The following is a 57671-nucleotide window of genomic DNA, read 5'->3' as shown; positions in this document are numbered from 1 at the left end:
CGGCCGGCGCTGGCAACGGCTGGCCAAGATGTTCCTGGCGAATAACCCGCTGTGCGTTGACCCGTTCGGTGTGCATGGCAAGTGGCCGGTGGTTGCCATGCATGTGGACCACATCGTCCCTCGCAGCACCGGCGGCACGGATGAATGGGATAACCTGCAGGGGCTCTGCGGTCCCTGCCATTCGCGCAAGACGGTGCAGTGCGATGGTGGGTTCGGCAGACGGCGGGAACGGATGCAGGTAGATCGCAAGCGTGACGGGATGGTGGCACCGATAGAGTGACTTGAGCCGCGTGTACTAGTGGTGCTGCCAACATGGCACCGCTGACCGGTAGGCCGGTCAGAAACATGGGGCTTTCTGAACGTAGACCATGTCGCCATATGACGCACGATTTTGAGGGTATCGCATTAGGGGGGTATCCCCTCTGGAGATGTCAGAAATGCGGTTTTCGGACGACAAGCATGTTCGGCAATCACATATCAATAGTAGACAGCACTAGGGCCTGAACCATGGGCAGACGCGGACCCGCCCCCACCCCGACCAACATCCTCAAGCTGCGCGGCAGCACCCTGGTCACCAAGCGCCGTCTGCAGAACGAGGTGCAGGGCCCTACCGGCAACCCCGATTGCCCCGATTGGCTGGATGAGGATGCCAGGGCGATGTGGGAGAAGCTCGTCCCGCAGCTTTCGGCGATGGGCGTCCTGACCCGAATCGATGGCAATGCGTTAGCTCGGTATTGCCGCTTCTGGTCGCGCTGGCGCAAGGCCGAGGACTTCATCACCGAGCGCGGTGAGATGTATCCACTCAAGGACGACCAAGGCAACGTGAAGTGCTTCCAACAATGGCCGCAGGTGGCGATCGCCCACAAGCTCAGTCAGCAGCTCACTAAGCTGGAACAGGAGTTCGGCATGACGCCGTCGGCACGGGCACGCATCCAGTTGACGACCGACCCCGCTACGGAGAGCAGGTCCCATGACAAGGGTCGCTTCTTCAAGGCGGGGTAAGGCCAAGCGCAATAGTAAGGCCAAGCCAAAGCGCGCTGTCGCCACATCACCTTCATCCATCCTATCTGAGTTCGGCTCCATCCCCGGCTACGACCCCATCGCCACGGCGGGCGACTGCAGGTTCGATGTCCTGTCCGCCCGATTGGCCGTGGACTTCTTCACCGAATGCCTGACCTTCACGGCCGGAGAATGGCGTGGCGCGCCGTTTACACTGCAGCCCTGGCAGTCCGCAATCGTGGCCAACATTTTCGGTTGGAAGAGACCGGACGGCCTGCGCCGCTATCGCGAGGTGTTCATCTATGTGCCTCGCAAATGCGGCAAAGCGCTGGCCGTCGACACACCGATCCCGACTCCCGACGGCTGGAAGCAGATGGGCGACATTGACGAGGGCGATCTGGTCTTTGATGAGAATGGGCTACCTACCTTGGTCACCCATGCCTATGTGGTTCAGCATGTGCGGCCCTGTTATCGTGTGTCATTCTCCGACGGAACCTCGATCATCGCGGATGCCGACCACCTCTGGACGGTCGACGATCGGTATTCGGGCCGTCGGATTGTCAGCACTGAGTGGATGGCCGGTCGATTGCGCTGCGGCCATCGCCAGACCCACCGCGAACACCGCTTCTCCATTCCGGTCGCCGGGCCCCTGCATACGCGGCCAATCACCCTGCCCGTCGATCCCTACACCCTCGGGGTCTGGCTCGGGAATGGAAACTCTTACGCCGCCAACATCACGTCGCATGCCGAGGACGTCGAGAGCTACGTGGCATCGATCGGGCGGACGGCCTATCCGTTGAAAAAGTCGACGCCTGCTCCCGATGGCAGGCGCAGCGCGACACTGTTGTTCGAAGGGCTCTTTGCCGATTTGAGGGTGGCCGGTCTCATCCAGAACAAGCACATCCCCCGTGCGTACCTGCGTGCATCCATCAACCAGCGACTTGCCCTGCTGCAAGGCTTGATGGACACCGACGGCTACTGCTCCAAGAGAGGACACTGCGAATTTACTACGACGACCCATCGCATCCACGAAGGCGTGCTGGAACTCCTTCGCAGCCTGGGTATGAAGCCGACCTGGTCGGTCGGTCGGGCCATGCTCAACGAAAAGGACTGCGGGCCCAATTGGCGGATTCGCTTTTCGCCGAGGGCTGATCTACCGGTCTTTCGTGTTCCGCGCAAGGCTCAGCGGGTCATCACCCAGCGTAAGGTTGCCCGCCGCAGCATGACCCGGCAGATCGTGGCCATCGAGCCGGTCGAAAGCGTCCCCGTCCGCTGCATCACCGTGGACTCGCCTTCGCGCCTGTATCTGGCAGGGGAAGGGATGGTCGCCACCCACAACAGCGAGATGGCCGGCGGCCTCGGCAACCTGCTTACCTTTGCCGACGGCGAGCCCGCCGCCCAGACCTACTGCGCCGCCGCCGATCGCGAGCAGGCTCGGCTGGTCTTCAATGCCGCCAAGACGATGGTGCTGGCCGAACCGGAACTGGCCTCGCGGAGCAAGTGTTACACCAATGCCATCGTCGTCGAGTCCACCGGCAGCGTGCTGAAGGTGATTAGCGCGGAGGCCTACAGCAAGCACGGCATCAATGCTCACGGCATCATCGTGGATGAACTGCACGCCCAGCCGGATCGGGAACTGGTAGATGTGCTCATGACTTCTACAGGCGCCCGCCGCCAGCCCTTGGTCATCTACATCACCACCGCCGACTTCGATCGGCCGAGCATCTGCAACGAGAAGTATGACTACGCCGTCAAGGTGCGGGATGGCATCATCGAGGACCCGGCCTTCCTGCCGGTGATCTACGAGGCAAAACAGGACGACGACTGGACCGACCCCGAGGTCTGGGCCAAGGCCAATCCCAACCTCGGCATCTCGGTCAGCATGGAATACCTGGAACGCGAATGCCGCCGAGCCAGAGAAACACCCTCATACGAAAACACCTTCAAGCGGCTGCACCTGAATATGAAGACCCAGCAGGATGTGCGGTGGCTCTCGATGGAGACCTGGGATGCATGCGGGAAGCTGAAGTTCGATGAATCCTCACTGGAAGGCGAACGCTGCTTCGCCGGACTGGACCTGTCCACGACGACGGACATCAGCGCCTTCGTGATGGTCTTCCCCCGCGAGGATGGGCAGGTTGCCCTCATCCCGCGGTTCTGGATACCAGCCGAGAGCGCCGAGAAGCGCGAGCGACGGGACCGGGTGCCCTACACGACGTGGGCGCGGCAAGGCTACATCGAGATGACCAGCGGCAACGTGGTGGATTACGACACGATCCGTGCCCGCCTCAACGAGCTCAAGGAGCGATTCAACATCGCTGAGATCGCCATCGATCCGTGGAATGCCACCCAGCTTTCAATCCAGCTTCAGGGCGATGGCTTCGAGGTGGTCACCTTCGGCCAGGGATTCAAGGACATGACCGCGCCTTCGAAAGAACTGGAGAAATTGGTCATGTCCGACAAGCTGCGCCACGGCGGCCACCCGGTCCTGCGGTGGATGGCCTCCAATGTCGCCGTCGAGACCGACGCGGCTGGGAATCTCAAGCCGTCAAAGAAGAAATCGACCGAACGCATCGATGGGATCGTCGCCACCGTAATGGGTCTGGGCAGAGCCGTGCTCGACGAAGGAGAGTTTATTCCGGGGGTCTATGTTGTCGAGTGGTCTTGATCAGCCCCTCGACAGGCACTTCCATCCCTTGTAATCCCCCAAAAGAATCCACCGAGTGTATTCATGGCATCGTCGCCGCCGTTTTGGGCCTGGGTCGAACTCTTCTCGATGAGGGCGAATGCAACCCCTGAGTGTTCTTGATTCCGTGGTGAGGGGTACACAGTACTGGATTCGACGACGCCATCGAGACTGACGCTGCGGACAACCTCAAACCCCCAAGAAGAAATCGACCGAACGCATCGACGGCATCGTGGCAGCCGTCATGGGACTGGGGAGAACCCTGCTCAACGAAGGCGAATGCAAGGCGGGATTCTTTGTGGTCGAATGGGTCTGACAAGCCGACCCCGTGCATTCGTCAACAGTTCGCAGGACACATGTTCGAGTGCAAGAATCTTTGCACTCGGCGCGAACACTCAATTTGAGGGCAGGCCATTGTGCCTCGGAGTCTATGCGTGCTATGGGCTTGCTATCAAGGCCGCTACAAACACTTTGACGTCTCGGCCGTCGACGACTTTGTCGCCATTCCAATCCGCGTAGACTTGGCACGATGCGGTTTCGGGGCTCAAGACCGCATGGACAAACGAATCCAGCTGCGAAATGTCGATCTCGCAAACATCGGGAATCTGGTTGTGATTCAAATCCGTCGTCACGGGCGGCGTCGACTCGTTCAGCCAGAGCGTGATATTGTTGGAACTTGTGTTCGCAAACACCGCATCGCGGCGCAGGTCGCAATTCAGTTCGATGCTGCAGACCGTGGCCGGATTATCTCCCGTTGCAAAGGCTCCCAGCCCTTCAAACACGAAGTTGCCCCGGTTCGCCATCAGTACGGCCGTGTCCGAATTGGACAGGGGAATGACGACGTCCGGGAGTCCGTTCTGATCAATTTCCAGGAACGCAAAGTCAAGCGGGTGCGATCCGCCTGCCAGCGGCGACGTGACTTTCGAAGAAAACGTCCCGTCCCCGTTTCCGGGCAGGGCCGAAAAGGTGTGCTCCAGTGAATTGACGACGGCAATATCGAGATGCCCATCCAAATTCAGATCGACCGTTCGCACAGCGCGCGGCCGAGAGCCGACAGTGAGGTTGTTCCACGAACCGAATGAACTCCACTGTCCCATCCCATCCATGCCCAGGTTGAACTTGACCCTTGCGAAGCCGGCCTGATAGTCAGCCACGATCAGGTCGAGCAACGAATCCCCGTTGAGATCCGCGAGTTCAACTGAATCCAAGATGGTGCCCCCCGTGATCGGCATCGGCAAGCCAAGCGTCCCGCCGCCGGTTCCCAGAAGGAGATACGCGATGCCGCTCCATGACGTCGCGATGAGGTCCGCCTCAGCGTCCCCATTCACGTCTCCTATTGCAACATCGGTTAATGCAAGTGAGACGGAATAGGGTGTTGCCACACCAAAGGTCCCGTCTCCCAGGTTCAAAAGTACGCTGATGGTGTTGAAATCGTCCCACGGACCGTTACAGACGACGAGGTCAGCGAATCCGTCCAGGTTCAGATCCCCGGAGACGATCCGCGTGGGTCCGGAGCCGCACGGATAATTGGCTGGATTCCGGAATGTACCGTCGCGGTTCGATAGCAAGACGGTTACTTCGTTGTTGCCTCGGTTTGCAATGGCAACGTCCTCGGCGCCGTCTCTGTCCAAATCGGCAGAGAGAATGCTCGAGGGCTGTGAGTTCATCGGTAAAGTGGGCAGGACAGTTCCAAATCCGCCGGCACCGTTATTGACAAGTGGGCGAACGGTCCTGAGTGTGAACTGGGACGTGACAACGTCGAGCAGCTCGTCTCCGTTCAATAGACCTGTCACAACCTTTCGAGCTGTGACACCGAGATCCTGACTGGCGGGGGACCCTAATGCGCCGCCGCCCAGGTTGGGGATCACGGAAAACCAAGAATTGTAGTTGTACCCGACAAAGACCTCCGGCAATGTGTCTCCATTCAAGTCTCTAAGTTCGACATCTGTGACGTCACTTGATACAGGAATGTTATTGGGATCGCCGAAGACACCATTGCCCTGGTTGCGAAGCAGGGCGATGCGATTGTTGCCGCCGATGACGATGTCCATGTCATTATCAAGATCGATGTCGGCGATGTCTAAACAAACGGGTCCGAAGCTCGTCGCGTAGTCGGTCCCGGCGTCGAATCCGGCCCATTGGCTGGACTGATCCATTCCCACATTCAACAAGACGATCGTCTTCTGAGGTGATGCGTTCGCAACCACGAGATCAGGGAATCCGTTCCCATCCAGGTCTGCCGCCTCCAATGCCTCAGGCGTGAAAGCCGAATTCATCGAAACGGGCAGCAATCCCGCAAACGCGCCGTTTCCGTCATTGAGCAGGATCGTCACGTTGTCGGAAGCAAGATTGGTCGTCGCAAGATCAGAATCACCATCCAAGTCAAAATCGGCGGCCACGACGCAAGATGGAGTGTTTCCGGTTGGGTAAGTCACCGATCCGGCGACAAAACCACCGCTCCCGTTGTTTCGCAGGAAGACAACACGGCTCGTACTGAAGCCGGCGGTCACAATATCGAAATCGCCATCACCGTCGAAATCCTTTACCACGAAGCTTCTCGGCGAGCCTGACGTCGCATGATGCACGGGCGGGTCAAACCGGCCGGTTCCATCTCCTCGCAGGATTGCTACTTCGTTTCCTGTAAGAGCGAGAATGTCCTCATGTCCGTCGCTGTTCACGTCCGCCAGATCGACTCCCCACACATCCCCATGCACCACAAACCGGTCAATCGGCGCGATCAAGGGACTCGACGTGGAGATGTCGCAGCCATCGAGTATTCCATTCTGGTTACAGTCCATGCAGGATGGATCGCCGACGGGGCAACCGCTCAATTCGCATGAGTCGGGAATCTCGTTTTCGTTGCAATCGGAATCCGACCCGGAAATGATCTCGCAGGCATCCGCAATCTTGTCAGAATCACAATCAGGCTGACATTCGTCCGGTACGACATTGGCATCGCAGTCGCCGCTTGTTCCCATTGCAACGTCACAGTCGTCAGGCATGCCATTTGTATTGCAGTCTGTTTCGCACTCGTCGGGAAGCCGGTTCGCGTTGCAATCCATGCTGAAGCCCCCGACCGCGTCACACTCGTCTGGCATCCCATTGGTGTTACAGTCTTCGGCCAACACCTCACAATTGTCGGGAACGCCGTTCGAGTTGCAGTCGTTGCCCGCTGTATCGCAGTCATCCGGAAGGTCGTTCTGGTTGCAGTCTGCCGTAAAGCCCTCCGGACCGTCGATGGTCATGTGCGACACACCCGTCTGACCCGCGATCCGTAGGAGATAGGGGCGACCTGCAACCACGTCGACCGAAAGTGTCGCCATTCGACCGGCGAAACCGCACGTTCCGCTGCTGCATGCGACCTGATTGGTCAGGTCGCCCGGGCACCCCGAATAAACCGAAACGAGGTTGTTAATCGTCCCCGGAGAATCACAAAGCGATATGACGGCGTTTCCGCTCGTTTGGGGGATGTATCGATACCAGGCGCTCGGACTCGAATTCCCGCAAATCGTGACGCCGTCCTCGTTGAGCCCCGTTGTGTCGCATGCATACTGCACACCGGAAGTCACAAGCATCGCATCCGCGCAATTGTCCGTCGCGACCGTGAGGACCGCCAGCTCGCATTCGTCCAGGATTCCGTTGGAATTACAATCCGTCGCGCTGCCGCCAAGCAAGTCGCATTCATCGGGCACACCGTTGGAATTGCAGTCCCGCTCACACTCATCAGGCCGTCCGTTGGAGTTGCAGTCAACGCTGGTGAGCGAAGCAATGTCGCAGTCATCCGGAAGCCCATTGTCATTGCAGTCGTTGACGACGTATTCAACCGTAATTCTGAGGTATGACTTTTGGCATTCCCCTACAGTAGACTTTGGGGTCAGTTCAATCTGTACGTCGCCGCCATTTAGACCGGCCGCTTGCACCCATAAATCGCGGCCGATGGAAACCGTCTGCGCCCGGGGGAAGCTGCAATTGCCGGAAGTTCCCGGAAAGACCATTGAACCTGCAAAGATGCCATTGAGACGAACGTTCAGCGTGTAATTGGCCAGCGCAATCTTGCCATGCGCGGTGAGTTGAACATCGCTGGAAGGCAAGACGGCCGCCGCGAATTCAAATGACTGACCTGCGGGATAACCAAACGGCGATTGCGCGTCAAAATATCGCCGCAAGACGTACGTATCGCACTCATCCGCAACGCCGTTCGTATTACAGTCGCCGGACAGCGATTCGCATTCATCCGGCACGCCGTTCGTATTGCAGTCGGACGATGTCAGATTCTCGATATCGCAGGCATCCGCCGTCGAGTTGCCATTGCAGTCTGCGTAATTGCCTGATTCATCCACCCCGATGTCCGGCCGACAGTTCTGAACACGATCGTCGCCGTCAAAGTCCTGGGCGGGAAGGCCGCTGAACGATGTTCCCTGATCGATGCAGGAGGAGCCGGCGCCAAGGTGTACATCGTCGTCCAGCGTACCGATCTGCGCATCGGCCCCGTCAACATCAACAAAGAGCGGGTCACCCGGGACGACATTCTCGCCATCCCATGATCCCGTCCATCCCTGCACGCAGCAAAACTGGAACAGGGCGTCCGGCGCAGCGGTCAAATAAAGTTGAGCGGCCTCCACATCCGACCCCGCATCCGTGTTTCCCCACACGATGGAGTTTTTCAGATAAAGTGTGCCGCCGTTGCTGTAGATGCCGCCCCCGCTCAGGTCCGCGTGATTCGCGGCGATCGTCGATTGGAAGATTCGCAGAATTCCATGATTGCGGATCGCCCCACCAATCGAATCGGCCGAATTGCCGGTGAAAGTCGAACTCTCAATCAGCCCGGCGATTCTGACGGCACCCGCGTTTTGCGCATGATTGCCGTGGAATCTGCTTCGACGTATGGTCACGACGCCTTCGCTGTTGACAGCGCCCCCATCCCCGGGCCCTGAAGCGTTCCCAAGAAACTGGCAATCCTCGAGCGTCGTCGTACTCTCGATGGTGCACTGAAGGGCGCCGCCCGAGCCACCCATCGCGGTGTTCTGCTGAAATGAGCATTCGGTAAAAGTGGATGTCGAACCGTCGTCGTAAACCGCGCCCGCGGCTTCTGCGAAGTTATTCACGAAATTGCATTGATCGAACAGCACAGTCCCGTCGGACCCGCGCGCCGCCCCGCCTCGATGCACCGCGTGGTTTTCCAGGAACGTGCAGGCACGAACGGTTAATGTGCTGTTGGACATAGACAGACCGCCGCCTTCGCGATCGGCCTGGTCAATCCGATCCGCGTTGCCGGCGCGAACGGTAAACCCATCAAGCAAAGTCCCTGCGCCGACCCCGTCAGCTCGGACCACGTGAAGGCTGTTTTCGATTAGCGTCGCCGGATCCGCAGTGTCATTCCCCGAAAGATCACCGCTGAGCACGGAGGCATGAATGGCTGGATCACGATCTCCGAAGACGCCGCTCCCTCCGCCTGCAGGAAACCCGCCGTACAGTGCCACGCCATCCACAAGATCGAAGGAGATGCTTCGCTTACCCGAAGCGGCGTTGCACTCACCCGGCTGGCAATGTGACGGCGAAAACGCGCCTTCTGCTACCCAGATCTGTTCGACCACGCCAGACGAAGCACGGGCATAGGCGAGCGCCGATTGCAGATCGGTAAATGCGTCGCCCCAATTCAGCCCGTTGCCGGCCCCTGCTGCGGAGCTATCGACATACAAAACGGATTGAAACATCTCACATGCATCCACGATGCCGTTGGTATTGACATCCGGATCGCACGCGTCGGGTACGCCGTTCTCGTCACAATCGGGCCCCATGCCGAGCGGTGGGACCTCGCATTCATCCGGAACCAGATTCCCGTCACAGTCATTGCTTGAGCCGGAGTAAATGTCGCATACATCCGAGTTTCCATTCGTATTGCAGTCCGGGCTGCATTCATCCGGAATCCCGTCACCATTGCAATCAAGACTCGTGCCGCTGCCGATATCGCAGGCGTCTAGGATGCCATTGCTGTTGCAGTCATTGGTGGGAGCGAATTCGATGAGCCCGCGCAGGCCGGCGCTTCCATCGCTCCATTGGCCCGCCAGTACCGGACTGGAATTCCTAAGTGCGATATCGCCCCACTGCTGGCCCGCCCAGTTTCCATTGCCGGTGTTGTTGTCCGGTTGCCCGCTGCCCCAGTTTACATAGTCGACGGGAGTGCCGTCGGACCAGACGAACGTTCCCTCGACATGCATGTCGTTCAATCCAATGAAGAGTCGAGTATCCGAGTAGAGCGGCTCAAACGTTTGAACGATCCAGGCGTTCTCTGCAGCGTCATCGACGGTGGCAAGGTGGCCCCCCAGGCTTGCTGCGAAGGCCTCCGCCGCGGGCCAGTCCGTTACCGTGGGGCTTACAAAGTAATCGTGACCATTAATGGGATTGTGGACGGACCCGCCGGGCAGGCTCAGGGCCCCGACGTGAAACTCGCAATCATCGGGCACGCCGTTCTCGTCGCAGTCCGTAGCCCCCGAATTGACCTCACAGACATCAAGAATGCCATCATGATCGCAATCGCCGCTGAGACCACCCATCTCGTCGCACACGTCGGAGATCGAGTTGATATTGCAATCAGAGAAGTACGCCGTCTCGTCGGCGCCCATGTCAACCCGGCAGTGCTGAAGGCGAGGATCGCCCTCATAGTCTGTCGTCGGCGCAGAAAGAGCTGAATCGATGCCCCGGTTGATGCATGGCGACATACCCTGCAGGTGAAGGTCGTCGTCGTTCGTTCCGGCGACATCGTCAGGCCCGTCCGCATCGACGAAGAGCGGGTCGAGATCGATGTTTCCCGTTCCGAGAATAGTGGACGGCATGCCTTGAATGCAGTTGTAGCTGGCCGAAACCGTCGTCAATGCACTGTAAACCTGCGACGATGTGGGATCTCCGGTTGAGTCCGAATTGTTCCACAGGATCGAGTTGTAAATGCGAAGAAAGCCCTCATTGCCTTTGTAAACGCCGCCACCGGCCTGTTGCGAAGAGTTGCCGAAAAAAACGCAGTGGAGCAGTGTCGCGTTCGAGATCGTGACATCCGTGGCGAAGCCTCCACCCTCTCCGGATGACGTGTTCCCGCTGAAAACACAATTCGTCATTAAGGATGGGCCGTTGTCTGACCAATTACACCCGCCGCCGCCATTACCGGAAAAAGAATCGCAATGATTACCGAGGAATACACACGAATCTGCGGTGAGCTGTGATCCGCTCCCGCTCAGTCCGCCGCCCCCATGCTGTGCAGAGTTCGCGATGAATCGACAGGAATTGAGAATAAGGTTGTCCCCTGAGCAGCGCAAGCCTCCGCCGCTGTGGCCGGCTTGATTCTCCGTAAATGCGCAGTTGGTTAGGGTCATACTGCCGTCGGACAACATCACGCCCCCGCCTAGGCCTCCAGACGTGTTTTGCGTAAAGCCGCAGTTGCTCATGCCCGCTACCGAGGAGCCCTGTATATGAATGGCTCCGCCCGTCCCGATCGCAGAATTTGACGAGAATTCGCATTCTGAAAAGACAGCGCTACTGTCAAGAATCAGCACCGCTCCGCCCATGCCGGTTCCGACTTGCACGTTTCCTGAATAGGTGCAGCCTGTGAACGAGGGACTTGCTCCCCCCGACAGACTGACGGCGCCGCCTTGTTCAGCCTCATTCGACGTGAAGTCGCAATTGAGAACCGTGGGCGCACCGGTCCCTGCGATGCGCATTCCACCGCCGCGCGTATCGAAGATTGGAAATCCGGGGCCGTCTGCTTTGCCGCCTGTGATCGCGAATCCGTCCAACTGGGCAGTCGAGTTTGTGCCGTTCCCCGAGACAACGTGATAGCTGTTGTCGCCACGGTTGCTGAAACCAACGTCGTCGCCATTCAAATCGCCGCTCAGGATCGTAGGGTATGCGTCGATGTCCCGGTCATCGGGTGTGCCCGACACGATGCCGGCATAGCCGCCTTTTAGCGATACGCCGCTAATCAACTGAAAGCTAGCGTTCCGGCTTCCACCGGGCGCTGCCGGGCGATATGTACCCGTCGCGACGCGAATCTCATTGACAACTCCACCCGAGGAACCGGCGGCTGCAAGCGCTGTTTGTAGATCGTTGAAGGCCTGGCCCCAACTGCTCCCGTCACCCCCCGGTGCACTCGCATCGACATACAGCACACTCTGTCCCCAAGCAGATGCATGTACAAAGATCGACAACGAGATCGACAAGATAGCCATTCTTGCGGCCATGAAACTGTCTCCAGCTGCACGCAATCAGAGCCTTGCGACAATGCCTGATCAGCCGTGCGCTACGGTCACCCAGAGGTTTCCGATACTCTGCCACCGACAACTGAGACGAAACGCCACGCGCCCCGCGATTAGGGCAAAAAGACCTACTGTGGGAAGGGCCGATTGCGAATATCTTCGGGGGGGAATAAATGGCGGATGCCCGAGCATGTCGTCGCATTCTTGCCTCCTCACGAGCTCCGAGCCTTCTAAGATTCTACAGTAACCGAGGTCTAGTTACTATCAGGCCCACTCCGCTCAAGATTCGTGCGCTGCGTCTTGAGATCCTCCGTTGATCTCGCTAGTCTTCGCCTATGTGACTTCAACTCAGAATCTGACGAAAAACCCACCCATAAAGCTTTTGATTTCAAGCGCTTAACGGCCAAACCACGATCGGTCGCCTCAACTCAGCTTGGACCTAGTTTCTTTAGACTCAATGCAATCCGTACTGGATCAAAAACATCGGTAAGGTTGACATCTCCCGTGCATCGGACAATCGGTGAACTGGTCGGCAACACGCTTGAGCCTTGGAATCCAAGTTCACCGCCACTGACCACTCTCCTTGTGACCCGGCGCGGAGTACCCCCGAAACCTAAACTCCCCGCAGCCGATTGCCGGGCAGGTAGCACGCCAGGATCTGCCCCCCATCGGTTGGCAGGGACCAAACAACGATGATCGATGGGCCACATGCCTCTTGCATGGCGAGCCGATTGTCCAGCCCAGCATGCGGGCCATCGGTGCACCGGGCAAGGGAGAAGAGTTGATCCGCCCGTTTGCTGGGCTAAGGTCGGTCCCCATGAGAGCGAGTAATGGTCAAATTTCGTTGATGACGCGGTAATCAGGCGGCGTTTCTCTCGGCCTTTTCTCCATTGACGAACTTCACACCGGCGATGACATCGGGAAGCAGCGTCGCGCCATTGAGCAGCCGCCAGTGGTTCGCGGCGGACTCGCACAGCTTGAACACCATTGCCAGACACGCGATCCGACTGCCGTTGCCTTTGGTCCGGCGGTGACGCAGCCGCACCGTGGCGAACGTACTTTCGATCGGATTCGTCGTCCGCAGGTGCCGCCAGTGCTCGGCCGGGAAGTCGTAGAACGTCAGCAGCACCTCGCGATCCTTCACCAGGCACTCGGCCGCGCCGGGGTATTTGGCCGCGTAGTGGGCCACGAAGTGATCGAACGCCTGGTTCGCATTCTCCCGCGTCGGCGCCATCCAGATCTCGTGCAGCTTGGCCTTCGCGCCGGTCTGCACCCGCTTGGGCATCTTGTCCAACACGTTGGCCGTCTTGTGCACCCAGCAGCGCTGCGCCCGGGTCGTCGAATAGACCTTCGGCAGCGCCGCCCAGAAGCCCAGCGCTCCGTCCGCCGTGGCCAGCTTCGGGTCGATCGTCATGCCCCGTTGTTGGCAGTCCAGCAGCAGCGAATACCACGACTGCTCGCTCTCGCGATGGCCGTCGACCACCGCGATCAGCTCCTTGCGGCCGTCCGCCCTCGCGCCCATCAGCACCAGAATGCACTGCCGGTCTTCCTCCAGGCGGATGTTGAAGTGAATCCCATCCGCCCAGAGGTACACGTAGTGCTTGCCTTCCAGGGAGCGGCGATTCCATGACTGGTACTCGTCCTGCCAACTCGTCATCAAACGCGTGATCGTCGTGGCGCTGAGCCCCGCCGCCTGGGGACCGACCAGCGCCTGCAGGGCCTCGCTGAAGTCTCCGGTGCTGATGCCCTTGAGGTACAGCCAGGGGATCAACTCCTCGATGGCCTTCGTCTTCCGCAGGTACGGCGGCAAAATCGACGAACAGAACCGCTCCACGGCCTGGCCATTTGCATCCAACGCTTCGCCGGCCTCGCCGCGGCCGACGATCCGACGGTCCCACACCCGCGGCTGCGTCACCTCCACCGGCCCGACGCCGGTGACGAGGGTCCGGGTGGGATGATGGCCGTTCTTGACCACCTGCCGGCGGCCTTGCGGATCGCGCAGATCGGCGTGCCCTTCGATCCAGCCATCGACCTCCGCCTCGATCGCCTGGCCCAGGAGCCGTTGGGCCCCGTCCCGCAGAATCTCCGTCAAAACGTCTCGGCTGGGGACTGGAATCGTCTCGATCGACTCGTTACTCTCCTGCATCGGCGTACTCCTCTGCCCATCGTGGGCGGCTCGGAACCTCGAACAAGTCCCGAGAGTACGCCGCCTTTTTTTATCCCGCCACCATCAACGAAATTCGGTTATAGCTCCATGAGAGCCTCCGTTCTCAACTCTCCGGCCCGAGAGTGGGAACCTTGAGCCCGCCACACCGGCGGGCTCTGTTTGTTGGTTGGGCGAAGGAAAACAGACGTCCGCACGATTGGGAGTAGCGGACGGCTGTATTGAAAATGGATCGCGTCCCACATCGCAGGGATAATCGCGGACATGACGACATAGGGCATCCATTGGCATTCAACCTTTGCTAACCCATACCGTTCATGTCGAAGTGTCTCTGTTGCGCACATCCTCTTGTTTGAAGAGTGTTGGCTTCCCTCTAGTTGAAAGGCCGGTTGTGAAATCGGCCGACCCACAGGTTAACGCGCGACGCCCGAACGGAGACGTTCGGGCGTTTGGCTTTTTACGCCCGTTGTCGCAAGGATTTGCGCGACGAGGCGAATTGCCTTTTGTCTCTTGCCGAATCGCGCGCGACGTTGGCTTGGCCATGGGCCTGGGTCGAACTCTCCTCGATGAGGGCGAATGCAACCCCCGCGTGTTTCTGGTTCCGTGGTGAGGGGCACAACAAAAGGGCTCAGGCGACGCCACCCAGGTCGACACGGCGGGTGGAAATGTCGAGAATGCAATCCCCTTGGATTTAACGCCTCCATCACCGATGATGGGCCTGTGGATACCGACATCACCCGCGTTCTTATCGCCATCGAGGCTGGTGATGCCAAGGCATCGCCCGACCTCCTGCCGCTCGTCTATCAAGAACTCCGCGGTCTTGCGGCCAAGCGCTTAGCCCAAGAGAAGCCGGGGCAAACGCTGCAAGCGACGGCCCTTGTCCACGAAGCCTACGTCCGATTGGTCGGCAACGACGAACGGCGATGGAATGGTCGAGCCCATTTTCTGGCTGCAGCGTCGGAAGCGATGCGGCGCATACTGATCGAATGTGTTAGGGCCAAGAAACGTCAGAAAAGAGGCGGCGGTGGGCGGCGTTTCGATCTCACCACCGCGGACGTGACGATTGATGCGGTACCGGATGAAATCCTCGATCTCGATGAAGCCTTGACCAAGCTGGCTGCGGAAGACCCTGTCAAGGCGGAACTGGTGAAGCTCCGTTTCTTCGGCGGGATGAGTCTGCCGGAGGCGGCCGCGTTCCTGCGCATCTCAACCTCCACCGCCGATCGGTACTGGGCCTACGCGCGAGTATACCTGTATACTGAGCTGCGCGACAAGGCTGCGGCGGAGCACCTCTGACATGATTATTCTTCCATCGATGAGGTGATTTCGTGCGATTTGGCGCTTGACTTGGTGCGGCGAGTACGCATACGGATCGCGACCTGACGAGAATTCGGCCCGTCTGGGTACGTTTTGCCAGCAGAGGATGGTGATGACATGGCCGACAGACCTCTCGACACAGAATCGATCTTTTACGAGGCCCGTCAGATCGCGGACCCTGCCAAGCGCATAGCCTATTTGGACCGCGCCTGCGGCAGTGATACGGCGCTGCGGACGCGCGTCGAGAAATTGCTCTTGGCAGAGGGCGAGCTCGGCGACTTTTTGAAGACGCCGGGCGGCGAAATCGCCCATCAAATAGCGCCACCTGTTTCCAATATCAGCGACGCCATCACGTCGGACACTGCGCCTGGACTGGACATTACCCGACCCAGTGGCGGCGAAGGCGCCGTTCACCTCTCATCCCGAGACATGGCCGACCTCTCGGACGACGCAACGGACATCGGCACAATCATTGGTCATTACAAACTTCTCCAAGTCATCGGTGAGGGTGGTTTCGGTACGGTCTATATGGCCGAACAGGAAAAACCGGTTCGTCGACGCGTGGCGCTTAAGGTCATCAAGCTCGGTATGGACACGCGCCAGGTGATCGCCCGCTTCGAGCAGGAGCGGCAAGCCCTGGCGATCATGGATCATCCCAATATCGCCAAGGTTCTCGACGCCGGTGCGACTGACACCGGCCGGCCCTACTTCGTCATGGAGCTGGTCAAGGGCGTGCCGATCACCACCTACTGCGATACCCACAACCTCTCACCGCATGATCGACTGGAGTTATTCATTTCCGTTTGCCAGGCCGTGCAGCATGCCCACCAGAAAGGAATCATCCATCGCGATATCAAGCCAAACAACGTCCTCGTCTCCCGGCATGACGACAAACCTACGGTGAAGGTCATCGACTTCGGTATCGCTAAGGCCACCGGCGGCCGTCTCACGGAAAAGACGCTGTTCACCGAGTTCCGCCAGATGATCGGCACACCGGCCTATATGAGCCCGGAACAAGCCGGCCTTTCCGAACTCGATATCGATACGCGTACCGATGTCTACAGCCTCGGCGTTTTGCTGTACGAGCTGCTGACCGGCTCGACGCCGTTCGACATCAAGACACTGCTCAGCGCGGGGTATGCGGAGATTCAGCGGATCATCCGCGAGGTCGAGCCACCCACGCCCAGCGCACGGTTGTCGACGATGAAGGAAGATCTGCCCTCGGTCGCCGCCAGCCGCAAGACCGAGCCGACAAGATTGTCCAAGCTGATTCGTGGCGATCTCGATTGGATCGCAATGAAATGTCTGGAGAAGGATCGCTCGCGGCGCTATGAAACCGCAAACGATCTGGCGGCGGACATCCAGCGGTATCTTTCCGGCGAAGCGGTGGTGGCGGCGCCCCCCAGTGCCGTCTACCGGATGCGCAAGTTCGTCCGGCGCCATCGGAGCCCGGTCACAGCGGGGGCCTTGATCGCTCTGGCGATCATCGTCGGTTCGGGCCTCGCCTTCAGCGGCTTCCTGCAGGCGCGCGAACAGCGGGATCTGGCCATCGCCGCCGAAGCGAAAGCCGTTGCCGAAGCCCAAACCTCGAAGCAAGTCACGGACTTTCTCGTCTCGATGCTAAAGGGAGTTGGTCCGGGAGTGGCGCTGGGGCGGGATACCACGCTGCTGCGGGAAATCGTTGACGGCACCGCCGAACGCGTCGAGAAGGAGCTTTCGACCGAGCCGACCGTCGCCAGTCGCCTCCTTCGGATCATCGCGGTGGTCTACAATGAACTGGCAGTCTACGACAAGGCCGAGCAGACCGCTCGCCGGTCCGTTGAACTTTTGCGCGGAATCCCCGGTGAGAACTCCATCGCCATCGCCCGGGCGCTGATCGACTTCGCGAAAGTCCTCGAATCCACGGGCCGCTACGACGAGGCCAAGGCCACCTTCCAGGAGTCCTACGACATGTACTGTGGCGCAGGGGCGGGCGAAACCGACGACGCCTTGACCGCACTCAGTGGTGTCGGCGGTGTCCTCTTCCGCGTGAATGATTCGAAGGAGGCTGAGTCGGTATTTCGAAAGGTCTTGGATGGGCGAAGGGCGCTCACCGGCGCAGGCGATTCCGAGACTCTTGCTGGGGCACTCGATCGACTCTCCATCGTCATGGGGCGAAATCGCGAGAATCCAGCGGAGGCCGTGGCGCTTGCACGCGAGGCCTTGGCCATGCGCCGCCGTCTCTTCGGCGAAGTGCATCCAGACGTCACCCTGAGTCTATCAAACCTTGCCAGCCTGCTTTCAGATCGGAAGCAATTCGACGAAGCCATATCACTCGGCAACCAGTCCATCGAGCAACACCGTCAGCTCTTTGGAGATCGCCATCCGCGAACCGCCTCCGCATTAGAGGAGCTGGCCTGGATCTACAAGCAGGCGGGCCGTATCTCCGACGCCATCCCACTCTCCCGCCTCGCGGTTGATATCAACACCGAAAAGCTCGGAGCCGGCCACCGTACGACCCTCAACAGCAACTTCAGCCTCGGCTCCTTTCTCGACGCCGCCCGGGACTACGCCGGCGCCGAAGATCAATACCGCGCGTTGCTTGATTGGGCCCGCGCGAACTACGCAGCGGGGGACAACCGCACTTCCGCAGTAATCATGCTCGTCGCCAATGCGGTCATGAATCAGGGGCGACAAGGCGACGCCGAGACGCTCTATCGCGAGGCCCTCGAGGCGCGACTGGCCAACCCGTCCGCCAAGCAAACCCAAATTTCCGAATCCCGCAACGCCCTCGCCGATTGCCTCGTCGCGCAGGACCGTCGCGCCGAGGCAGAACCGTTGCTCCTTGCCGAGGAACTGCAATCGCAGGCGCCGGAAGCCGCACGGGCCGCCGCCCTGAACCGTCTGATCACCTTCTATGCCGTATGGGACTTGGCGGAACCAGGCTTGGGCTACAGTGAGAAGGCCGCCACCTGGCGCGACAAGCTCGACACCTGGCAAGCGACGACGCAGCCAACATCATTAAGACCGAGTTAGAAGAGGGCCGGAGTTCTCAATGGAGTTTTTTCGACCCTTGCCTTCTCGATCTGGCCGTCGTGACCTTCCCCCAGAAACTGGTCCAGCTCCATAGTTAGGATTCGGGGTTTGATCATGGAGGAAAGGTCATGAGCAGGAATCGTTTCAAGGCAGAAGAGATCGTGAGCAGGCTGTGTGAATTGTATTGGCTGATCACCCAAGGAGGGACGGAGGCCTAGGCAGGTGAGCAGCGTGCGCAACTGACTGCGGCTTAACGAAATATTAAGCCCGAGACATTGAGGCCGGGTACCGAAGTGCGGACATAAAAATGTCTCTGTTGCGAGCGTCCGATTGTTTGAAGTGCGTTGGGTTCCCTCTCGTTGAAAGGCCGGATGTGAAATCGGCCGACCCACAGGCTAACACGCGACGCCCGGACGGAGACGTTCGGGTGTTTGGCTTGTGTGCCGAGCATGTTCGGCTACTCGGAGGTGTAAGTCCTCTACCCAACCGGATGATGGCCGATTTCTCGCCCTGAGAATGGATTAACTTTGGGTACAAGTGCAGCGACTCTGATCCTAACCCGCATATTTCATCAGTGATCTTCGAATGGTGATGGACGGAGTTTTTCGGCTTTGTGCGTGAGCGGAGGGACGAAGGTGGAGGTTGGAGCGCGCAGGGCCCCCTTACCCCCAAGCGGTGATCAGGTTGTTTTTCGGGTCATGATGGGGCGGGCGGGATCAGGCGGAGTCGTGGAACCAGGGATCGCCACAGGTCCTGCAGGGGGCAGCTGCTCGACAGTCGCAGTACGACGCGGCGCACGGAGACGACCACCCGCGCGGCGACCTTGAGGAGTTTCAGGCGAATGGTGTTCACCTGGGCCTCGGCCAGTTCGGTGCCGGCCAGGGCCGTGCGGCGCAGCGTTTCCACCAGGACGTAGGCCGCCGAGGACAACAGCAGCCGGAACTGATTGGCCAGGAAGGCGTGGCAACTGGTGCGATCGGCGAAGAGCCCGAGCTGCTGCTCCTTGATGCGGTTCTCCATGTCGCCGCGGGCCGTGTACAGACCGTCGTAGATATCGTTCGGCGTGCGGTCGGTCAGGTTGGTCACCACGAATCGAACGTTGGGCCCCTGAACCAGCCGCTCGGCCTTGACGATCACGCGGCGCGGGCGATCCCAGGTCTGCGCCGCGTACTCGATCTCGTGGAAGTTCCGCACCTTCTGCTGCGTGGTGGCGAACTGGGCCTCGGCCGCCTGCATGAAGGACTCGGCCGCTTTCTCCAGGACGGTGTTGCGGGCCAGGCCCAGCACGTACTTGACGCCGTGCCGGTCGCACCATTTCATCATTCGCCGGCGGCAGAAGCCGGAATCCCCGCGGACGATGATCCGCACCCCGGGCCACGCCTGTCGCAAGCGCTGCACCAGCAGCTTCAGGATGGGCCAGGCGTGATGGGCCCCGTCGATGTTGCTGGGCCGCAGGTAGGAGACCAGCAGCCGCGAGCCGCAGAACACATACAGCGGTAGGAAGCAGTGGTGGTCGTAATAGCCGTGGAAGAAGCGGCCTTCCTGGTTGCCGTGGATCGGATCGTCGGTCGCGTCGAAGTCGAGGATCAATTCCTCCGGCGGCGATTCATAGGACGCGATGAACTGCTCCACCAGCACACGCGACATTCGTGCCAGGTCGCCGCGCGTGACGCGGTTCTCCAGCCGGCACAAGGTCGGACTGCTGGCCAGCGGCTCATCCGCGCTCGGCGGCCGCCCGGTCAGGACCGCCAGCACGGGATCGCTCCGCAGGGCTTGATGGTCGTTGAGATCTTCGTAGCCCATCGCAATGGCAAAGATGCGCTGGGCCAGCATGACCCGCTGGTCATGTTGAATTCGGGCCGGATCACGCGGGTCGTTGATGACCCCGGCCAGTTGATCGACCAGGCCCAGACGCCGCTCGACCTCCCGAAGCAGCAGACCCCCGGCGTCTGAGGTGAGCGTTCCGCCTGTGAAATCGGCCACGATTTTCTTGCGGCCGAGACTGGAAAAGAACATCGGTTTGCTGTTACAGTCTGTCACGAAAAAGCCTCCCTGCCTATGGACCGGAATGTTCTTAAGAAACCCCAGTCTACAAGGCTTCGAGGCTTTTTCTATTCCTATTCAACGCCGACCTGATGAAATATTCGGGCTAACTCGTGACCTGGATCCGTTGCGGGGGAAAGTTCACTCAACGAAGCCCCGCGCGGCTAGGCCGACTTTAACGAGGGCGTCGCCAAGACGTTCCTCATCGATCCGCACGGAATCGTAAACAACGCCGGATAGAATGCGCGGCAATGGACACTTGCGGCTGGACACGTTGAACGACTCCTTCATTCGGCGGACGGAAGGAACATGACTTCAAAGCCACTGCCAAATGTGTTCGTTGTCGGCGGAGGCTTCGTCGGCATCGCGGTGGCCAGAGCGTTGGACGGCATCGAAACTGCATTTTGACGGCAACCTGAATTCCGGTTATGGTTGAAAGTTCTCCTGCAAAGGGCATCCAGGAATTCGCAATCAAAAAGCTGGTGCGCACGGAGTCAATTGATACCCCGGCATTAGACGTAGAAGGAATGCGCCCTTGCTTCGAGAAGGGAAGAAATAAAAGCATTCGCAGCTACGGAGACCAACCTGTCTACAATTTCCAAATCCAGCGAAAAGCAGACCTTTTCATGGTTTGTCTTCGGCCTGATGGCCAGTGTTACCTTTGTCGGTATTCTGTCCGAGTTGGTGCCGTCGGGCATTTTGCCGCAAATGACCGCGGGGCTGGGCATTGAGGAAAGCGAGGTTGGCTTTCTGGTCGGTGTTTATGCGTTGGCTTCCGCCATCGCCGCCATTCCACTGATCAGTGCCACTCTCGCCTTCAACCGCAAAACGCTGCTAATGGCGCTGCTGATCGGGTTCGCGGCCTCCAATATCGTCGTCGGCCTCTCGTCGTCCTATGCGGTCATCATCGCCTTCCGCATCGTCGGCGGCATTTGCGCGGGCGTGATGTGGCCGATGATCGCGGCCTACGGCACGCGGCTGGTCCCCGACAACATGCATGGCAAGGCCATCACGGTCATCATGTCGGGCAACACCCTGGGCATCAGCATCGGCCTGCCGGCGATGACGGCGATCGGCCTCAAATTCGGCTGGCGGAGCGTCTTCATGGTTCTGGGGATGATTGTCGCAGTCATTGCCGTGCTGTCGTATTTCTATTTGCCAGCGGTGAAAGGCGAGAAGCTCAACAAGAGCAATTCGCCCCTGGCGGCGCTGAAAATGCCCTCCATCCTGATCGTCTTGCTTTTGACCTTTTTGTCAGTCGCGGCCCACTACGGCATCTACACTTACATCACCTTGTTGGTAGAGATGATCGGCTTCGCGGGCGGCATCGGCCTGGCGCTACTGATCTTTGGAATAGGGTCGGTGATCTCGGTGATTGGTTCTGCGAAATATATTGACGCCTATTTGCGCCCCCTGATCGTGGTCATGCTCGCCATTGGCGCGATTTCCATGGCCATGTTCCTTGCTTTTGATGGGACCATCGTCATCTCGCATATCGCGTTTTTCCTTTGGGGCCTGGCCTTTGGCCCGCTGGTGACGATGTATCAGACCGCCGTCAGCAAACAGGTTGAAGAAGCCAAAGACGTGGCCACTTCGGTGCAATCCAGCGTCTTCAATTTGTCCATCATGGGCGCCACCTGGGTCGGCGGAATGCTGTTGAGCGACTTCCCGATCACCGGCGTCAAACGCATCGTTTACATGTCACTGGCCTGCTTTGTCCTGGCCATCATCATCGCGTTTCTGGCCAAACGGACCCTCCGATCTTCCACCGGTTCATCCGACATTCTATGAAAGAGAAAATTATGAAAAAGTTCACGAATGCTCTAATCTATCGACAGCACGATGAAGCCAGCGAGATACTGGTCGATAAGGGCATCATCAAACAGATCGGAAAGAATTTGCCCAAGGCAGACCAGGAAATCGACCTGGGGGGCCGTCTGGTGGTCCCGCCCTACGTGGATCCCCACCTGCACCTGGATTACGTCTACACCGGCGGCAGCGAGGGCGCCACAAACGCGAGTGGCACCCTGTTCGAAGGGATCGCCCGCTGGCACGACGTCAAAAAGACCCAGACGCTAGAGGATGCCAGAGAACGCACGCTGAGGGGCATTCAGGAAGAGGTGTCAAAAGGCGTCCAGTTCATTCGCACCCACATCGACGTGGATGACCCAAAGCTCACCGGCCTGAAGGCGATGCTGGAAATCCGCGAAGAGCTCAAGGACAACGTCACCATACAGATCGTCGCTTTCCCGCAGGAGGGCATGTACGCCTACAAGGGCGGCGACGAGATGATCGAGGAGGCGTTGAAGATGGGCGCGGACTGTGTCGGCGGCATCCCGCACTTCGAGTGGGCACGCGAGTTCGGCGAGAAATCCGTCCACCACACCGTTGAGCTGGCTGTCAAGTACGGCAAGCTGATCGATGTGCATTGCGACGAGACTGACGATGTGATGAGCCGCTTCGTCGAACTTCTCAATGCCCTGGTGATGGCCGAAGGCATCGGCACCCGCGCGGCCGCGAGCCACACTTGCTCTTTCGGCTCGGCGGACAATGCTTACGCATTCCGCATGATGAGTCTGTTCCAGCAATCGGGGCTGAACTTCATCTCGCTGCCCACCGAGAATGCCTACTTACAGGGCCGGCAGGACACTTACCCCAAGCGCCGTGGACTCACCCGGATTAAGGAGTTCTGGGAAAGCGGCATCAATGTCTGTTTTGGCCAGGACTCGATCAACGACCCGTGGTATCCGGTCGGTAACGGCAACCTGATGAACATTCTGGATAACGGCATCCACCTCGCGCAGACGATGTCGTTCGACGAGTTGGACAGGTGCCTGGACCTGATCACCTACAACGGCGCCAAAACCCTGAATGTGGAAGACCAGTATGGCATCGAGAAGGGCAAGCCGGCGAACTTCCTCGTGCTGGACGCCGATTCGCCCTTCGAGGCGGTGCGCCAGCGCGCCGATGTACTGGCATCGATCCGCAACGGCAAATACCTGTTCAAGCGCCCCGAGCCGAGCTTCGAGATTGCGCTCGATCTCTTTGGGAAGACGACTTGAAAGAAACGCAACATGAACATTGGAATCGTCGGCTCAGGGACAACGCGAATCCGTCTTACTCTGAGCTCTCGGCACACTGGGCAAGGCCAACCCGCGCTATATGTTTCGGGGGAGCACCGCAGATCTGGTACTGCGAGAGATTCAAGACTGATGATCAAACCATTGAGTCGCGGTCGGCCCATGGCATGAAGACGCCCTCCCTCAGGAGGCCTGGGCGGTTGATACATGTGGTGGTACAGCGATGATTCTCGATTTCCTCATCGCCGTGTTTGGTACCTACGTCGGGCTGCTCCCGATTGCCAATCCCTTCAGCACTGCTGTTGTTTTTATTGCAATTACAGGCCGCTTCACCGAAGCAAAAGCGCAAGATCAGGCGAAACGGGCCTGCATCTACATGACGATCGTGCTCATCGTATCGCTGTTCGCCGGCGCCTTGATCATGACGTTCTTCGGCATCTCGATTCCGGCACTTCGGATCGCGGGAGGGCTCATCGTCGCCCGGATCGGTTTGCGAATGCTGAATCCGGAACCCGATCTGCCGGACGCCAGCGAATCTCGTCAACGCGATGGCATCCTCAGAAAGCCCGATCTGGCGTTCGTCCCGCTCGCCATGCCTATGCTGAGCGGTCCGGGTTCGATTGCGGTCACGATTGGCATGGCGGCGGGCGTCGAGAGAATCTGGGAGTACGGCGCTATCGCGATCGGTATCGTGCTGGTGGCGTTGACATCATGGTTCGTGTTGCGCAGCGCCCGACGCATCATCGACCTGCTCGGCCCGGCGGGTCTCAACGCGCTCACTCGGGTGATGGGATTTCTGCTTGTATGCGTCGGTGTGCAGTTTATCGCGACGGGCAGCATTGACATGCTGTCCGATGAAGCAATGCTTGCTGCGCTCATCAAGGCAATCCATGCCGTGACCCAGCAATAGCGGAACATTGCGTGCCACTTGCGGTCGCGACAGGAGAAGGATCATGCGGTTCTTCATTTCGACCAAAATAAGCAATTCGCCAGTGATGGATCATGCACACGAGAGCGAGCGAGCCGGTTCCTTCGGGATCCATGAAAGACCGGAACGACATCGAGGTGGGCAAGCCGGCCAGCTTTCTGGTGCTGGACGCCAATACCCCATCGAGGCGGTGCGCCGGCGCGCCGATGTGCTGGTATCGATCCGAAATTGGGAATACCTGTTCAATCGTCCAGAGCCGCGCTACGATATCGTGTTCGACCTGTTCAACAAGACCAGGCAGCGATCACACCAGTGGCTAATCAGGAGACAGATATGAGCATCAGCAAAAGAGTTGCCCTCATCGCCAGCGCGGGCAGAAACGCGACGGTGGCGATCATGATGATGGCGATAACGTCCGGGCTGCTGACGCAGGCCGGGTGCGCTACGTCGTCTCGAGCCAGCTGCGACGAACTCGATCGTCGTGCACCGCACCAACATCACACAACGAGCGATCCAACGCGATCTGCCCTGACGACGCCGCCTGTGATCGTGACCGAGCACGAACACCTGCACCACCAGTTGGATGCGGCGATCGCATCGGGGGACGCCACGGGCGAGCGCGCCCGCGAGGTCGCTGCGATCCTGCAGTCGCACTTCGAGCAGGAGGAGGCCTTCGCCATGCCACCGCTGGGCCTGCTCGATCCGCTGGCGCGGAATGAACCTCTCGATGATGCGACGGTCAAGGAGGCGATCAAGATGGCCGAGCGCCTTCGGGATGAATACGCCAACATGCTGCACGAACACGAGGTGCTGACCGCTGCGCTGCACCGTCTCGCATCTGCGGCGAGAGAGGAAAACAAGCCCGATCACGCCGCGTTCGCAGAGGCGCTCATCATGCATGCGCAGCACGAGGAGCAGGTTCTCTATCCGGCGACCCTTGTGATCGGCGAATACCTCAAGCTCATGCAGCAGCCGCACGAGAGCGCACAGCACGCGCGGTAGGCGACGCGCATCAAGAGAGCGAACCGAGGAGATTGAAATGAGCATCAAAGGAAAAGTCGCGCTCGCTACGGGCGCTAGTCGGAGCATCGGTCTTGCCATCGCGCTTCGACTGGCCAACGATGGCGCCGATGTGTTCGCCGCTGTTGATCACACGGAAAAAGAGCTCGGCGGCTTCGACATCATCGTCAATAACGCAGGGATCGCCTCCATCCAGCCACTGGCCGATGTCACGCCTGAGGAGGTCGACAATATCATGAAGATTAATGTCAACGGCGTGCTATGGGGCATCCAGGCGGCGGCGAAGAAGTTCAGGCGCCTCAAGCACAAGGGCAAAATCTTCAGCGCTGCATCCATCGCAGGCCACGAAGGCATCGCGCTCCTCGGTGTTTACTCCGCAACCAAATTCGCCGTGCGCGCCCTGACACAAGCGGCGGCGAGGGAACTCGCGTCCGATGGCATCACCGTCAACGCCTACTGCCCCGGTGTCGTCGGCGTCGACATGTGGGGCGAGATCGATCGGCGCATGGTTGAGATCGCCGGGGCCAGGATCAGCGAAATCTACAAGAAGTTCGTCGGCTGCATCGCACTCGGTCGCGCGCAGTCACCGGAAGATGTCGCGGCTTTGGTCTCCTACCTGGCCGGACCCGATTCAGACTACATGACAGGGCAGGCTCCGCTGATCGATGGCGGTCTTGTCTATCGATGAGCGAGTTGCCGGTGACGACCGAACTCATCCCTCCTTCCCGAAAGGACACTGAACCATGCTCAAGCTAGCGATCATCATTGGAAGCACCCGTCCGGGGCGCGTCGGCGAGTCCGTCGCGCGGTGGGTTTACGAGCTCGCGCAGAAGCGCGGGGACGCTGATTACGAACTGGTGGACATCAAGGACTTTAACTTGCCCCTGCTGGATGAGCCCATTTCACCGTCACAGGGCAAGTACTCCAAGGAGCACACCAAGCGCTGGGCGGCGAAGATCGCATCCTTCGACGGCTATGTGTTCGTGACGCCCGAGTACAACCACGGCATCTCCGGTGCGCTGAAGAACGCGATCGATTTCATCTACGCCGAGTGGAACAATAAGGCGGCCGGTTTCGTCGGCTACGGCAGCGCGGGCGGCGTGCGCGCGGTGGAGCACATGCGCCTGGTGATGGCCGAGGTGCAGGTCGCAACCGTGCGCGCGCAGGTCATGCTCTCGCTGTTCAACGACTTCGAAAATTTCACGACATTCAAGCCGGCATCGCGCCATGAGAAGTCAGTCGGCACGATGTTCGATCAGCTCAACGCATGGAGCGGCGCAATGAAGGCTCTGCGAGGAAAGAGCGCATGATTGATGGGTTTCCGAAAGGCCTCCGCGAACGCATCCCGTCCAAGCAGCGGCAACGCAATGGGAGCCTCACGGATACCAGACGATGTCCGGCGATGTGATCCATGAAGCCGCGAATATCGAGGTCTGCGTCCCCAACAAGGCATTCGCCTTATTTCACGATGTATTTATGATGATATCCGCCACCCCCATAAATCTTCCTGCCCGGACCGGTATGTGCATAGGCGTGGGGAACGCGATGGCCTTAGACTACCTCCCCTTGGCAGGAACGGATGGGCCCAGACTGGCTCGCAGAGATTGCTTTCTTCTTTTTCAACAATTGCAGACGCAAGAAAGAGGTAAGGTATGAATTCACTTCTTCACGATTACTCCACCGGCATTCTTGGCAACGTGCAGCCGCCCTGTCTCTCGCTCTATCAGCCGACGCATCGGCATCACCCGGGTAATCAGCAGGACCTGATTCGCTTTCGCAATCTTCTCAAAGAGATGGAACTGTCGCTTCGGAAAAATTATCCTGCACACAACCCGCGGAGCGTGCTGCGGCCCTTCGAGGAGCTCGCGCAGAATCTCGATTTCTGGAATCACACACTCGACGGTCTGGCCGCATTCGCTGCGCCCGATCGGTTCCGGGTTTATAATCTGGCGCGTCCGGTGAGAGAACTGTCGATTGTCGCGGAGAGTTTCCACATCAAGCCGCTCATCCGCTTCCTGCAAACAGCCGATCGCTATCAAGTCCTCGGCGTCGGCCGGGAGAAGATCAATTTTTTTGAAGGAAATCAGGACGTGTTGAATGAAGTGGAGCTGGACCCTGCAGTTCCGCGCATCCCGAGCGAAGCGCCGAAACGCGAGGCGAAAGAATTGCTCCTTTCGACCTGGGCCTCCTCGGCCGGCGATCCCGGAGTGCATTTCAGCAAAGGCTCCAAATCTAAAATAGAGGACAATGCCGCGACGCGGTTTCTCCGGGCCGTCGATCGAGCGATCCTAGAACACTACTCACGCCCCACTCGTTTGCCGTTGATCCTGGCGGCGCTTCCCGAGAACCAAAGCTTTTTCCGCAGCATCACCCGCAATCCGTTTCTACTTCCCGACGAAGTGACTGTACATCCCGACGCGTTAACGATCGACGCCTTGCGCGAGCGCGCCTGGGTGGCAATGGAACCTCATTACTGCACGCGCCTGGCCGGACTGGTGGAAATGTTCGGGACCGCGCGTGCCAAGGAGCTGGGCGACGATCATCTCGAAAGCGTCGCAGCGAGCGCCGTCGCCGCGCGAGTGGCAACGTTGCTCACGGAAGCGGATCGTCACATTCCCGGCCGTATCGACCCGGAAACAGGCGCAATCGTTCTCGGCGGCAATGCCGTGGACGACGTGCTCGATGACATTGCTGAGCTGGTGTTGAAATACGGCGGTCAGGTCGTGATCGTGCCTAGCGAGCAAATGCCAACCCGAACCGGAATCGCCGCGATTTACCGCTATTGAGTTGGGGTGAGCCACAAGCCTAACAGAAAAAGCAGGAGGCGCCTCATGGCGGAGCGGCCTCAGGATACCGAACGATCGAGCCGGGTCCTTCGGGATCCGATCCCGGTTGTTCCGATCCAGGGACTGACCCGTCCGTTCGTACGGTTTCTGCATGTCGAGTCGGCGAGCGGTGTAGTGCTCGCCGCCTGTACGGTAATCGCGATCATCCTAGCGAACTCACGCTGGGCCGATCCGTATCGCACGTTCTGGGACCAGTCGGCCCGCATCGGCATCGGTAGCCACGCTCTCGACTATCCCCTGTGGTACTGGGTGAACGATGGGCTGATGACGATCTTCTTCTTCGTCATCGGGTTGGAGATTAAGCGGGAAGTGACGAGTGGCGAGCTGCGCGATCGCCGTAAGCTCGCGCTTCCGGTCGTCGCCGCGATCGGCGGCGCCCTCGTGCCCGCGGCGATCTACGCGGCACTCCAATGGGGTGGGCCCGGCCGGCGTGGATGGGCCATCCCGATGGCCACGGACATCGCATTCGTCGTCGGCTGTCTCGTGCTGTTAGGGAAACGCGTTCCCGCCGGATTAAGGATCTTTGTCCTGACGGTGGCGATCGTAGATGACATCCTTGCCGTTTCGGTCATCGCGGTCTTTTACACCGAGTCGATCACGCTGGCGTGGATACTGGCGGCCGCGGCGGGTTTCGGGTTGACGACGCTGCTCAATCGGCTGGGCGTTCGTCCGGTCACCGTGTATGTGCTCGTGGGCGTTGGCATCTGGTTTTGCACGCTCAAATCCGGTGTTCACCCGACGATCGCTGGGGTCTTGCTGGGCCTCCTGACGCCTGCGAGCGCATGGCTCGGGTCCAACTCTCTGCTCGAGGTCATTGATGGCGCGGCGGACACCTTGCAGCACGGAGCGAAGCCTGAGCGGACTGCGTTGCTCCATCAGATGCGGCTGGCAAGCCGCGAGATCGTGTCCCCGTTGGAACGACTGGAGGTAGCGCTGCATCCTTGGGTTGGATTCGTGATCATCCCCATCTTCGCGTTGGCCAACGCCGGCGTTCCGATTGCGGTCGATGCCCTCGTCGATCCGGTGGCGATCGCCGTGGCGGCCGGACTCGTGATCGGCAAACCGGTCGGTATCGTTGCCTCCGCCTGGCTCACGATTCGACTCAGTTGGAGCGCGCTGCCAGCCGGCGTGTCCTGGCCAGCCCTCGCGGGCGCCGGCTGCCTTGCCGGCATCGGATTCACCGTGTCGCTGTTCGTCGCCTCACTCGGCCTCGAAGGGGACACCTTGCTGACTGCCAAGTCCGGGATCCTTACCGGATCTGCGATCAGCGGGATTCTGGGGCTTGTCATCCTCATCCGCGTGCTGCAGCCGCATGCGCCGGCAGTTGCACCCGAGCCTGAACTGCCGGAGCCCGGCCGACTATGAAGCCGCGGCATGGACACTCTTAACCACATGTTCGCTAAGCGTGGGGAACCCCAACCTCAAGCATCCAAGGAAAGCACTGTCTTACGGAGTAGGCGCGTTTGCCTCAAGAGGTGTCGAGGTGCCGGCAGCGCCGCCTCGGTCTTCGTTGATTCTGTCGAGTTGCTGGGCGACGATGCGCGTAGTGGGATGTTGTGGGCCGAGCGACTTGCTCAAGTCTTCCAGAGCCTGCGTGAGGTGCGGCCGTGCCTCGTCGAAACGGTCCGCTTCAATCAGGGCCTTTCCAAGCGTCGCACGCAAGTTGGATCGAGAGATGTGCCCGTGTGGCAGCTTTTCGTCGGCCATGGTAATGGCGTCATTTAATAGCGGGATCGCCTCGTTCAGTCGGCCACGTTTGGCCAAGGTTGCGCCGGCGTTGTTGGTAATGAGCAATGTAAGCGGGTGGGCCGGGCCAAGCGTCTCGCGGCTGACGGCAAGAGCATGAAGCGCCAAGGTCTCGGCCTCTTCGAGAAGGTCCCGTGCGAGAAGGGCCTTTACCAGATTGTTCATGGACAGGAGGGTGTCGACGTGTGTCGGACCGAGCAGGCGTCGACGTAGTTCGAGAACTTGTCGCAGCATCACTTCCCCTTCGATCAGCCGCTGCCCCCCATCGTCGACGAGGATAAGGGCGAGACTGCTCATCGTGGTAAGCGTCTGCGGATGCTCGGCGCCAAGGGAACTTCGGCGGGCATCAATGACCTGACGATAGAGCGCTTCGGCCGCCTCGTTATTGGCTTGGCGGGCAAGCAAATTGGCGAAATTGTTCATCCAGACGAGCGTGTCGCGGTGGTCGTCCCCGAGGAGTGCGCGGCCACGCTGAAGGGCGCTGCGGGCCAGCGGCTCGGCCTCGGCAAGTCGGCCCTGATCAGAAAGCAGCAGCGACAGGTTGTTGGTTGTCACTATCGTGTCGAAGTGGTCTTCGCCCAGCCTCTGGGTCATCAATGCGAGGGTTTCACGAAGCACTGTCTCGGCGTCTGCTAATTTGCCCTGGGCGTGCAGAAGGCGACCGTAGCTGTTCATGTTGCGAAGCGTATCGGGGTGGTCGGCTCCCAGGACTTCGCGCGTAAGTCGCACGAGATCTTCATACATCGGCGCGGCCTCGTCGAGTTTGCCGCGCGCTTTGAGCAGCATGGCGAGATAATTCATAGTGCCGAGCGTGAGTGGGGCGCGATCGCCGAGTGTGCGGCGCTGAATCTCCAGGATTGTGCGATATTCGGCTTCGGCCGCGTCAACCTGGCCCATCTCCTGCCGGACTGCGGCGAGGATTTTCCGCGTGATGAGGGTCGAAGGGTTCTCCTCGCCCAGAATTCGGCGCGATCGTTCGAGCGCCTCTTCGAGCAGAACCTGTGCCTCGGCCTGTTTGCTCCGTTTACGCAGTAGGTTTGCCAGGTTGTGCAATACATCGTTTGCGAAGGGGCTATCTGGACTCTGAGTTCGCCGCGCGGTATCGAGGCACTCTCGGAAAAGCGATTCGGCTTCTTCATAGCGGCTCTGGTCTTCAAAGGCCGTCGCCAGTCCGTTCTGCGCCGCCAATGTATCGGCGTGCTCCATCCCAAGGGCGTGCATGGCGAGATCGAGACCGGCGCGATAGCTTCGCTCGGCCTCTTTGGCATGACCGAGCGCGAGATAGGTCTGACCAATCGTGTTGTGCATGGCGACGGCGACCTGTGGCTCCCGGGCCAGTTGCTCGTCCACGCGGCCGGCCGCCGTATCGAGGACTTCGCGAACCGTCACTTCTTTGCCTTGCGAGGTATTGGGATCGGCCGCGGCGAGGGTGTCTCGCAGGAAGTTCGAAGTGGTTTCCGCTTTGCGCGCTTCAACCTGCGCTTTGCGGTAGAGGATTCCGAGTGCGACCGCCGATACCGCGATGATCAAGACAAACCCGCAGGCGACTCCGGTCTGCACGCGATACCGCCGCAACGTCTTGCGCAGGACGTACCATCCGCTGTCGCGCTTGGCCTCAATGGCTTCACCGTCGAGGTATCGCTGCACGTCACTGGTCACCTGCCCCGCCGTTTGGTAGCGCCGCTCGGGGTCTTTATCGAGGCACTTGAGCGTCATCGTCGCCAATTCTTCATCAATGGCGGGATTGTGGTGGCGAGGGTCGACCGGTGGTTCACGCAAGATGCGGTCGAGCACCTCGCGAGACGTACCGCTCACGTCATACGGCAGCCTACCGGTCAGGATCCGATACAAAACCACGCCGAGCGAATAAACATCCGAGCGCGTATCAACCTTGTCGGGCCGACCTTCGGCCTGCTCGGGACTGCACCATGGGAGCGATCCGATGAACTGGCCCGCGAACGAGACTTCGCTCGATGGGCCGCCGCCCGTCCGATTGCCCGAAAGTTTCGCCAGGCCGAAGTCCAGGACGTGCGGATGTCCAGTCTCGTCCACGCGGATGTTGGACGGCTTGATATCCCGATGGATGACCCCGCGGAGATGTGCCGAATTGACCGCCTGGCAGATGGAATGAAATAAGTGAAGGATATTCCGGATGTTCGAGCGAGGCCCGTCGGGTGTGAATCGACACGACTTTGGTCCGCGCGCCCGTTGCTCGTCAACAAAAGTGTCCAGCGCGGAGCCGGCGACGTAGTCCATCACGAAATAAAGACTGCCGTCGACGATGCCGCTTTCGTGGATCGTTACAATGTTGGGATGGCTCAAGCCGGCGAGGATTTCGACCTCTCGCTGAAAGCGCGCCCGCTCGCCCGGGCCCGAAAACGGCCCTTCGCGCAAGACCTTGATCGCCACATCGCGCTGAGTGAACTTCTGGACCGCCCGATAGACAACGCCCTGGCCGCCCCGGTGAATCTCGCCGCGGACATCGTATCCCGCCAGGAAAAACGCCGACGACTTGTCTCGGTCGATTCGATCCGCCGGACCAAGCCCCAAGACGTTACTCGATCCGCCTGCACGTCGTCGCGCCGCCTCCACGTTTCGAAGCTCCCCCAGAAGCTCTCGTAGGTCGGGCATCAGTTCAGGATGGGCCTCGATGATAGCGTCGTCGGAAAGGTCTTCGCCCTGCAGCCGACGGGCGATTGCATCTTCAACAACAGGCAGGAGTCGGGCATGCCGCGAATCGGGTGCGTCACCAACCGAAGATGATCTGCGCGACATATGAGGAACTCCCGGACCGATCCAGCGCAAGGCGACTGCCCTCACCCCTTATTAGCTCAACGACTACCAAGGGTGGCGCGCTCCGAAATAGTCAAAACCGTCCTTTTGCCTTCGTCAACCGCGACTCAAAAAGCGAGACTCGGTACCCAACAGTTCACGGAGCCGCGACTTCGCCTTGTAACAAAGATTATGGACTGCACGCTCAGTGCGATTCATGCCGGAAGCGGCCTCTTTCACCGTAAGCCCCTGCAAATACACGAGTGTGACGGCCTGTTGATAATCTTCGGGGAGCATCGCCAGAGCCACGCGGACTGCGCCAACGGCTTCGACGCTGGCGGCGCAGCGGCTTGGGCTTTTCTCATCGCCCGCCATCAGATCCAGAAGCATGACGACTGATTCGCCGATGCCCGGTGCCACGCCATGTACCTGCTTCTTATCGCCGCCGTGCTTGTCGGCAGCGCGCATCTTGATGGCGTCCCGCAATTTGCGAAGGGCGATGGTGCGAATCCAGCGGCCGAAGGAGTCAGGCCCGCGCGACTCAAAGCCGCCGATGTGGCGAAAGACCTCGGCGTAGGCTTCCTGAACGAGATCGTCGGCATCGATTCCACCGCGCAGATTCGACGGAATGCGCCCTGCGATATAGTCGCGGATGCCGCGACGATGTGTGGTCAGCAGTAGCGTCAATGCGACCGCATCACCCGCAATCGCACGCTGAACGGCATCAGTTGGGTTATCGGCGGGGTCCATCAGCGAGTCACCGTTCTTCAAGAAAGGCCGGTCGCCGCCACGACTGCTACCGGACACCCATTGATTATATCAACCCGCAATTCCCTTGAATCCCTCGTAAATTGTGCCCTCGAACAGATCCTCGCGAATGGGGCTGCCCGCTGGGATGACGAGTTGCCGGCCGATCACGCGGGGCCCACGGCCTCCATTCCATCACAACGGCAAATTCCGGATCGGAACGGAGGGCACAAAGGAAATTGGAGTAATGCAGGCTGTTTTCTCCTTTACGTTCATGTGCACTCTGGATTCGCCGCAATCCACGCACTTTGGATGGCAAACTGCGAGAAAACCATGTCGATTCAAACCCTGCTCTTATGCGTGGCCGTTGCGATCGTGGCCGGCGGCATGCAGTGCCAACCCGCATTGTGTCCGGCCGACAAACCTGTCATTAATCCACTAACTGGCCTGTGCGAACCGGCAGGCGGCGACGACACCATCGTCCCCGGCGGTCGGACCTTTTCGCCGGGCCCTGGAACCGGCGGACTACGGACTGAGCCGGATACCGACACGTCGATGGGCGAAGACGCAGACCCTGACGCGGTCGATTTGCTCATTTTCGGATTGAACGGACGCTGGCTCGAACAGGATAACGGCAGGACCAGTTGCATTGTGCATTTTGCTTCGGAAATGACGTCGACGCTGATCGAGCAACGAGTTTGCGAACATCTCGATGGCACGAACACCATTTCCCACACCTTCGCCGATTTGGAGGGCGTGGTGAACGGCGACACGATTACAGGGCGAACGATCGTGTGTCGGTATGGCAACTCGGACCCAGCGCTCAACGGGACAGACTTCTCTCCAATGATGCTGACGATCAGCCCGGATGGGAAAACGCTCTCCGGAACGTATATCGTCGACACCGAAGTGCTTGAATTTTCCCTCCAGCGCCAAACGGTCGGCCATTGCCAGGGTGGGGATGAACTGCTTCAGGAAAGGATTGACGCAGGAATGGTGCGGGTCCGAATTCCTGAGTCTTTTTCGACCGAGCTTGGTCATGGCGGAGGCGGGCGTTAACGGCTTGGGGCAATGTACTGCCAGACATGGGAGCGCGCCGATGGGATATTTCCTTTACTAAAACGTGGGCGACAGGGGATGCACCTTCTGGGTAGGCCTGTTGAGCCCGTCCGATTTTGGATCATCGTCTGGAGGAATCACATGCGAATTACTTCAAATATCGTCGCGTATACGATTGCCACGGCGTTTGTCATGAATTCAGCCGTGGCTGGCGGCGGGCTCTCGTTTCAGGCCGTGGCCTTGTCCGGCCAATCGGCGCCAGGTGCCCCCGGGCGATTTTTTTCCTTTTATTACCCGCCTGCGATCAGTAATAACGGGCGAGTCGCCTTCGCCGGATGGCTGACTGGTGCTACGTCCAATGATGAGGGTCTTTGGTCAGGGCTGCCGGGGTCGATTCAGCTCGTCGCAAGAGAAGGCAGCGTGGCCCCCGGAACGACCGCGGCTTTTTCAAATGGATGGCTATTCCCGTGGGTGAATTCATCCGGCGTCGTGGCATTCTCAGCAGCTCTGACCGGCGCAGGTATTGACTCGACAAACAACACGGGGATCTGGGTGGGAGTGCCAGGAGCGTTGGCGGTGGCGGCACGGGCCGGCAACCCCGCACCGGGAACGCCGGCGGGAGTCGTTTTCTCAGGCGGCATGCAAAACTGGCTCATGCTCAATGACGCGGGCCAGATCGTGTTTCGCGCCAATCTGGCCGGCCCGGGCGTCGACAGTTCGAACGATGCCGGAATCTGGGCCGGCGCGCCGGGGGCGTTGCAGCTTGTCGCCCGCGAAGGGGATGTCGCGCCCGGCTCCGGTGGCGTGTTCGATCTGTTTAACTACCAGTTTGAGGCTAACCCCGTTCCCGTGATAAACGCGGCTGGAGAAGTCGTCTTTTCAGGTCATTACACCAGCGGGCGTGGAATCTGGCGATGGAGCGAGGGCGAACTCGAACTCGTCGCGTTGACCAATACCACTGCTCCGGGCACAGGCGCCCTTTTCGAATACCTGTTCGATCCGTGGATGAACGCGTCCGGCAAAGTGGTGTTCAAGGCATCCCTGATGGGTGACGGCGTTGATTTCATGAACAATGCGGGAGTGTGGGCCGGCGTGCCGGGCGCGGTGGAGTTGGTCGTACGCAAGGGCGATCTCGCTCCGGACACCAGCGGACTGTACTTCGTGCTGAACTTCAGCAATGTAGGGCTGCTGTCCATCGATGACGCCGACGCGATCACGTTCCCTTCCTCGCTCATGGACAGCGGCGGTGCCATTGGCTCGCCGAATGGCGGCGTGTGGCAATACGGAGGCGGACCGAGCCAGTGGGCGGGAAGCAGCTTGGTTCTCCACGATACGCCCGCCCCCGGCCTTCCGGGAGTCAGCATCAGCAGTGTCTGGTCGATGGGCCCGCACGTGCCCTCAAGTGTTCCATTCTCCGCATATTTGAACGAAGGCGGCTCGAACACGGACAGTCTCTGGCTCAAGGATGTGGGGAGCCCACCACTCATGATTGCCCGCCAATACGATTCATTCGACATCGGCGGCGGGGTGATGAGGGACGTCAACTATATCCATGCGTCTGTTCAAGGACCCCAGGGGCCCTGCTACAACTCGAACCGGCAGATGGTCATCGGACTGGGATTCGTGGGAGGCTCGGCGGGCATCTTCTCGGCAAACATTCCTGCGCCGACGTCGCCGGCCGATATGAACTGCGACGGGTTGGTGAACGGCCTTGACGTGGACGGCTTCACGTTGGCGGTGCTAAACCCCGTGGCTTACGCTGCGGAGTCGCCGGACTGCAATATCCTCAACGGCGACATCAATCAGGACGGCAACACGGATTTTGCCGATAAGGATTCGTTCGTGGTATGCGTCATCAACAGCGGCTGCCCTTAGGCAAGGCGATCGACCGCCCCTACCGTCAGAGCATTCGGCGCCAACTCAGGGTCTGCATGCTGCCGTTCTCTGGGAATTCCGCTTGAATAGTTTTTTTCCTTCGCGGTCCACCTATGGCAAAGCAGAAGCACCGGTCTGCGAGGGAACTCCTGGAAGAGGGGATTTGCGTATCCGAATCCATCGCTAAACATGCGTCCAATTGGCCTTCTATCACGATTGCAGTCGCGATAAGCATCGAATTACATTCCGGCGATATGATTCGAGTTGGGCTAAATCCTCACTCTGGACGCGGTTCGATGCATTCCATGTCGTCGTGACACTGGCGGCACCGCATTGTGGGTGTCAATGTCAGTTTCTTGCTCTCCACGAAGCCCACCACAGCCGGTTGCATAAACGCCCACAGCTTCAAGGGAGCGCGCTGTCCCCGATTCTCCTTTAGTCCCTTATGGGAAGCAGCGATGCCTGCCAAGGCATCCCCCCGGGTGATCTGAGGGCCCTCGCCTAAGGAGCTATTTGTATGAAGCGGATGTTTCTGGTATTGACCCTCGCTAATGGCTTGGCATACGCCTGCAACGTGCAAATGGAAACCGGCATGGGCCAACCTGCGGCGGACTCCACTTCGGGAGACGGCCCGGAATTTACCGACGACTTTCCTGTAGTACATAACCTGAACGGCCCCTGGGAAGACTCTGGTCGCGAAGCAATCATTATGCAGACGGGAAGCCAAGTGACGGCTCTCTACAAGAATCCTTTTGTATGCGACCATGCCGACGGGACTGGACAAACCAGTGAAACGGACTTGGATTTCAATGCAACGCTGGCCGGCGACACTCTCACCGGGGAAACAAGCGTCTGCTTTCATGGGTTTAGTGACCCCAGTAAGAACGGCATTCGCATCGCGAACTTTACGGCGACCGTCAATGCAGACGACACTCAGATCGACGGAACGTGGTACAACGAGTCTACCGATTCCGACGTTCCTTTCTCTGCCACGCGGCTGGGGTGTCTGGAAAAGACCGCTGATGATTTTGGTCTGCCGCAGGGGAATTATGTAACCTCGGAATACAACGCCAATCGCGTCTATCGCTTTGATGGCAGCGTCCAGACGGTCCCGGACGATTATGTATTGAATCCGACTACTGATAATTTCGTCCGGCAGCACCGTGGGGTCGACTATTCCAGTCTCGATGCCGACGGCAATGTTGCCAATGTCGACTTTACCGCTGGTTTCAACGGAACCGTCGATGTTTTGGAAGACAGCGATTGGAATACGATCAACGTCACGCTGGCGAACGGCAACGTGGTGCAGTACCTGCACGCGTCGCACATCAATGTTTCCGACGGTCAGGCGGTCACGCCGGGAACCGTGCTGGGGCAGACGGGCAATGCAGGCCTCGGTGCAAATGGAGCGATACATCTTCACGTTCAGGCGAAGGATTCTTCCGGGAATTACATTAATCCGAAATGTGCCGATTAGCGATAACGGCCGCTCGCTCCTGCCGTGGAATGGAGCCGACGACAATGCGAGAGTGGATCGCATAGACATCTATTCGATTCGCGCGATTCTTCGCAACGCCAATAAGTTGTTGCCGACGGGCTGCTCCCACGGGCACCGGCGTCACGTCGTCGAACAATCACGAGGGCAATGGGGTGTTACCGACTTGGAATAGTCGTGACATGCGTCCTGAACGGCGGCTGCACTCGAGCCTGGGCTACCGGTGCCCGGCCGACGTCTGACGAACTGGTCAACGATCGCTCAAGAAAAAAGTCTCAATGGCAATCAGTGCGACACTCACAAAGGCTGCGCCTGCGACGGCCCCTGCACAGATCGGCTCCAGGTTCTGGACAATGCTGCGAGATAATTTCGCACCTGCGCCGGACTGTCGCCTTCCACAAAGCCAAAACACGGACGCGCCGATGAACATGGCCAGGCTGATGTCAAACGGAATCACAAACGCCAGGCCGAAGCCGATCGGCGACAATGGAAATCTCCCATTCGACCGAGTCCGCAGCAACTCCGCGAGAATTCCGACTATGACACCCACACTTCCGGCCACCACGGCGCTACTGGGCAAGCCTGACAGACCACCGGTCAAGGCCTCGGCGACGGCCCGCCAGACGACGACCGCGGGGAATGGATACTCCGCACGAATCAGCGAGGAGGGGCCGTCCTTCATGAAGACGGCGTAGAACACGCCTACCCCGGCAACAGCGCCGGATACCGCGCCGATGAGATGGCCGATCGCCTGGAGTCGCGGCTTCGCGCCGACCATGTAGCCGGGCTTGATGTTCTGGATAAAGTTGGAGGCCTGAAGGGCGACCTCGGCGCTGACCGATGCGGCAACGATGTTGCTGGCGATGTTATTCGGCGCGAGCGCCCCGCAGGCAAGCTGGGTGACCTTGCCGAGTGCGCCGTGCGGCGTCATCGAGGTCAGTGCCGTAGCCTTGACAGCAATGATGGTCAGGAAGAAGACCAGGGGGATGGAGATCATCGCGAGCCAGACGGCCACATCAAAAAAGCTGTGAGCCATCCATACGACCGCGCTGCCGGTAATTGGCAAGCCGGCGAAGAATATGCACGTGGGAATTTCGACCTTGCCCAGCGGATCGCCCGGCCTCTGGGACCCCGAGCCTGCCGACGGCCGCATCATGTTCGCAAACAACCGGCGATCAACGAAAAACGACCAGAGGGCCGCGCTGGTCATGATCGCCGCGCCGCACCAGAGCGACCACGTTGTGATCGCGCGAAATCCGACGGCGATCGAGCCATCGACCCCGGTCTGCGTCGCGATATCGCCCCGCTGGATCATCCACGGCGCAAGCACGCAGTAGTTCACCAGGGCGCCGATGATCAACGACAGACAGGTTCGCATGCCGATCAGGCCGCCGAGCGCGAGGACGGCAATATCCAGCGTGGGCCTCACTGTCAGTTCGCGTAGCGGTGTGCCTGCGATGGCCGGCACCCAGAGTCCCTGCTTGCTTGCAAGGCGGTAGTACCACGCATCCAGGGTCTCCGGGATCGTACAGAATCCCAGGCGAATCTTATGCATGATCGCCTCAGATTGAAGGAGTCGAATCATGCCGGCGACCAGACCTGCGCAGCCGAGCAATCTTGCGGGAATTGAAGACGAGCCGGGAACGCCGTCTTTCCCCCCCGCCTCTGGACTTACCCGCCGGCCCTCATCGTCTCGCAGCATCATGAGCATGACGCCGCAGGCCCGCCCCTCCGGAAAGGGAAGCTGCTCGTTATTGATGAATCGTCGCTTGAGCGGGATGGCGAACAGCACTCCCAGGCATGAAATCCCCAGCAGCCAAAGGATCATCTGCCACGAGGGCACGACCCGATCCATGACGACCATGTAGGCCGCCATGCTCGCAGTCAGCGGACTTGCCATGTAGCCCGCGGAAGATGCAATGGATTGAACGACCGCGCCCTCCTGGGAACCGAACCTGCGACCCAGCCCGATGCGATGCAGAAAATCAAAAAAAACGACCGCAAGCACCACGGCGGTGATCGAGGTGCCGAGCGTCGCCCCGATCTTCGCACCCACATAAAGATTCGTCGTGGCGAGGACCCCTCCGATGAGAAACCCGAAAACGATGACACGAATGGTTAACTGCGGCGCGTCCGCCTGATAGACATGGTCCAACCACCAGCGGTCGCGCTCGGCGGGCGTCATGCCGCTGACGGTGTCTTCAACCGATGCTGATGAGATCATGTATCGAAGTCCGTCGAAGGCAACGACAACTCATCCGAACAAATGGTCCTTTCAAGGGACCAGCCGGTACTCATGGTAACAGGATGCCTCACGATTTCCCGGTCGTTCTTCCACGGGCCCGATGGGGTGATTTGAGAAAAACGAACCGTGCGTAGACTTCGAAAGACGACTTGACGCTAAGCCTTTGGGAGGTCGTAGCGCAGAACAGCCAACGTGGGAATCGGCGGGTACTTCATGATGAACCGAAAGACGTGAAAGTCCTTATCCCTCCACTCCAATCGCCCAAAGACCGACTCGATCATACCGTGATACTGCGGCAGTTCCGGGGTCAGTACGGCGGATGAGCCCTTTCCGAGACTCTGAATCTTTTCGTAGAGCGGAAGGAGTCCGCGCTTACGGCCTCCCTTCGGAAACGGCGGGAGGCTGGGAAGCTGGCTGTAGAGGAATACGTCCGGCGAGAAGGCGTACTTCAAGTCCTTATGCACGAAGAAGTCGTGAATGAGAAGTTCCACGGGGGTATTCAATCGCGCGACATGCTCACCCATCGTATCGTTGGCCTCGGCGATGCGGCGAACGAACCGCCGGCCGTAAATACCGACAATGCACGTGGCCGCGGCCGTGTTTCCGATGGGCCCCTCGACGAGCTCATATCGAACGAAGCCGTCGGCGCCGAAGTCCGCGCGAATCGCCGGGATGGGATCGGAGCAGAACTTTCCGAGCAGCGGCGCACAATCCTCACCGTGATAGTCCGGGTCGATGGCTCGTAAGTCGCCGACAGGAAGAATGGTCCCGTCGTCGGTCGCTTTCCGCGCTGAGGCGATCGCCCAGGATGTGTCGCCGCGAAGTCGTCGAAAGTCCACCAGGCCGCTGAGCCAGGCGAGATCGACGAACTGCGGATCATCACTGGGCGCGATGAAGTTGACGCAAAGCTGCACGCGCGCCTGAACCCCGAATATCGCGCTGTTGCCGCGAAAGGAAAGTTTTCTCTGAGACTCGCCCTGCTGCTGGCCGTCCGTCGCGCGAGCCAGGCCGCCGATCATCATGTCGAAAGTTTCTCGATCACCGGCGTGAACTTCAATCAAATCGTCAAGTCCGCGCAGCGTGTCGTTGAGCGCGTTGAGTCCGGCGGATGGTGCGCCGGCCTTCCTTAATGAGTCGACAAGAATCGTCAGGCCGGCCTTTCCCGGCATGTGTGGAAACGCCGCGGCCGGATCGTGCTCGCGGACGATCCGGGAGATCTTCCAGGTGAGGTTTTTATTCAGGTGAAGCCGACGGGCAACGTCCTGCGGCTTGGATAAGTTCAGATCCATAGCCGTGAAGATCTCAGTGACGTTTGCGCGGAATTGCTCAAAAACGGTGCGGGCGTGCTCTTCGAAAGGAGGGAATGATGCTTCTGAGGTGTTAAGTCTTGAATTTGGCATAGATTACGTTCTGACAACTTCCGCCGGGCGACCTGGCAATAACCTCTACCAATCACTCTATAACAGTAATCAGATGGGATTTCAAGTACCACCAGAGATTTACCTGCATTTTTCCCCAGGGATACTTGTAAGGAAACGTCCAAGCTGGTAGAGTAACAAAAGTCCTCGCTGCGGGGTGAGACGGATCTGGACGCCAACTTGGGTGTAGTTCGATGCCAATCCAATCAATCCTGCATGAGTCCAATACGGTTTCTCAAGGTGCTTCCGCGGGCAATGACTTAACCGGTACGGCGTACCCGTCCCACCGAGTTTGATGAGGAACGTATCAATGATTCATATCCCCATGAGGCCATCGGTGTCGTCGGCGAATGCGACACATCGATCCGCGCCCCAGATCCCCGGGGACATCAGATACTCTGCTCAACTCATCAAAGCTCTCATGTTTGCGGCGATCCTCCTGCCAATTGCTTCCCGCCCTCTTGCAGCGAAGGTCCACTGGAAATCCGGTCTATCACCGATCGTTCAACAGACGCATGAGGCCGCCGTTGAGTTGCTGATGCAGGAAGGCGCCGAAGCGTCGAAGCATGTCGTCGTGGAGTTCGACGGCCCGTTGACGCATGCGACGCGCGAAAAGCTGCAAGCCTCCGGCATCATCCTCACGGAGCCTCTCGGCGGATTCGCATTCTTTGCCGACGTGCGCCGCGTTGCATCGCAGCGCGAACGGCTCTTCGACGTTCACGAACTAATCGGAGCTGAGCGAATCACTCCCGAGCAGAAGCGTCATCCGCTTCTGGCCTCGCCTGAACCACCGGCCTGGATCGTATTACCACAGGCTGAGAACACGGAGGCCACGGCCGGCGCGGCATCGCGGGTTGTGACCTACGTGTCCTTTCACAAGGGAACCTCTAGTAACAACGCCATTGCGGCCATCGGCTCGGTCGGCGGAAGAATCCGTTCCTGCCTCAAGAGCATGCCCGTCTTTCTCGTAGAACTTCCCTTCGACAAAGTCTCGCAGCTCGCGAATATCGACCAGGTGATGTTTGTGGAGCCCGCCTTGCCGGCACTCGGAACGGCGAACGCGGAAAACCGCGCCTTAACCGGCGCCAATGTCGTCCAGGCCGCCCCCTACGTCCTCGATGGAACAGGGGTCACGGTCATGGTCTACGACGGCGGGACGGTCCGCGACACACATTTCGACTTCGGCAATCGTGTCGTGCGAATGGACCCTGATGGCTACGGCGTTCACGCGACGCACGTTGCGGGAATCATCGGCGGCAGCGGCATCCAGAGCCTGAATCGCATTCAGCGCGGCATGGCCCCCGCCGTGAGCATCCTGTCATACTCATTCAACAGCCTTGAGCCTTTGGGCATCATATTTGTAACCGACCCCCTTGATCTGGAGTCCAACGTCACCGACGCCATCGCCAACGGCGCGGAGATCATGAACGCTTCGCTGGCGCTTAACCTGGCATCGAGCAGCTTCCTCGATTGTTCGATCGAGGGAGACTACACCGCCGTCTCGGGATTGATTGACGGCATCGTTCGCGGCTCATTGGGCCGACCTTTCATGTCGGTCTGGGGCGCAGGCAACGAGCGCAGCGCAGCGCGATGCGGAACGGCGTACGGCACGGTACCTCCGCCGCACGCGGGAAAGAATCACATCGTCGTCGGTGCTGTGAACGCCAATGACGACTCGATGACAGACTTTAGTAGCTGGGGGCCTGTCGATGACGGCCGCATCAAGCCGGACTTCGTCGCGCCCGGCTGTCAGGTCGGCGGCGATAACGGCGTCACCTCGGTGAGCGGGTTCGACAACACCGGATATGTCACGATCTGCGGAACTTCGATGGCCGCGCCGACCGTGACGGGCCTTTCCGCTCTGCTGATTCAGGACTTCAAGGCGCAGTTCCCCGATCGGCCGCTGCCGCGTAACGCCACGCTCAAGGCACTCCTCGCGCACACCGCCGTGGACCTTGGAAACGCCGGGCCGGACTATAAGTTCGGCTATGGCTCGGTTCGTATTCAACCGGCGATCGATCTGATGCGGACAGGCAAGTTCCGTGAGGACTCACTGACGCAGGGAGGCGCTTTGACTCGAACGATCAACGTGAGCGGCGGGACGCCCGAGTTGAAGGTGACGCTGGCCTGGGACGATTACCCGGCGGTACCCAACGTCGCATCGTCGCTGGTGAATGATCTCGAGCTGATCGTCATAAGCCCCTCGGCCACACGTTACTATCCGTGGACGCTTAATCCCGCGATGCCCGCCAATCCTGCCATTCAGACACAACCGGACCACGTGAACAACATTGAGCATGTGCTTGTTCAGAATCCGGAGGCGGGCGTCTGGACGATTGAAGTCTCCGGCTACAACGTTCCCGAAGGTCCGCAGTCGTTTTCGCTGGTCGGCGATGGCGCAGATCAGTCGGGCATTGCGATCGACTTCCCGGCGGGCCTTCCATCAATTGTTAATGCCGGCGAGGCACAGGAGATCAAGGTCCAGTTTCTTGCCGTCGGCGAGAACATCGTGCCGGGCAGTGCGATGCTGCATTACCGCCTTGGCGGCGGCGCGTTTCAGACTTTGCCGCTGACTGCCGATGTCGGCGCTGCGTACGTCGGTGTGCTGCCGGCCGCGACGTGCGAGCAAACCATCGAGTACTACGTGAGCGTCACCGGAACGGTCAGTGGACTGGTCCAGTCGCCGTTTGACGCACCGACGAGTTTTTACTCCGCGATTCTCGGCGCATCGGCGCCTGTCTTCGAGGAATCCTTCGAGACGGATAACGGATGGACAACGAGCGCAGCCGGCGCGACGGCCGGCTTCTGGCAGCGCGGTGTGCCCGCAACGCGGGGTCCGCTTGGGTTCGGCCCGCAGTATGACGCGGACGGCAGTGGGCAGTGCTTTGTGACCGCGAATTCGTCGGGGCCTGATGACGTGGACAACGGCAGCGTCATCCTCACCTCTCCGGTGTTCGATATGTCCGGCACGCCTTCCGAGATCACATTTGCGTACTACCTGTACACCAACGATCAGACCTCCGGTAGCGACCGGCTGACCGCGGAAGTGAGTGCCAATGGCATGGCAGGGCCCTGGGCGGAAGTCTTCCGATGGCACTACGCCACAGGCTCCAGCACGGAGACGTTCTGGCTTTTGGCAACGATCACATCGGACATGATGATCGCGGCGGGAGTCAGCCCGTCTTCGACGACGCAGATCAGATTCCTGGCGACGGATGTGGGCACCTCTAGCACCGTGGAAGCAGCGATCGACGCCGTTTCAATCGCGGTGACCCAGTGCGTCACAGTCCCCTGCGATTACTCGCAGGCTGATATCAACGTGTTTGTCGGCGAATTGCTGAGCGAGTTCCCGCAGGCCGGGCCGGATTGCTGGCTCGATCCGAACGGCGACGGAGATCTGGACGGCAATGACATTCAGGGATTTGTGGATGGCGTGTTGAACCCCTGACCACCAAAGGTGTGTCGTTGGTTGCGGCGAAGGCAGACAGATGCAACCTCGACTCATGAAGGCGGATGCTGAGAAGAAGTAAGAAGGAGTAAATGGTGAAACTTTCGAAGAGCACAATGATCGCGGTCGGCTCCCTGGCAATGGCCGCGGCATCCACTTCCGCCACTTCGCAGGTCACTTTCGAGATCATCGGTGCAGGCGGGGCAACTGATATTTCAAACGATGGAACCGTTATCGTCGGCAATACCAACGACGTCTACGAGACTTTCTACTGGACGGCCGAAACCGGAATCCTGCCGCTGGGTCGCGCAACGGTTCCAGCAATCGGCGTCGGCGCCGGAGCCCCTGAGGTATCGTCGGACGGCACGCGCATTTCCGCGACGATTCTCACCGATGACGGCATGTACGCCACACAAGGCATATGGGACATCAACATCGGCTGGCAGCAGTGCATACCTCCGGTGCCGCCGGATGGAGGCGTCCTCGATCAGTCGTATGGTTCGGCGTGGGGGCTCTCCGGCGATGGCGCCACACTGGTGGGCTTGTACTGGCGTCCGGGGCAGCCGGGCGGCTCTGCGCACCCGAGTCTGTGGACGCAGTCGGGAGGACTCGTCGACCTGGGAACCCAGGGAGGCAGCGGTCGCGCGAACGGCGTGAACTTCGATGGATCGGTCGTCGCCGGGTGGATCGAGAATCCCAACTTCGGCAACTGGTGGCCGACCGTATGGGTCAATGGTGTTCGCACTGTTCTTAAGGAGACTGAGGGGTTTGCAGAGGCCAGCGCTGTCTCGTCCGACGGAACGATCATCGTTGGATCATCGTGGTTTCCTCCGATCGGCCCGTTCTCGGTCGAGGAGGCCGCGATCTGGCGATGGAATGGGTCAGCCTGGGTCGAACAACAAATCGGAAAGCTTCCCGGAACGGCGTCACCGTTTGGCGTCGCAATTGCCAATGGCGTGACGGCGGATGGAAGCATGGTGGTCGGCTACAACCGATTCACCCATCCCGGCAATGCCACCGGGTTCATCTGGACGGAGGCCGGCGGGCTCGTCGATGTCGCCGCGTATCTCACTGCCAACGGCGTGACGATCCCGGCCGACTTCGACATTCTCAGCCTTTCGGCCATCACCGACGACGGAAGCGTGCTGGTGGGGAACGGGCAAGACCTGGTCGAGCCCTACACGGCGCGGAGTTTCCGCATCGATCGTTGTGCGCTGCGCGGCGATGTGAACAAGGACACCGTCATCGACGGCGCCGACATCGCCGGGTTTGTCCGCGCGAAGCTGGGAGAGCCGGCGCTCGCCGGGGAAAACCAGCTTTGTGCGATTTACGGCGGAACCCTGGTGGATGACGTGGCCGCATTTGCGGCAGACTTGCTGGGAAATTGACTGGACTGAGAAATGGTCGCCGCTGATGCGGTGCATTCTGCGAACCAGACCTGCACCGCGTGAGCGGGACCCGATTGTGTCAGTGAATCGTGGATGGAAATCTGTATGCGAACTTTGGAGGGGTCACTTGTAAGCCCCGAGTTTGTGATACAGGAAGAACTTCCTGTCTGGAGGAATTGATTATGAGATCGTTTGGTATCATCACATTGGCTGCCCTCGCCGTCGGGATCGTGAGCTCCCAGGCGCAGGCGAGCGTGATCATCACGCAAAGCGCCGCTCCGGCGCCGACCTATTCCATTTTGCTCAACTTTGACGAACCAGGCGGCGCAACCGGCGTCAATGTCCCGAATAATTCCTGGTCGGCCGCTCCCTGGAATATTCCGGTCTTTCAGTCGGGCGACACCATCGCGAATTTTGTGGGCGACAACTCCGGTGCGACGGCTCAGGGGACCAACTCGTACTATGGCCCCTTCGGCGTCTTTATCGAGTTCGGCCAGGACCTGACCGAGTTGTCATTCCAGGGTTGGGACAACGGCGGCCCGCCGAGCCCGTTCGGCGGCGGCGCGATTGTCGCAGCGTTCAATGACGGCGTGGACGTTGCAGTCCTGCCGATCACGCCCGCCTGGGGCGGCGTCGGTGACTCGTGGTTCAACATCACGACGACCGGCGGCATGGTCTTCGACGAACTGCGGTTCCTTGGTTTTGACTTCTTCCCGCAGTCGGTCGTTGACAATCTCTCGTGGAACGTCGTTCCAGAGCCGGGCAGCCTCGCGCTGCTGGGTCTCGGTATTGTCGGCGTCCTTCGCCGGCGCGCCCGGTAGTTTTCAGTATTCCGGGGGCGGCGCAGCAATAGGACTGCGCCGCCTTCGGATGCCCTATTCAATGTCAGGTCCACGCAATCAAGTGGGCCGCGATTCACTCTTTGTTTGAGCCCGTATTAGCAAGCAGCACAAGAAGAGGGACCCATGCGCATCGTCACCGCAAGTATCTCAGCCTTTCTCGTTTCGCTTTGCGCGCTCCCCGCGCATGGCGCCATCATCGCCTCCTACGAAATCATTCCCGGCTCCTTCAGCGCCAACGACATGTCTCCCGATGGTCGATTCATCGTGGGTGACACGGATCTGAACGGAGATTTTGTGGCCGATGGGACCTATCTCTACGACACCGTCACCGAAGTCATGACGCTTCTCCCACCGGAGGGATCGCGCGCCACCGCGGTCTCGGATGATGGAACTGTTATCCTGGGAGACATGCCCGATCCCATGAGTCCCGATCCCCAGCTCGGCGAGACCGCGGCCATCTGGACCGCATCGACCGGCTGGCAGAGCCTGGGTTACTTGCCGAACGCATTGGAATGTCCCAGCCGGAGCAACGGATACGAACTCTCCGCCGACGGCACGGTCGCCGTGGGCCTTTCGTGGAATGGATGCAGCGGCCGCGGGTTTCGCTGGACTCAGGCAACAGGTATGCAGGAATTGCAATTCGTCGGCTTTGGCGGCAACCGGGCGTCGGTCCTCTCCGCAGATGGAAACCTGATCGGCGGATTTGCCCAGGGAACATCCTCCCGCACGCCCGCCATCTGGAACGGGCTGCTCACCGGTGAGACCCTCGACCCAACCGCCGCCGCCCGAGGCGAAGTCATGGGCATCAACGACGCCGGGACCATCATGCTCGGCACGTGGGCGACAACGGAGTCGGACAATCGAGCCGTCAAATGGACCCTCACCATGTCCGGCTGGCAACGAGAGATGCTGGGGACGGGATCGATGCAGAACTTCTGGGTCGGTATCCCCATGGACATCTCAGACCAGGGCACCATCGTCGGGTTCGACTTTCGTCTCGGCAATCGGGTGGCTTGGCTGCTCGAAGGCGGTGTGCCGCCCTACCTCGATCTGAAGACATACGTGAATGCCCACGGCGGCGCCATCCCGCTCACCGACACCCTTCCCGTGTGCCAGGCGATCTCCGCGAACGGTCGCCGAATCATCGGACACGGAGGATCCCGCGCCTGGATCGTCACGCTCGATCTACTGGGTGACATGAACTGCGACGGGAATATCGACGGCGCCGACGTTCAGGCTTTCGTGCTTGCCCTCATCGACACTGCGCAGTACGCGGCTGAATTCTCGAACTGCAACATATTAAATGGCGATTTCACGGGTGACGATGCGACGACCATAGCCGACACCGCCGACTTTGTATCCTGCTTGCTGACAGGCCCATGTCCTTGAGTGTCGTACGACCTGAGATGATGACGCCGAATCGCCATTTACTCCAAGCCGTGGATCCGGGGTGAGAGTCCCGGTGCTCCCTGGTTTAGTACCTCACCGTCCCCTGCTTTGCTGCCCTGAAGTCGATGAATCGCCTGCTCGCAGGACTTAAGCTCTTCGGCCAGATCGTCGGGTACCCCTTGATCGCCTGCGCTGAGTCGCCCATCGGCGCGAAGCTTGACGAATTCATCGTGGCATTGCATCAGCGCCGCGTTCGCCCGTCGCCAGTGAGACAATTGGACTTCAGGACTAGCGCCTGGTCGCTCCGTCAGGCGTTTCTCGAATTCGTAGCGCTTGTACTTGGAGACGGCCCAGTCTCGACGAATCGACACATCCCCACCCAGACGATCGAGCGCAGCCTGCGATAAAGACTCGAACGCATCAAAGTACCTGGCTGCCTCGTCCATTCGACCCAAGGCCATTGCCTGTTCACCGAGTCGGCAGTGCGCCGCACGAAGATTCGTATTGACCCGCAGGTTGTTGGGCTCGAGGTCGGCGAGTCTTCGCGTGACTTCCAATGAGCGCTGGCTCTCGCCCATCGCTTCCTCATTGCGCCCCAAGCCCTGCAATACGGCGGCCAGATGGTCCAGTCCGGTCGCGTAGTCATTTTGGAATCGGCTGCTATGGGTGTTCTCAACTGCCAACTGCTCGAGGATTTCCAAAGAATCCCGGCGAAATTGCAGGGCGCGATCCAACTCGCCCTGAGCTTCAAAGACCCCCGACTGAAAGGCGATGATGGAAGCCAAGTCATGGCGCAATATTGCATTCTGGGGCTGCTCCGAGATCAACTCGCCGATAAGTGCGCGTGACTCGTCAAAAAGCGCCATCGCCTGCTTTGTCTGCCTTGTATCGATAAGCAGCTCCGCCAATGTCCGCAAGTCGAAGACGTGTTCCCGTTTCAGGCCGGAATCATCAGGATGCGAGCCCCGGAGTAACTCATTAAGCGCCCGGGCCCGCTCGCAGAATTCGCGATACTCGTCGCGATTTCCAAGAAGGCCATGGACTTCCGCTAACTTGTGATAACACTTCCAGAGCTCGCGGCACGGCTTTAGTTTGTGCGGCTGAAGTTGACAGAGTCGCTCAATGAAGGGGAGCCCGTGACGATAATGCTGCAGAGCCGACTTAGGATCGTGAAGATTCTCCTGATGAGGATCGCTTAAGACGTCGCCCAATCGAAAGTAGGCGACGCCAAGTTCATTCTGCATCCCAACATCGTCGGGCGAAACGTCCTGGGCCAGGCTGTCCAGGTATTCCAGTCCCTTTCTCACGATCAATTCGCGCGCGGGCAGGCTTCCGGCCAGGTCGGAAATCATCGAGTCGAAGTCAAAAATAAACGTGCCGGCAAGCTTGCGAAGTTCGTTGAAACGGTGCGTAGCGCGCGTTTCCGCGGACTCAGCCGCGACTTTTTGCCGCTGCACTTCGACAAGGAGGATACCTTGTCGCTGATACATCACTGCCAGCGCGACTGCGGCGACGATCACCACGATCACGATGAGTACCGCAGCCGTGGCCGCGGCTCGATGACGCTGAAGCGTCTTCTTAACGATGTACCAATGACTGTCGCGCTTCGCCTCAATCACTTCGCCCGCAAGCCACCGCCGAATGTCACGCGCCAGTTCCCCGGCCGTCTGATATCGGCGGTCTCGTTCCTTGGCCAACGTTTTGAGAATGATGGTATCGACTTCGTCTCCGATGACTCGAAATGGGCGGCCCACGGTGGTCGCAGTCGCGGACAATGCCTCCATTGCCCGACTGGGGCGCATGGGCGGCGTTTCCATCACGTGACGCAGCACCGTCGTCATGTCGCCGTCGATCGGGTAGGGGTAGCGTCCGGTTAGGAGCTCAAAGAGAACAATCCCAAGTGAATAGACGTCGCTGCGAATATCAATTTCGTCGGCCTTGCCCCCCGCCTGCTCGGGAGAGATATACGGCAGGGTGCCTGCCACCATGGCCGTTGTCGTCATAATGGTAGCGTCGACGGATTGAGGCGCTTGCTTGGCCAGTCCGAAATCAAGGATGCGCGGCTCACCCTTCTCATCCACCAGAATGTTCGACGGCTTCAGATCGCGATGAATGACGCCGCGCTGGTGTGCATGGTTTACGGCATCGCAGACCCGGGCGAAGAGCTCCAGCCGGCTTCGTAGGTCAAGCCGGCGCTCCGCCACGAAGCGATCAAGCCGCTGGCCGCGAATGAGATCCATGACGCAAAACTGTCGCCCGTCTGCGGTCACACCGGAGTCAAGAACCCCGATGATGTTGGGATGTCGCAAAGAAGCCGCGAGTTCGACTTCGCGTTCAAACCGTCGCCGCGTTTCTCGAGAGGCCCAGGGCCCCTCCCGCAGGACTTTGACCGCCACCTCGCGCCGGGTGGATTTCTGCGTCGCTCGATAGACGATGCCCTGACCGCCGCGACTCAACTCGTCGATCAAGTCGTATCCGGCGATAACTCCTGCGGAAATTCGATCGGCATCCGAGGATCCGCGATTCTCGCCGCCCGGCGCCGGTTTCCCCGCTTCTCGAAGGCGCAGGACCCAGCTCTCGTGTTCCCTCTGAAGCTGAGCATCGCTCTGGGCACACCGCGCACAATGATCCAGATGCGCGCGAATTCGCTCTGCCGCCAACTCGTCCAGTTCGCAGGCATGATAGCTGCGAAACTCAGACTCGGTCAGGCAGTTGATAAGTCGATCACTCGAATGTGTCGTCACCGAGAAGCTCCCGCATCTTGTCAGCGATACGCTCCGTCATTCGCCACTTGATCGTGTAAAGATGGTTCGGTTTGATGTTCAGCTCCTCGCATATCTCATCCACGGGACGCTCTTCGATGACATATGCTTCGAACGCTCGATAAGTCGTCTCTTCGACCTCTCCGCTCAGGTGTCGCAGGCAGTGCCACAGATGCTCCTGCCGCCACAACCGGTCGAATTCCTCGTCGGGAGAATGCTCCCTCGATACCAGACCGTCCAATCCGTCATTTTGAGCGCCCCGAGTTCGACGGTCGCGGTGCAAGTTGCGGACCTTGTTGTTGACGATCGTCCGCAACCAGCCCTTGAAGCGCCCCCTGCCGGGGTCATACTCAAACTCGCTGATATGCGAGCTAATCGCGGACATGCATTGCTGGACAATGTCTTCGGCGTCATTGTTCGTTGCCCCGCATGCCCTGGCATATCTCAGCAATAACGGGCGATATATCTGATCGAACACCTCCCAGGCCGCCGCATCGCGGGGATTCTTGAGACGCAAGAGCAGACTTGGCCGAGTGGTGTCCACGAAGAAATGTCTCCTTCGGACACCATCTTACCGCCGGACGCGGTCATTGCCGTCGTCAAAGCTCCTAATTCTCCATACCCGCCGAACTCTGTCTTCTCACAACGGCTTTCCTGGCCCGGAAAAAAATGCTCCCCCGTTGGGACAAGTCCAGTCCGCGTGTGAGAAGCAGTGTGCGACTGGGTATCCACTATTGACCGGCCGAATTCAATCGACTTCCTGGGAGAGCTTCTCATGTGCCAGCGAAATCCGATTACTGCTACAACATTCCTTTTTTCTCTGTTTTCGTCGGCCGTGACCTATGGCGGTCCAAATGCCAGCTTCCAAGGAATCGGCGACCTCCAGGGCGGAACCGGCAGCAGCTTTGGATTTGCCATTTCCGGAAATGGTCTCGTGATTGTCGGGTCGAGCACTTCCGATTCCGGAACGCAGGCCTTCCGCTGGACTCAGGCCGGCGGGATGGTCGGACTGGGCGACTTGCCCGGCGGTGAATACGGGAGCGGAGCCTCGGAAACTTCGGCCGACGGAGGCGTGGTCGTAGGAGGCAGCTTTTCAGCGAACGCCGACATCGGCCAGTATGAGGCATTTCGTTGGTCCGCAGCCACCGGCATGGTGGCCATGGGCGACCTTCCGTTGTCGCAGTTTCGCAGCACGGCGCACGGTGTCTCCGCAAACGGATCGGTCATCGTGGGACAGGGAGCTTCGCTTGCCGCGGGTTTCAATCGAACGGAGGCTTTTCGCTGGACACAAGCCGGAGGGATGGTCGGGCTCGGCGACCTCGCGGGCGGCCTGTTCTGGAGTCGAGCCATGGCTGTGTCGGCCGACGGCGCCACCGTCGCATGCGCCGGTTCGACGGACATCGGATTCGAACCTTTCATCTGGACCTCCGCCGGTGGAGTTGTTTCTCTCGGCGCAGGGCCGGGCAATTATGTTGCCGGGCCTCCCTTCGATATCTCAGCGGATGGAACAACAATCGTCGGTCATGGCACCGACTTTTCAACGGGGCAAATCCTTGCGTATCGCTGGATTTCCGGTTCCGGCTTTACTCTTTTGGGCGATCTCCCGGGCGGCAGCGTACACAGCATCGCGTACAGCGCATCGAGCGATGGATCAGTGGTCGTTGGCGAAAGCATGACCCAGGCGGATCGAGAGGCGTTCATCTGGAATGCGAATTCCGGCATGCAGAATCTCCGCAATTTGTTGAGCAGCCTGGGCGTGAACATGACCGGTTGGACGTTAAGGTCCGCCGAGGGAGTCTCTGACAACGGGCGCGTCATTACCGGCTGGGCGACGAATCCTTCAGGGCGTAGCGAGGCCTGGATCGCCACGCTTCCGGTAGACGGCGACGGTGATGGATATCTACCGCCGGCCGATTGCGATGACGGGGATTCGTCGATTCATCCCGACGTGACGGACGTGCCGGATGATGGGATCGATCAGGACTGCAATGGCTTTGACACCGTGACCTGCTTTGTTGATGCCGACACCGACGGTTTCGGCTCGAACAGCACGACCCTTTCCGCAACTGGAGGCTGCGACGCCGCGGGCGTGTCGGACAATAACCTTGACTGCGACGACAGCGATTCGGATCGCTTCCCAGGACACGCTGAGATTCCGTACGACGGAATTGACCAGGACTGTGACGATTTGGATGTGACCGACGTGGATTCCGACGGCTTCGATTCCGTGGCCGCGGGCGGGACCGACTGTGACGACAACGATCCGGACACGTATCCAGGCGCGCCCGAGACCGCGGACGATGGAATTGACCAGGACTGCAACGGCTCAGACACGGTGACTTGCTTTGTCGATGCCGACACCGATGGCTTTGGTTCGGGGGCGACTCTACTGTCCGACGACGGTGGATGTGCTGAGGCCGGCGAGTCGGACAATGATCTCGACTGCGACGACGGCGATTCGGATCGCTTCCCAGGAAATGCAGAAATTCCCTATGATGGGATCGACCAGGACTGCGACAATCTCGATTTAACGGATGTCGATTCAGACGGTTTTGACGCCCTCTCGGCTGGGGGGACGGACTGCGACGATCGCAATCCAACTGTTCATCCATCTGCGGAGGAAGTCTGCGACGGCCTCGACAATGACTGCAACGAACAGATTGACGAGGGTTTCGCCGACGCCGATACCGACGGCGTCACCGACTGTGTCGATGACGACCGCGACGGGGACGGTGTCGCAAACGAACTTGACGGCTGCCCGGACGACGCTGTCAAGACCGACCCGGGCACGGCGGGCTGCGGGAATCCGGAGCCCTCGCCTGCGGATTCAACCGACCAGGACGGCGTCACCGATATGGTTGAAGACGGCGCGCCCAACGGCGGCGACGGCAACAACGACGGCATACCGGATAGCTCCCAGGACAATGTGACCTCACTTCCCAACGTCAACGGCGACTATCTCACAATCGTTGCGCCGGCGGGGATGTATTTGACTGAAGTTTCGTCGGGCGCGAATCCCGACCCCGCGACGGCTCCGCCGGGGATCGTTTTTCCCGCGGGATTTGTAAACTTCACGGTCTCGGGGCTCGAGCCTGGGGCCTCAGTGCAGATTCAAATCATCGCACACCTAGCGCCGGGCACAATCCTCGACACCTATTGGAAACATGGCCCGAGCCCGGATGAGGGCGCGCCGCACTGGTTCGAGTTTCAATTCGACGGAACAACCGGCGCCCAGTTCAGCGGCCAAACGGTAAGCCTCACTCTCGTCGATGGACAGCGCGGCGACTCGGATCTCTCAGCCAACGGGACCATCGTCGATCCTGGGGCGCCTGCGACAATGTCCACGGACAACGGATCTCCATCGCCGGCCGGGCAGCCGGTCGGTTGCTGCGCGCAGGGAACCCTTTCAACAATCGGACTTGTTCTCCCGGCGGTGTTGATTGAATGTCGGCGGAATCGAAAACGCGGGAAAGCCGCGAATGGGTTGTAGGGCATATTCCAGGCCATGCGATCCCAATTGCCTTGTCGTCGAAGCAGCGCCAATTGTCTTTCGCTATTGCCTACACCTCGGACGATCCATGTTAGGCGACGAAAAACTGAATTGCAGGCCAATGCACTGGGAACAAGGAACCCAAACGAGTGCAATAATGTCAACCGAACGGCACATCGATCACCCTGGGCCAAGGGTTCAACCCGTGAAGAAGTTCATCTTCATCGGATTACATTTGACAGTGGCCATCCCTCTTGCGGCTCAGCTATTGATTCCTGTATGGATAAACAAATATGTTGAGGTATGCCGATAGTATTGAGCATGAGAACGCATGGGAGCCCAGCGGAGCTGGAGCGGCGGCGGCAGTGGTTGATCCAGCGGTTGCTGAAGGGCGCGAAAGCCAACGGCTTTCCGACCGACCTCTGGACCTGTCCGCGCATCGTCGAGGTGATTCAAAGGCAATACGGCGTCCGCTATCACGTGGACCATATTCCACGATTGATGGCGTCGCTGGGTTGGTCGTGTCAGAAGCCCGAACGGCGGGCCATCGAGCGCGACGAGCCGGCGATCGGGCGGTGGGTTGCGAAGGACTGGCCGCGCATAAAAAAACGCCGCACGACGCCAAGCCCACATCGTCCTGCTCGATGAGGCCGGTTTTCTCATGCATCCGACGGTCCGGCGGACTTGGGCGCCTCGAGGACAGACGCCCGTTCTTCGCCAGCGCGGCCGAAGTCACCAAAAGGTCTCCAGCATCGCGGCCCTCTCGATTTCTCCGCGGCGACGGCGACTGGGTTTGCACGCCCACTGGCACCCGGACGCCAACATTGGCTCGGACGAAGTCATTACCTTCCTGTCGGCCCTGCTTCGTCACCTGCGCGGAAACGTCATTCTGGTCTGGGATCGGCTCAACGCCCATCGCGCCGTCGCGGTGCGGGAGTGGCGGACGATCTACCCTCGCCTGGATATGGAGTGGCTCCCGGCCTACGCCCCGGAACTCAATCCGGTCGAATACCTGTGGGGTTACCTCAAGTACCATCGATTGGCCAATCATGGACTTTGCGAACTCGATTCGCTGCACGCCACCGCCTGCATCGAATTCCGCCGCCTGGCTGGTCGCCAATCCCTGCTTCGCTCCTTCGTTCATGCGGCCAAACTTCCCATACGGCTCAAATGAGGAAACGTGTCTTTGTCTATACAGGATTCAATAGTTGGATCGGACAGAGAGTTGAGTCACCGCGGGGGATTGGGAGGAATCAAGGTCAATTGGCCGAGCCATGTGGTAATTCGGCAGCAGCCGGCGCGTGCGATGCGGTGCCCGTCTCCTGATTCCCTTGCGCCTCAAGACTGGCCAAGCCACGCATAAAGTATCCACCCGAGATGGTAAGGCCGATCCTCATGATCAACTTGCCCCGGCGGAAAAGCTGCGTCGAGAAATCCGAGCCGTGCACTCGGCAGGAAGTACGAGACCACCGCACGTACTCTGCGAACAGTCTTGGCCGGATCACTTCGTCGAACACTTCGCCAGATGAGCATCGAGTCCTCCTTAACAAGACTCGATTCGGTTTCTTGCTTCTCTTCCAGCCATCTCAGTCCCAGGTCTATAGCGCTCCGATGATCTGGACCGCCGGCCTCGTAAAGCTCAAAAAGGCCCATTGGAGCCATCGAATCCTGATGCACGGTATACACCGGATAGCCCTCGATCACGGAACCCTGCCGCACATCATAATGCCACCACCATTGCCCTTCCGGCCCTTGAAGCCGCACGATTTGATCGGCGCACTCCGCCGCAATTTCCAGCGCGACTGTATCTCCCGTTGCCGAATAATAGCGCGACAGGGCCTGAATCGAGTAGATCTGATCTGCAAAACACCCGACGTGAGATCGATACCAGGGCGCAGCATCGGCGGAAGTCCAGTGTCGGAATAGTTTACCGGGACGTGAGTACCCGGCCACCAATCGTTCGAAAGCGATCCTCAGCTCGTCGTGGCCGGCACCAGCCGTAAGCGACGCCGCCAGTGCCGAAATGCTCCATGCCGCGTCGACGGTGGTCAAAGCACGATCGCGCACGACAGCCTCGCGCAGCTTCTTTGAGGCGCCAGTTTCGCCAAGAACGCCAAGTTCGGCCGAGGCCCAAGTGTAAAGTGCGCAGTCACCGGTTCCGTGACATCCAGCTGTTTCCGCCGACGTCTGCTTACAAAACTCGCGGGCGCTCTCTCCTTGGAAAAGAAATCGTTGCGCAGCCTCAGGCAACAGGCGTGAGCCAAGTAGCACAATGCATGTGTAGCGAAAGCTTTTTCCGTCTGACACGAGCGATGGCCCCTTTGCTCTTCGCGCAAAGGCAAAACCTCGACCCTCTCGTGCAGCCATCGTTGGAAGCCCCCGCAACGCAACGTACAGACACCGCTCCGCAGTATTCCTTTGAGCGCTTTCTGCGATCCTCGGCGACTTTTCGAACAATTCGCGACATTTTGCCCCCTCGCGCCACTCACTCGCGAGACCACACAACTCCTCGTTTTTACCGACGGTTTCCTGAGTCAAGTCGCCACCCTTTATTAAGACACAAACACAACGGCGCGTCTATCGCCCTCGCCCATTTTCTCGGCTGAGTACTGCGGACAACCAAAACCATTCCTGTTCGACCGAATTACTTCTGA

General features: G+C 59.5%; 34 protein-coding genes (1 of these 34 running past the window's edge). 24 read left to right on the top strand and 10 right to left on the bottom strand.

Features of this window, described 5'->3' with window-relative positions; translation table 11 throughout:
• The 3 genes from HS101_19760 to HS101_19750 form a co-directional block, all read left to right on the top strand.
• Window positions 1-280, top strand: partial view of an HNH endonuclease gene (locus HS101_19760; protein MBE7508498.1) — the 3' portion only. 104 nt of this gene lie to the left of the window's left edge; 280 of the gene's 384 nt are visible here — the last part of the coding sequence; the start codon falls outside the window, past its left edge; it ends in the stop codon at window positions 278-280.
• Window positions 281-507: 227 nt separating this feature from the next.
• The gene (locus HS101_19755; GenBank protein ID MBE7508497.1) at window positions 508-1002 is read left to right on the top strand and encodes a phage terminase small subunit P27 family; all 495 of its coding nucleotides are present in this window, start codon (window positions 508-510) and stop codon (window positions 1000-1002) included.
• The gene (locus tag HS101_19750) at window positions 971-3667 is read left to right on the top strand and encodes a terminase (GenBank protein ID MBE7508496.1); all 2697 of its coding nucleotides are present in this window, start codon (window positions 971-973) and stop codon (window positions 3665-3667) included. The genes HS101_19755 and HS101_19750 overlap by 32 nt, the downstream gene beginning before the upstream one ends.
• A 455-nt stretch (window positions 3668-4122) precedes the next feature.
• Here HS101_19750 and HS101_19745 read toward each other — a convergent pair whose 3' ends face one another.
• Both HS101_19745 and HS101_19740 read right to left on the bottom strand, forming a co-directional pair.
• A complete protein-coding gene (locus HS101_19745) occupies window positions 4123-11913 on the bottom strand; it encodes a VCBS repeat-containing protein (protein ID MBE7508495.1) in 7791 nt (2596 codons plus the stop codon).
• Window positions 11914-12787: 874 nt separating this feature from the next.
• A complete protein-coding gene (locus tag HS101_19740) occupies window positions 12788-14074 on the bottom strand; it encodes an IS256 family transposase (GenBank protein MBE7508494.1) in 1287 nt (428 codons plus the stop codon).
• A gap of 594 nt (window positions 14075-14668) precedes the next feature.
• Between HS101_19740 and HS101_19735 the strand changes: the two genes are divergently transcribed.
• Window positions 14669-15388, top strand: a complete 720-nt coding sequence (locus HS101_19735) for an RNA polymerase subunit sigma (protein ID MBE7508493.1) — start codon at window positions 14669-14671, stop codon at window positions 15386-15388.
• 138 nt (window positions 15389-15526) lie between these two features.
• Entirely contained in the window at window positions 15527-18424 is a 2898-nt protein-coding gene (locus tag HS101_19730) for a tetratricopeptide repeat protein (protein ID MBE7508492.1), read from the top strand.
• A 696-nt stretch (window positions 18425-19120) separates the two neighbouring features.
• On the opposite strand, the gene HS101_19725 is transcribed toward HS101_19730, so the two are convergent.
• Window positions 19121-20440 carry an IS1380 family transposase gene (locus tag HS101_19725; protein ID MBE7508491.1) on the bottom strand — a complete coding sequence of 440 codons (1320 nt, stop codon included), beginning with the start codon at window positions 20438-20440 and terminating at the stop codon, window positions 19121-19123.
• 672 nt (window positions 20441-21112) lie between these two features.
• Here HS101_19725 and HS101_19720 point away from each other — a divergent pair.
• The 9 genes from HS101_19720 (at window position 21113) to nhaA (ending at window position 29706) form a co-directional block, all read left to right on the top strand.
• Complete coding sequence (locus HS101_19720; GenBank protein ID MBE7508490.1) at window positions 21113-22258, top strand: MFS transporter; 1146 nt, start codon at window positions 21113-21115, stop codon at window positions 22256-22258.
• A gap of 11 nt (window positions 22259-22269) precedes the next feature.
• Window positions 22270-23529 (top strand): cytosine deaminase, encoded by a 1260-nt coding sequence (gene codA, locus HS101_19715; protein MBE7508489.1) that lies wholly within the window; start codon window positions 22270-22272, stop codon window positions 23527-23529.
• Window positions 23530-23770: 241 nt separating this feature from the next.
• Entirely contained in the window at window positions 23771-24457 is a 687-nt protein-coding gene (locus HS101_19710) for a MarC family NAAT transporter (protein ID MBE7508488.1), read from the top strand.
• Window positions 24458-24500: 43 nt separating this feature from the next.
• Entirely contained in the window at window positions 24501-24812 is a 312-nt protein-coding gene (locus tag HS101_19705) for a hypothetical protein (protein ID MBE7508487.1), read from the top strand.
• Entirely contained in the window at window positions 24809-25477 is a 669-nt protein-coding gene (locus HS101_19700; protein ID MBE7508486.1) for a hypothetical protein, read from the top strand. Before HS101_19705 ends, HS101_19700 begins: the two co-directional genes overlap by 4 nt.
• A 37-nt stretch (window positions 25478-25514) precedes the next feature.
• Window positions 25515-26183: an SDR family oxidoreductase gene (locus HS101_19695; protein ID MBE7508485.1), complete on the top strand. Its 669-nt coding sequence runs from the start codon at window positions 25515-25517 to the stop codon at window positions 26181-26183.
• A gap of 55 nt (window positions 26184-26238) precedes the next feature.
• Window positions 26239-26805: an NAD(P)H-dependent oxidoreductase gene (locus tag HS101_19690; protein ID MBE7508484.1), complete on the top strand. Its 567-nt coding sequence runs from the start codon at window positions 26239-26241 to the stop codon at window positions 26803-26805.
• A gap of 342 nt (window positions 26806-27147) precedes the next feature.
• Window positions 27148-28281 carry a hypothetical protein gene (locus HS101_19685; GenBank protein MBE7508483.1) on the top strand — a complete coding sequence of 378 codons (1134 nt, stop codon included), beginning with the start codon at window positions 27148-27150 and terminating at the stop codon, window positions 28279-28281.
• A 45-nt stretch (window positions 28282-28326) separates the two neighbouring features.
• On the top strand, window positions 28327-29706 hold the full coding sequence (nhaA, locus tag HS101_19680) for a Na+/H+ antiporter NhaA (protein MBE7508482.1): 1380 nt from the start codon (window positions 28327-28329) through the stop codon (window positions 29704-29706).
• A gap of 81 nt (window positions 29707-29787) precedes the next feature.
• Here the strand turns inward: nhaA and HS101_19675 are convergent, their stop codons facing one another.
• Both HS101_19675 and HS101_19670 read right to left on the bottom strand, forming a co-directional pair.
• Window positions 29788-32862, bottom strand: a complete 3075-nt coding sequence (locus HS101_19675; GenBank protein MBE7508481.1) for a tetratricopeptide repeat protein — start codon at window positions 32860-32862, stop codon at window positions 29788-29790.
• Between the two features lie 114 nt (window positions 32863-32976).
• A complete protein-coding gene (locus tag HS101_19670) occupies window positions 32977-33666 on the bottom strand; it encodes a sigma-70 family RNA polymerase sigma factor (GenBank protein MBE7508480.1) in 690 nt (229 codons plus the stop codon).
• Between the two features lie 495 nt (window positions 33667-34161).
• On the opposite strand from HS101_19670, the gene HS101_19665 reads away from it, so the two are divergent.
• From HS101_19665 to HS101_19655, 3 genes are all read left to right on the top strand, one after another.
• Window positions 34162-34665, top strand: a complete 504-nt coding sequence (locus HS101_19665) for a hypothetical protein (protein MBE7508479.1) — start codon at window positions 34162-34164, stop codon at window positions 34663-34665.
• Window positions 34666-34806: 141 nt separating this feature from the next.
• Window positions 34807-36540, top strand: a complete 1734-nt coding sequence (locus HS101_19660; protein ID MBE7508478.1) for a hypothetical protein — start codon at window positions 34807-34809, stop codon at window positions 36538-36540.
• 517 nt (window positions 36541-37057) lie between these two features.
• Window positions 37058-38017 (top strand): M23 family metallopeptidase, encoded by a 960-nt coding sequence (locus HS101_19655; protein MBE7508477.1) that lies wholly within the window; start codon window positions 37058-37060, stop codon window positions 38015-38017.
• A gap of 268 nt (window positions 38018-38285) precedes the next feature.
• Here the strand turns inward: HS101_19655 and HS101_19650 are convergent, their stop codons facing one another.
• Together HS101_19650 and HS101_19645 are read right to left on the bottom strand one after the other, a co-directional pair.
• Window positions 38286-40259: an OPT/YSL family transporter gene (locus tag HS101_19650; GenBank protein ID MBE7508476.1), complete on the bottom strand. Its 1974-nt coding sequence runs from the start codon at window positions 40257-40259 to the stop codon at window positions 38286-38288.
• A 176-nt stretch (window positions 40260-40435) separates the two neighbouring features.
• Window positions 40436-41569, bottom strand: a complete 1134-nt coding sequence (locus HS101_19645; GenBank protein ID MBE7508475.1) for a hypothetical protein — start codon at window positions 41567-41569, stop codon at window positions 40436-40438.
• 667 nt (window positions 41570-42236) lie between these two features.
• Here HS101_19645 and HS101_19640 point away from each other — a divergent pair.
• The 4 genes from HS101_19640 (at window position 42237) to HS101_19625 (ending at window position 48765) form a co-directional block, all read left to right on the top strand.
• Entirely contained in the window at window positions 42237-45146 is a 2910-nt protein-coding gene (locus HS101_19640) for a S8 family serine peptidase (protein MBE7508474.1), read from the top strand.
• A 92-nt stretch (window positions 45147-45238) separates the two neighbouring features.
• Window positions 45239-46534 (top strand): hypothetical protein, encoded by a 1296-nt coding sequence (locus tag HS101_19635; GenBank protein MBE7508473.1) that lies wholly within the window; start codon window positions 45239-45241, stop codon window positions 46532-46534.
• 182 nt (window positions 46535-46716) lie between these two features.
• Entirely contained in the window at window positions 46717-47355 is a 639-nt protein-coding gene (locus HS101_19630) for a PEP-CTERM sorting domain-containing protein (GenBank protein ID MBE7508472.1), read from the top strand.
• A gap of 144 nt (window positions 47356-47499) precedes the next feature.
• Window positions 47500-48765, top strand: a complete 1266-nt coding sequence (locus HS101_19625) for a hypothetical protein (GenBank protein ID MBE7508471.1) — start codon at window positions 47500-47502, stop codon at window positions 48763-48765.
• 38 nt (window positions 48766-48803) lie between these two features.
• Here the strand turns inward: HS101_19625 and HS101_19620 are convergent, their stop codons facing one another.
• Together HS101_19620 and HS101_19615 are read right to left on the bottom strand one after the other, a co-directional pair.
• On the bottom strand, window positions 48804-51509 hold the full coding sequence (locus HS101_19620) for a protein kinase (GenBank protein ID MBE7508470.1): 2706 nt from the start codon (window positions 51507-51509) through the stop codon (window positions 48804-48806).
• Window positions 51490-52071, bottom strand: coding sequence for a sigma-70 family RNA polymerase sigma factor (locus HS101_19615; GenBank protein ID MBE7508469.1), 582 nt, complete (start codon window positions 52069-52071; stop codon window positions 51490-51492). Before HS101_19615 ends, HS101_19620 begins: the two co-directional genes overlap by 20 nt.
• A 231-nt stretch (window positions 52072-52302) precedes the next feature.
• On the opposite strand from HS101_19615, the gene HS101_19610 reads away from it, so the two are divergent.
• The 3 genes from HS101_19610 (at window position 52303) to HS101_19600 (ending at window position 56191) form a co-directional block, all read left to right on the top strand.
• A complete protein-coding gene (locus HS101_19610) occupies window positions 52303-55017 on the top strand; it encodes a hypothetical protein (GenBank protein MBE7508468.1) in 2715 nt (904 codons plus the stop codon).
• 321 nt (window positions 55018-55338) lie between these two features.
• Window positions 55339-55665, top strand: coding sequence for a winged helix-turn-helix domain-containing protein (locus HS101_19605; protein ID MBE7508467.1), 327 nt, complete (start codon window positions 55339-55341; stop codon window positions 55663-55665).
• Between the two features lie 13 nt (window positions 55666-55678).
• Window positions 55679-56191, top strand: a complete 513-nt coding sequence (locus HS101_19600) for a transposase (GenBank protein ID MBE7508466.1) — start codon at window positions 55679-55681, stop codon at window positions 56189-56191.
• A gap of 164 nt (window positions 56192-56355) precedes the next feature.
• On the opposite strand, the gene HS101_19595 is transcribed toward HS101_19600, so the two are convergent.
• Window positions 56356-57324 (bottom strand): hypothetical protein, encoded by a 969-nt coding sequence (locus HS101_19595; protein ID MBE7508465.1) that lies wholly within the window; start codon window positions 57322-57324, stop codon window positions 56356-56358.
• Window positions 57325-57671: the final 347 nt, after the last annotated feature.

Source organism: Planctomycetia bacterium (assembly GCA_015075745.1).
GTDB lineage: Bacteria > Planctomycetota > Phycisphaerae > UBA1845 > UTPLA1 > UTPLA1.
This window is presented reverse-complemented; position numbering and strand designations above follow the sequence as displayed.

Bases quoted from the DNA above. Each gene is read 5' to 3' on its own strand.
- HS101_19700 (MBE7508486.1), top strand. From the start codon at position 24,809: ATGAGCATCAGCAAAAGAGTTGCCCTCATCGCCAGCGCGGGCAGAAAC.
- HS101_19705 (MBE7508487.1), top strand. From the start codon at position 24,501: ATGCGGTTCTTCATTTCGACCAAAATAAGCAATTCGCCAGTGATGGAT.
- HS101_19720 (MBE7508490.1), top strand. From the start codon at position 21,113: ATGGCCAGTGTTACCTTTGTCGGTATTCTGTCCGAGTTGGTGCCGTCG.
- HS101_19610 (MBE7508468.1), top strand. From the start codon at position 52,303: ATGTGCCAGCGAAATCCGATTACTGCTACAACATTCCTTTTTTCTCTG.
- HS101_19740 (MBE7508494.1), bottom strand. From the start codon at position 14,074: ATGCAGGAGAGTAACGAGTCGATCGAGACGATTCCAGTCCCCAGCCGA.
- HS101_19695 (MBE7508485.1), top strand. From the start codon at position 25,515: ATGAGCATCAAAGGAAAAGTCGCGCTCGCTACGGGCGCTAGTCGGAGC.
- HS101_19745 (MBE7508495.1), bottom strand. From the start codon at position 11,913: ATGGCCGCAAGAATGGCTATCTTGTCGATCTCGTTGTCGATCTTTGTA.
- HS101_19645 (MBE7508475.1), bottom strand. From the start codon at position 41,569: ATGGATCTGAACTTATCCAAGCCGCAGGACGTTGCCCGTCGGCTTCAC.
- HS101_19710 (MBE7508488.1), top strand. From the start codon at position 23,771: ATGATTCTCGATTTCCTCATCGCCGTGTTTGGTACCTACGTCGGGCTG.
- HS101_19730 (MBE7508492.1), top strand. From the start codon at position 15,527: ATGGCCGACAGACCTCTCGACACAGAATCGATCTTTTACGAGGCCCGT.
- HS101_19665 (MBE7508479.1), top strand. From the start codon at position 34,162: ATGGGCGAAGACGCAGACCCTGACGCGGTCGATTTGCTCATTTTCGGA.
- HS101_19640 (MBE7508474.1), top strand. From the start codon at position 42,237: ATGCAGGAAGGCGCCGAAGCGTCGAAGCATGTCGTCGTGGAGTTCGAC.
- nhaA (MBE7508482.1), top strand. From the start codon at position 28,327: ATGGCGGAGCGGCCTCAGGATACCGAACGATCGAGCCGGGTCCTTCGG.
- HS101_19685 (MBE7508483.1), top strand. From the start codon at position 27,148: ATGAATTCACTTCTTCACGATTACTCCACCGGCATTCTTGGCAACGTG.
- HS101_19735 (MBE7508493.1), top strand. From the start codon at position 14,669: ATGCAACCCCCGCGTGTTTCTGGTTCCGTGGTGAGGGGCACAACAAAA.
- HS101_19755 (MBE7508497.1), top strand. From the start codon at position 508: ATGGGCAGACGCGGACCCGCCCCCACCCCGACCAACATCCTCAAGCTG.
- HS101_19750 (MBE7508496.1), top strand. From the start codon at position 971: ATGACAAGGGTCGCTTCTTCAAGGCGGGGTAAGGCCAAGCGCAATAGT.
- HS101_19725 (MBE7508491.1), bottom strand. From the start codon at position 20,440: ATGTTCTTTTCCAGTCTCGGCCGCAAGAAAATCGTGGCCGATTTCACA.
- HS101_19625 (MBE7508471.1), top strand. From the start codon at position 47,500: ATGCGCATCGTCACCGCAAGTATCTCAGCCTTTCTCGTTTCGCTTTGC.
- HS101_19655 (MBE7508477.1), top strand. From the start codon at position 37,058: ATGAAGCGGATGTTTCTGGTATTGACCCTCGCTAATGGCTTGGCATAC.
- HS101_19690 (MBE7508484.1), top strand. From the start codon at position 26,239: ATGCTCAAGCTAGCGATCATCATTGGAAGCACCCGTCCGGGGCGCGTC.
- HS101_19605 (MBE7508467.1), top strand. From the start codon at position 55,339: ATGAGAACGCATGGGAGCCCAGCGGAGCTGGAGCGGCGGCGGCAGTGG.
- codA (MBE7508489.1), top strand. From the start codon at position 22,270: ATGAAAAAGTTCACGAATGCTCTAATCTATCGACAGCACGATGAAGCC.
- HS101_19650 (MBE7508476.1), bottom strand. From the start codon at position 40,259: ATGATCTCATCAGCATCGGTTGAAGACACCGTCAGCGGCATGACGCCC.
- HS101_19675 (MBE7508481.1), bottom strand. From the start codon at position 32,862: ATGTCGCGCAGATCATCTTCGGTTGGTGACGCACCCGATTCGCGGCAT.
- HS101_19635 (MBE7508473.1), top strand. From the start codon at position 45,239: ATGGTGAAACTTTCGAAGAGCACAATGATCGCGGTCGGCTCCCTGGCA.
- HS101_19600 (MBE7508466.1), top strand. From the start codon at position 55,679: ATGCATCCGACGGTCCGGCGGACTTGGGCGCCTCGAGGACAGACGCCC.
- HS101_19630 (MBE7508472.1), top strand. From the start codon at position 46,717: ATGAGATCGTTTGGTATCATCACATTGGCTGCCCTCGCCGTCGGGATC.
- HS101_19660 (MBE7508478.1), top strand. From the start codon at position 34,807: ATGCGAATTACTTCAAATATCGTCGCGTATACGATTGCCACGGCGTTT.